The sequence below is a fragment of the Rhodobacter sp. 24-YEA-8 genome (assembly GCF_900105075.1).
Lineage (GTDB): Bacteria > Pseudomonadota > Alphaproteobacteria > Rhodobacterales > Rhodobacteraceae > Pseudogemmobacter.
Map to the genome: position 1 here is coordinate 462,672 of NZ_FNSK01000002.1, position 57,671 is coordinate 520,342.

The following is a 57,671-nucleotide window of genomic DNA, read 5'->3' on the forward strand; positions in this document are numbered from 1 at the left end:
GCGCCATCAGGAATGTCACCAGCCCGCGCGCCCGCAGATCGCTGCGCGTCACCAGCCAGGCCATGGGCGCCGCGATCAGCGTGCCGATCCCCAGGACCAGCGCCACCAGCGCAAGCGTATTCCCCAGAAGCATCAGATTGCGCGACCGGAAGACGATCTCCGCCAGTTGTGCCGGCTCGGCCCCGAAGGCGCGTATCACCAGATAGGCCGCCGGCAGACAGGTGCCGACGCCCACAAGCCCCGCCGCAAGCAGCAAGACAAGCGGCGGGCGGGGCCTGCGCCCCGCCCGCCCTGATGATGTCACGATGCCCGACAAGCTCAGAGCAGCCCGACCTCACGCAGCAGCGCAAGCGTGCCTTCCAGATCGCCGATCTGGTTCACATCGACCTTCGGGCTGATCGCCTGGACCGCCTCAAGGCTTTCCAGCGTCGCATGCGGGATCACGCCCGTGACAACCGGATATTCATAGCCCTGCAGCGTGATGAACTGCTGCGCAGCAGGCGAGAGCAGATAGTCGATGAATTTCTGCGCATTCTCTTTATTGGCCGAGGCCTCGACAATGCCTGCGCCCGCAACCAGCACCAGGTTGCCGATGTCACCGGCTTCGAAATGCGCCTGATCGACCGGGAAAGCGTCATCCCTGGCGGTATAGCGGCCAAGATAGTAGTTGTTCACCAGGCCATAATCGACTTCGCCGGCGGCAATGGCTTCGATCTGGGTGCCGTTGTTTTTGTAAACTTTGGCGTCATTGGCGATCATGCCTTCCAGCCAGGCCCGGGTCGCCTCATCGCCATGGGTCAGGCGGAATGCCGTGACAAAGGCCTGGAAAGAACCATTGGTCGGCGCCCAGGCCACGCGGCCCTTGTATTTCTCATCGGTCAGATCGGTGATCTTTGCCGGAAGCGCGCCCGGCTCGACCCGCTCGGTCGAATAAACCAGCACCCGGGTCCGGCCCGAAGTCGCCACCCATTTGTTCGACGGATCGCGGAAGACCTCGAGCACTTTTTCATTCTCGGCCGGCGCCAGCTCTGCGAAAACCGGAGCCAGAGCGCCAAGCGCGCCGGCATCCTGGGCCCAGAACAGATCGGCCGGGCTGTTGGCGCCCTCTTCCTGCAGCAATGCCGCCATTTCCGAGGTCGAGCCATAGCGGACATCGGTCCTGATGCCGGTCTCGGCCTCGAACTGCGCGATCAGCGGCGCAACCAGCGCCTCGCCGCGGCCGGAATAGATGGTCAGCGTATCCGCCGCGGCCATCGAGCCGATCCCGAGCGAAAGCGCAATGCCAGCCACAAATTTTCCGGGTGCGAATGTCATCAGAAGGACTCCTCCATTATGCCCCGCCGCCCGCGCGTTCTGCGCCTGCGGATAGGCCGGATCGTGAATCTGTCGCAAATTGTCGTAATAGCTATCCTGACAATTATCATCGGTAATCACGGATGAAAACCGCAATTCTGACCAAAATGCTATTCGCGGTCCCGGAAGGCTGTTTCTGATGAAAAAATCGAGGCCTCAGCCGGCGCAGGCAAAGACGGCAAGCGTCGCCGTCTCGGCGATCACCAGGGGTCCCCGCGGCGGCTGAAAGGCGCTGTGGCGATGGGTGTTTTCTGGCAGGATGACCAGCGCTGCAAAGCCATCCGGCACCACCACAGTCTCCACCGGCGCGCCATCGACGGTCAGGCGCAGCCGGGGCGCGTCGGTGTCGATGCGGATCTCCAGCCGCGTCTCTCCCGCCCCGCTGGCGCTGGCCGCAACGCTCAGCTTCAGCCGCTGCGCGGGGCCCGGCGCGGGCAGCGGCGGCAATTCCGGTATACGGGGCGCGAGGCCGGTCGGCGGCAAGAGCGGTTCCATCGCGCGCGCAAGCGCCAGCAGCGTGCTGTCCTCCCAGGCCCGCCCGGCAAGCGTCAGCCCGGCCGGCATCCCGGTATCCGCCATCACCCCCATCGAAAGCGTCACTGTAGGCACGCCCAGATGCCGGATCGCGAGATTGCCATTCGCGACCCAGGTTCCGTTGCGCCAGGCCAGATCCGCCGAGGCCGGGGTCACATCGGCATCCGCCGGCCCCACATCCGCCACCGCCGGAAAGATCACCGCATCATAGCCATGCCTGTCCATCCAGTCTTCCAGATCGCGCTTTCGGGTTTCCTCAAGCCCCCGAAACCCGTCTTCCAGATGCGGGATCCTGCGGAAATCCGCGACCGGATGCGCGCGCGCATGGGCAGGGTAATCGGCAATATCATCGCCAAAGCCGGTATAGCGGTCGGGCAGCGCGCCGTCGGGCTGCGGGAAAATCGCCGTGCCATCGACCTCCGCCAGCCGGCTGAGGCCCGGATCGCCATTGGCGGCCAGAAAATCATCCCAGGCCCAGACCGAGAGATCGACAATCTCGCGCCGCAGATATTCCGGCGACACCAGCCCCCGCGTCCCGATCTTCGGCGCGCCGGCCCGGTCGCCTTCATAATTCGAAACCAGCGGAAAATCCGAGATCTCCACCTCTGCCCCCGCCGCGCGCAGCGCTGCGACCACCCTGTCCATCAGCGCAATGACCGATGCGCGGGTCTCGACCCGCTGCCCGGTCGGCCCGCCGATCCCCGGGCTTTCCCCCGTCCCGGCCTCTGCGTCCAGGTTCACATACATCGCCGGCAGCGCAAAGCGCCTGCCCGTCAGCGCGGCGGTCAGCGCCGGATAGGAGTGCGGGCGGATCGCGGACGGGCGCGGCAGCGCAACCCAATCCTGCGACCGCCACAGATCGCCGCGCGTCTCGGGATCATCGGCCACGATCACGTCGAGCACTTCCAGCAGATCGGCCATGCTGCGGGTATGTGGCACCACTACATCCATGGTCGGCACCAGCGGCCAGTTGCCCCGGACCGAAATCAGCCCGCGCGATGGTGTCAGCGCGCAAAGCCCGTTATTCGCCGCCGGCGCGCGGCCCGAAGACCAGGTCTCCTCGCCCAGCCCGAAGGCCGCGAAAGAGGCCGCCGTCGCGCTGCCTGATCCATTTGACGAGCCGGAAGCGAAAGCCGCTGTCAGGTAAGCGGCATTCCAGGGCGATTCCGCCCGCCCGTAAACGCCGCGCTGCATGCCACCATTGGCCATTGGCGGCATATTGGTCAGCCCGATCAGCACCGCCCCCGCCGCTCTCAGCCGCCCGATCGCAAAAGCGTCGTCGCCCGCGACCAGATCCTGAAAGGCAGGCGAGCCTGCGGCAACCGTCAGGCCTTTGACCTTGTAACTGTCCTTGGCGGTATAGGGGATGCCATCGAGTGGCCCGAGCGCCGCGCCAGACGCGCGGCGCAGATCCGAGGCCCGGGCTTCCTCGAACATCGCCGGGTTCAGCACCGGCACGGCATTGAGCCTGATCCCCTGGTGGTCATAGGCGGCGATGCGGCGCAGATACCCTGCGACAAGTGCGACCGAGGTGGTTTCTCCCGCCTCCAGCGCCTGGCGGAGGTCTGCGATACTGGCGCCGTGGAGGTTCATGCCCGGGCCGTGGCCTGAAGCGGGGCGGGCTGATGCTGAGTGATGCAATGCACCCCGCCGCCGCGCGCAAAGATCTCGCGGGCATCGACGGTGACGACACGGCGCCCGGGATAGGCGGCGGCAAGGATCTCAGCCGCCTGCGCATCGGCGCGCGGCTCGCCAAAGCCACAGGCAATGACGGCCCCATTCAGCACCAGATGGTTGATATAGGACCAGTCGTTAAAGCCATGTGCATCCGTAATGGTCTCGGGCGCGGGCACATCAATGATTTCGAACCGGCGCCCCTTTGCGTCCGTCGCGCCCTCAAGGATCGCGCGGATATTGGCCATTACCTTGTGATCCGGGTGGCCCGGATTGCGCTGATCATGCAGCAGCACCTTGCCGGGGCCGGGGAAGGTCGCGACAATATCGACATGGCCATTGGTGCCAAATTCCCAGTAATCGCCCGTAAGGCCCTGTGGCAGCCAGATCACCTTTTCCGCGCCCAGCGTGCGCGCGAATTCCGCCTCGACCCGCGCGCGGTCGGCCAGAGGATTGCGGCGCGGGTCAAGCTGTACCGTCTCGGTCGCGAACATGGTGCCCTCGCCGTCGACATGGATGCCGCCGCCCTCATTGACCAGCAAGGAAGACACCACCGGCACCCCGGCCAGCCCGGCGATAAAGCGCGCGAGGCCCCGGTCATTCTCCCATTCCGCCGGGTCATCAGAGCCCCAAGCGTTATAGATCCAATCGACCGCCGCAATCGACCCGTCTGCCGATTGCACGAAAGTCGGGCCGGAATCGCGGGTCCAGAAATGCTCGATCGGGCGCTCGACCAGTTCAACGGCAGAGCCGAGCATCGCCTTCGCCCGTGTCATCTCGGTCGGGTCGACGATCATCGTCACCGGCTGAAACGGCGCAATCGCAAGTGCGACATCGGCCCAGGCCCGGTAGCCTGCCTCGCGCGCGACCATGCCCTCGCCCAGCGTCGCACTCTCACGCGGGAAGGCCATCCAGATCCGGTCCTGGGGGGCGGTCTCGGCGGGCATGAACCAGTTCTTCGGCACCACGGGCATCGGCAACTCCTGTCAGACTGTTGCCCGATCAGATGCCAGAAAGCGCCGCTGGCGCAAGAGGGCGCAAAGAAGGATCAGCCCCCCGGCACAGCGCGCCGGCTCCCGGGCGGTGATATGGCAGCGCCTGGCAAGCAGCGAAGGCGCGGTGAGGGTCCATCGCAACAAGGCTTAACCCAGGCGCGGGATTTCCAGCCAGGCCGGACTGTTCTTACAATTCAGGGCCACCCTCTGATCCTGCCTCGACCGGCGCCGCTCCGGAATCCAGCAGGCTCCGGATCAGTTCGAAACTGTTTCTGACTCTGAGCTTGCGGATCATCGAGGCCCGGTGCACCTCGACCGTGCGGGGCGAGCAGTCCAGCACCCGCGCGATTTCCTTCGAGGTCATGCCGCCGACCATATGCCGCGCCACCCGCATCTCGGCGGGCGTCAGAAGTCCCGGCGCCGCCCCCGTCTCGATCACGCGATAGGTCCAGATCGCCAGGCGATGCGGTGCTTTCGGGGTCAGCGTCACCCCCCTGCCCTCCATCCAGACCAGCTGGCCATCGTGGCGGCGCATGAAACGTTCATCGCGGATCATCGGTCGCAGCCGCAGCGCCTCTTCCGCGCGTTGGCCCAGCCGCTCGAAATCGGTCTCGCCAGGGTAAAGCACCCGCATCGAACAGCCCTCAAGCGCGCCCGGGTCCCAGCCGAACACCCGGCCCGCCGCAAGATTGGCACGGCAGATCACCCGGTCCTTCAGCACCAGCGTGGCTTCCGGCGCATGCAGAAAGGCCAGCGCGGCAAGGTCATCGGGGGCAGAAGACGGCATCGGTGTCTCTTTATACCTGGGCACCTACGTATTTCTACGGATTCCGGCCCGGCCTGCAATCCATCAGCATCACCGGGGATCGGACCAGAGTCCGGAGAGGGATCATGGGAAACAAGATATACAATACCGCCGCCGAAGCGCTGGACGGCCATCTGAAAGACGGGATGCTGATCGCCGCCGGCGGCTTTGGCCTTTGCGGCATTCCGGAACTGCTGATCGCCGCAATCCGCGATGCGGGCACCAGAGAGCTGACCGTCGCCTCGAACAATGCGGGCGTTGACGGATTTGGCCTCGGGCAATTGCTGGAAACCCGCCAGGTGAAGAAGATGATCTCGTCCTATGTGGGCGAGAATGCCGAATTCATGCGCCAGTATCTCTCGGGCGAGCTGGAGCTGGAATTCAACCCGCAAGGGACGCTGGCCGAGCGGATGCGCGCGGGCGGTGCCGGGATCCCCGGCTTCTACACCAAAACCGGCGTCGGCACCGTGATCGCCGAGGGCAAAGAGCACCACGATTTCGACGGCCAGACCTATATCCTGGAACGCGGCCTCGTCGCCGATCTGGCGATTGTGAAAGCCTGGAAGGCCGACCCTTCGGGCAATCTCGTCTTCCGCAAGACCGCACGGAATTTCAACGTCCCCGCCGCCACCTGCGGCCGCGTCTGCATCGCCGAGGTCGAGGAAATCGTGCCGCTTGGCGCCCTGGACCCCGACAGCGTCCACCTCCCCGGCATCTATGTGACAAAGATCGTGCAGGGCGCCCATGAAAAGCGGATCGAACAACGCACTGTGCGCCAGAAGGAGCAGGCATAATGGCTGGCTGGGATCGTAACCAAATGGCCGCCCGTGCGGCGCAGGAACTCCAGGACGGCTGGTATGTGAATCTCGGCATCGGCATTCCGACGCTGGTCGCGAATTATATTCCCGAGGGCATCGAGGTCACGCTGCAATCGGAAAATGGCATGCTTGGCATGGGCCCCTTCCCGTTCGAGGGCGAGGAAGACGCCGATCTGATCAATGCCGGCAAGCAGACCATCACCGAGCTGCCGCAAACCGCGTTTTTCGACAGCGCCACCAGCTTCGCGATGATCCGTGGCGGCAAGATCGCCATGGCGATCCTCGGCGCGATGGAAGTCGCGGAAAACGGCGATCTCGCCAATTGGATGATCCCCGGCAAGCTTGTGAAGGGCATGGGCGGCGCGATGGACCTTGTCGCGGGCGTCGGCCGGGTGGTCGTGGTGATGGATCACACCAACAAAGCGGGCGAGTCGAAAGTGCTGAAAGCCTGCACCCTGCCTCTGACCGGCAAATCGGTGGTCGACCGCATCATCTCGAACCTCGGGGTGCTGGATGTGGTGCCGGGCGGGCTGAAAATCGTCGAATGCGCCCCGGGCATCAGCGAGGCCGAACTGCGCGCCGCGACCGAGGCGACCATCGTCGGCTGATCCCACCACTGCAAGACTGACATAAGGGGGCCGCCAGGCCCCCTTTTCTGTGGCCTCCGTCTCAATATGAACCCGCCCCCTTCGCCGGCACAAAGCTGCCTGGACCCCGAAACCGCACTGCTGCCGCAGCAAAATCCCACTGGCCCGGCCATAGCCGCCGCGTTAACAGACATGTGAGATTTTCGCAGGAGCGACTCCGATGGCGGCCCCAGGCATTTCAGAACGCACAACCCTGTCCTATTTCACCGCAGCTTTCGTGGTCACGGCAATCGGGCTCGGGCTGGGGCTCTGGCTGGGCTTTTCCTCCGAACATACCACGCTCGGCGCGCTGAAGATCTTCTTCATCGTCTCGGTGCTGGCGGTGCTGGAAATCTCGCTTTCCTTCGACAATGCCATCGTGAACGCCAATAAGCTCAAGGATATGACGCCGCTCTGGCAGCGCCGCTTTCTGACATGGGGCATCATCATCGCCGTTTTCGGCATGCGGATCGTCTTCCCGCTGCTGATCGTGGTCATCGCCGCCAATGTCGGCCCCTGGACCGCGCTTGTGATGGCCGCAAGCCAGCCCGAACGCTATGCCGAGATCATGCATGAGGCCCATCTGCCCATCGCGGCCTTTGGCGGCACCTTCCTGATGATGGTCGGCCTGTCTTTCTTTTTCGACAATGAAAAAGACGTGCATTGGGTGCGCTGGATCGAACAGAAAGCGGCGAATTTCTCGTCGGTCAAGGGGATCGAAATCGCCTTCGTGCTGGTGGTCATGATGATTTTCTCGAAGATCATCGGGAACGATCCGGCGCTCGGGCCTGCGGCCTCGAATACCTTCTTCCATGCCGCGATCTGGGGTCTTCTGACCTTTCTGATGGTCGAGGTTCTGGGGGGCATTCTCGACCGCAGCCAGGAGATGCTGGAAGGCGCGGCCAGGGGCGGCGTCGGCGCGTTTCTTTACCTTGAAGTGCTGGATGCGAGCTTTTCCTTCGACGGGGTGATCGGGGCTTTCGCCCTGTCGCAAAACCTCTTTGTCATCGCCATCGGTCTTGGGATCGGCGCGATGTATGTGCGCTCGATGACCATCATGCTGGTCGAAAAAGGCACGCTGGCGGAATATCGCTATCTCGAGCACGGCGCCTTCTGGGCGATCCTGATCCTCTCGGTCATCATGTATCTCCAGGCCATCATACATATTCCCGAGGTGATCACCGGGCTTGGCGGTGCGGTGCTGATCGGGATCTCGCTCTGGTCGTCGATCCGCTGGAACCGCGCCAATCCCGGGGCAGAGTAAGGTCCGGCTCTCCGGACTTTCCGCGATGTGCGGTTCGGATCAGGTTTCGCCTGGTATCAGGAGCCAGGCAGGGGAAAGGATGGTCCTATGGTGACTTTGCGCAATCTTCTGGTTCTGGCCCTGCTGGCAGCCGGACCGGCCGGGGCCTGTGAGGTCAGGGATTTCCTGACCACCGAATTGCCTGCGAAAGCCGATCTGCCCTGGATTGACGCGCTGGAACTGGCCTATCCGGGCACAGAGGTCAGCGCGAACCGTCAGACCCTGATCCTCGCAGACGGGCGCAAGCTGCCGACCGGCTTCGGTGACGTGCCGCTGTCGCCGCAGGAACGGCTGGAAGATGCCAGCATCACCGAACAGTTCCTGCAGACCTATCCGCTGGCCTTTGATCTGACCCTGCGCGAGACACCCTGGTTCGACCCGGGTCGCGCACGGAACGAACCCTTCTTCCGCGCGCTTTACGGCAACAGCAAAGCCGAGGCTGCGGCGGGGCTTGAAGAGGTGCGCTGGCCCGGGGATGCGAAAGCCATCTTCATGATGTCGGAAAAGACCTGCGCCGCCACGCAGCTGCGCGCGGCCCTGGCCGCGATCCACGCCATCGGGCCGGAAATGAATGTCTATTTCCAGACCATCGGCGGCAGTTTCAACTGGCGCGTGATCGCAGGCACCACGCGGCTCTCGGGGCATAGTTTCGGCATTGCGGTCGATTTCAACACCGAACTTGGCGGCTATTGGCGCTGGTCCGGCGCGCGCGAGGGCAAGGTCGGGGCCTATGACAACCGCTATCCCGAAGCGCTGGTGCGCGAGATGGAGCGCTATGGCTTTATCTGGGGCGGCAAATGGCACCATTTCGATGGTATGCATTTCGAATACCGGCCCGAACTCATCCTTTACGCCCGCCTGACCGGCGCGCAATCCGACTGACATCCCAGACAGGAGACCCACATGCGTCTGTCGCTTCTTGCTGCCGCCACGGCCATCGGCCTTGGCTTCGTCGCGCCCGCCTCGGCGCAGGAACTTCTGGAAGAATACACCGCCTTTATCGGCCCGGCCGATCTGGTGAATTCGAAAGGCAAACGGCTCACGCAGCCCTGGCAGATCCTGCGCCAGGACCGCGCGAATTTCCACAAATTCGGCAAGGGCGATCCCGGTGATGAATGGGACAGCTTTTTCGGCGATGTGAAGAACCGCGATGCGATGGAGAAGATGCTGATGGGCGGCACCATGACCAAAAGCGCGCGCGCTGCCATCGTCAATGGCGGCGCGGTGGTCCAGGTGCAGATCTGGGGCCAGGGCGGTGTCGGGAATTACATCTCGGTGGATGTCTTCCGCTGAGCCTGGCGGGTCTGGAAACCGGGTTCGGGGGCTCTGCCCCCAGGGGGCCTTCCGGCCCCCTCCCCCGGGATATTTAAGGACAGATGAAAAAGCTCAGGCGGCGGCCCGGGTCGGGAACATGCCGCGGGTGATCGCTGCCATATCGACAGTGCCGAGGGGGCGACCTGACGGGTCGGTGACCGCGAGGCGGGCGGCATTGCCGGCGATCAGCTGCTTTGCCGCATCTTCGAGGAGCGCGGTGGCCGGGATGGTCGCGAGGCCCCCGGTTTCCGCGCCCTTCTGCATCACGGTTTCGACCCGGATCACCTTGCCGCGATTGACGTGTTCGACGAAGCTTTCGATATAGTCATCGGCGGGGGTCATCACGATCTCCTGGCCTGTGCCCTGCTGCACCATATTGCCGTCGCGCAGGATCGCAATGCGGTCGCCCAGCCGCAGCGCCTCGTCAAGATCATGGGTGATGAAGACGATGGTCTTGCGGATATCCTTTTGCAGATCCAGCAGGATCGTCTGCATATCCACCCGGATCAGCGGATCGAGAGCGGAAAATGCCTCGTCCATCAGAAGGATCGGCGCGTCATTTGCCAGCGCGCGGGCAAGGCCCACCCGTTGCTGCATGCCGCCCGAAAGCTGGTTCGGGTATTTCTTTTCGAACCCTTTCAGCCCGACGCGTTCCAGCCACATCGTCGCGGATTTCACCTGATCCGCACGGTCCACCCCCTGAACCTCGAGCCCGTAAACCGTGTTTTCCAGTACGTTCCGATGCGGCAGCAGCGCGAATTTCTGAAACACCATCGCCGTCTGATGCCGGCGGAACCGGCGCAACTGATCCGGGTTCATTCTGACGACATCATCGCCCCCGACCACCACCTCGCCCGAAGTCGGGTCGATCAGCCGGTTGATATGGCGGATGAGGGTCGATTTGCCCGATCCGGAAAGCCCCATGATCACCTGGATGCCACCGGCGGGCATCGAGATATTGATATCCCTCAGCCCCAGAACATGGCCATGTTTCTCATTCAGCTCGGTCTTGGTCATGCCCGCCTCGACCCGGGCGACCATATCAGCCGCATGCGGGCCGAAGATCTTGTAAAGCTTGCGGATCTCGATGCCGATTGCAGAAGTATCACCCATGAACGATCTCCAGATGCTTTTGCAGACGGCGCCCGTAAGCCTGGCTCACGCGGTCGAAGATGATGGCGATGCAGACAATGGCGAAGCCGTTGAACATGCCGATCGAGAAATACTGGTTGTTGATCGCCTGCAGCACCGGCTGCCCCAGCCCCTGCACCCCGATCATCGCCGCGATCACCACCATGGCCAGCGCCATCATGATCGTCTGGTTGATCCCGGCCATGATCGTCGGCAGAGCAAGCGGCATCTGCACATTTTTCAGCTTTTGCCAGGAGGACGATCCAAAGGCATCCGCCGCCTCGAGCACATCCTTGTCGACCATGCGGATGCCAAGGTTTGTCAGACGGATGATCGGCGGGATGGCATAGATCACCACCGCAATCACGCCCGGCACGCGCCCGATCCCCAAAAGCATGACGACCGGGATCAGATAGACGAAACTCGGCATGGTCTGCATCACATCAAGCACCGGGTTGACCACCGCCTGTATCCGGTTTGACCGCGCCATCAGGATGCCGACCGGGATCCCGACCGCAATCGCCACCACCGTACAGACGAAGATCATCGAAATGGTCCGCATCGTGTCATCCCACATGCCGAACCAGCCGATGGCCAGCAGCGAGACCACCGCAAAGGCCGTGATCTTCCAGTTGCGGCTGGCAAACCAGGCGATCAGCGCGATCACCAGCAGTACAATCGGCCAGGGTGTCTTCAGCATCAGGTTTTCAGACCAGATCAGGAACAGCCGCAGCGGCTCGAAAAGCCATTCGAATGTATCGCCCCAGGCGCGGGTAAAGGCCCGGAAATTCTCGTCTATCCCCTTGCGCAAATCGCGCAGCGCACTTGTTTCCATGGTGGGGAATTTGGTCAGCCAATCCATGCTGGTGTCCCTGTCAGATGCCGTGATTAACGGGTGGCCGGTCCTTAGCGGACCTGTTGATCTTAAAAGATACGAATGCGCGCGCGCCGGTGTTAACCGGCGCGGGCAGGATCCGGCGGCATCACGGCCGCCGGTCAAAGGCTCAGAGCGCGGCCTTGATTTTTTCGGCAGCCTCGGGGCTCACCCATTTCGTCCAGATCTCCTCATTCTCTTTGAGGAAATGACGCGCGCCATCATCGCCGGTCGCCTGATTGTCGGTCATCCAGGCCATCAGCCCGTTGACGGTGGCATTCGACCAGGAACGGGTGTCGAGATAGGCCTTCACCTCGGCCGGAGCGCTTTCGGCGAATTTCGAGGTCATGATGGTCTGGACGGTGTCACCCGGCCAGTCATTCTTTTGCGGATAGGCGCAATCGGCATTCGCGTTGCACGCCGTCCAGGCTTCGGCGTCATAGGGCACGCCATGATCGAGCTTGACCATCTCGTATTTGCCAAGAAGCGCGGTCGGGGCCCAGTAATAGCCGACCCAGCCCTGCTTGTTTTCGTAAGCGCGCGCGATGGAACCGTCGAGGCCTGCCGCCGAACCGGTATCGATCAGCTTGAAGCCCTTTTCTTCGCCACCATAAGCCTTGAAGAGCTGCGTGGTCACAACCGTACCGCCCCAGCCCTGCGGGCCGTTGAAGACCGCGCCCTTGGACGGGTCTTCGGAATCGGGGAACAGTTCCGGATGCGCCAGCGCATCATCGATGGTTTTGATGTCCGGGTTCGCATCCGCGAGATATTTCGGGATCCACCAGCCCTGAACCGCGCCATCCGACAGCGCCAGCGCGCCTTTCACCAGACGGCCCTCTTCGGTGCCGCGCGCGATCACTTCCGGGACAAGATCAATCCAGCCTTCGGGCGCGACATCGGGCTGGCCGCGTTCCACCATCGAGGTGATGGTCGGCACCGTGTCGCCCGTGATCACGGTCGCGTTGCAGCCATAGCCCTCGGACAGGATGATCGCATCAAGTGCTGCCAGCACTTCGGCGCTCTGCCAGTTCATGCTTGCGATGGTCACATCACCGCAATCGGCGAAAGCCGCTGTGGCGCCAAGGCCAAGCCCCAGCGACAGCGCGACAGTTGCGACGGATTTTTTCATGGTCATCTCCCGGTTGCGGTTTGTTTGAAGGATCTCCAGACGGTACCGCTCATGTCTGCAGATTGGATGATGCCGTCCGACATGGTCGGGATAGGGGCGGTTTCCCGCCCTGCCCTTCTGCCGGCCGGTGAGTCCTTTTTTCCTGAGGTCAGCGCATATTCTGCCAGGTCACAGCGCAATTTACGACACCAGTGGCAGAATTGCGACCCCTGTCCGGTAATCACCGGATTTAGCAGATTTTTCCCTTCGCCCTGCACCGCCTGTGGCAGGCGCGGCCCCGGCCTATACCGGCAGTTCGCTGCGGGCGCCGCCGGGGAAATGTGAATACTTGTTCGGCGAAACCCCATATTTCTGCCGGAAGCTGCGCGCGAAATGCGACGAGGAAACATAGCCGCAGGCCACGGCCACTTCCATCACCGTCATATTGGTTTCTGACAGCAAAAGCCTGCCATGCGACAGCCGCAGCCCGTTCAGATACTGCACCGGCGTCACGCCAAGATAGCGCCGGAACAGCCGCTGGATCTGGCGCGGCGTGACCCCGACATGATCGGCGCATTCCTCCAGCAGGAAATCCTCAGACAGACGCCCTTCCAGCCAGGCCACCGCCTTGACGACATGTTCGTTCCTCGTGCCCAGCCGCGAGGCGAGCGAGGTCATCTGATCATCGCTTTCGCGCCGCATATGGGTCAGCAGGCACATATCCATCACCGCCTGCGCCAAAGCCGGCCCGTAATGTTCCGAGATCAGCTTGACCACCAGTTCAGCCGAGGCGATGCCGCCGGCACAGGTGATCACCCGGTTGTCGATGCAAAACACCCGGCGCAGCGGCTCCAGCTCCGGATAGGTCTCGATAAACCCGGGAATGTTTTCCCAATGCAGCGTGAATTGCCTGTCCTTTAGGATCCCCGCTTTCGCCAGCGTATAGGCCCCGGTGCACAGGCTCCCCACCGTGCGGCCGCGTCGCCACTGCACCCGGATCCAGTCCGACATCCGCCGCGTCGTCGTCATCTCCGGCTCGGTCCCGGAGCAGATCAGCACATAGCCCGAGGGCGCCTCGGGCGGCAGCCCGCCATCGACCCCGACCCTCATCCCGTTCGAGGCCGTGACCTGCTCGCCTTCAGACGACCAGACCGCCCATTCGAACAGCGTCTTCCCCGCCAGCTGGTTCGCCACCCGCAGGGGCTCCACCGCCGAGGTGAAAGCCAGCATGGTGAATTGCGGCAGAAGAACAAACCCGACCGAGACCGGCGCCCCCTGATGCGGCACGTCGATATGGGCCACGCCGCGCGAGACGAAAGACCGTGCGCTCACTCCGCCCCTCCTGCGATACCGTCAAAGGCCCCGGGCGAGACCTCCTCCCAAAACACAAGAATCGCAGCAGCGTTCAGCGCCGACATCCAGCCATGGCGTTCAAAATCATCACGGGCCGCACCGTCAAGCCGTGCCTGAAACAGCCGCCGGTCTGCATCACGCTGCGTTGGGGTCCGCGCCTGGGCGAGCGCCTGGATCCTCGCGAGCCGTTGCGCCCTCGGCGAAAGCGCGCCCGCTGCGGTAAGGTTTCGCGGCGAAACCTCCGCCGCATCTTTCGCGGCGCCTTCCTTCAGCACTTTCGACAAATAGCCGACCGCATTTCTTACGCCGCCCTGCCCCGCCACATAGTCAAGCTTCTGACGCAGATGATCCTCGCCATGTTCCTGGATCCATTGACGCGCCAGCCGGTCCGAGACCCCAAGCGCCCTGAGCCGCGCATAGGCATCTGAATTGCGATGCCCCTCGCCATCATCCATATCAAGGATCGCAAGCTGCGGGTTTTCGGCGATCAGAAACCGGATCTCTGTCACCTGGCGGCCCATTTTGCGAAAATCCGGTGTCACCACGATATTCGACGTCTTGTTCACCTCGGTCACGGCAGGCTTGATGATCTTGGCGTTCAGATGCTTGAACTCATCATAATAGGGGCTGTCCGCCACCCCCATCAGCCGGCGGAAAATATCCAGCGACCACCACCCGGTCGAACCGGTGCGGATAAAGCGGTAGCAATTCTCATAAAGCGCCAGTGCATGGCCCGAGGTGAACCGCCGCTGGATGTTGAGATTGATCAGCGCGAATACCTTGGGGTCATGCAGCTTTTCCGCCAGCGCCGGCGAATAGGCATATTCGCAAACCCCGCCTTTGAGCTTGGCATAGGCCAGCAGCGCCGAGACCCCCCATTCCTGCTGACCATCGGCGTCAAGCATGTCCCATTCCGCCACCGTCTCTGCCAGCCCGCGCAGAGACGCTTTCAGCGTCTCCATATCATTCGAATTATAGCCGATCATCAGGCAAAGCGTGCGCGCATCGATCTGATGGCGCGGCTGCGAGGTCAGCGTGTCATAGGCATTAAGAAGAAGCACATTCGACAGCTTGCGCTGAAGAAGGCTGAGCTTTCCCGACACATGGATCGCTGCCACGTGCTTCTTAACTGCGCCACGCCTGAGCGGCCCGCTCAGCCGGTCGCGCGGAATGTCCTCTGTTCCAGTCCTGTCTGAAACCCTGTCTTCTGTGACCCGTTCCGGGATCTGCATCGGCCTGCCCTCGCTCAGCGCCGGATCTGTAATCCGGTCATTGCGCAGACGCCCGGCCCATCGCCGAATCCCGTCTGTCGCTATTGTTATGGCGGGATCATCCGGCAAAAGGTATCCAAATGCAAGAACCGGACGGGAACCCTCAGCCGCAGTCAGAAGGCCGCACCGTAAACGGGAACCTGAGCCGTCCCGCAGCTTTCGGAAAGGTATCCGTTTGCAGGAAGCATCCCTGCCCAACCGGGTCCGGCCTGTGGATGATTCGGAGAAACAGGCTCTGTGCCTGCCATTTCTGGGTCACTTATCCACAAAACTCCGCCCTCGCCCGGGAATCGGCACCTCTCTTCCTGCAAACGGATACCTTATGTCCTGAAACCGGATACCCATTGCCCCGTATCGGGGCACCTATCCTGCCGGAAGACACTGTTTTTGCAGGATTAGTGACCTGGTAAAGACTCTAAAGCGAAAAAAGAATATGAAACAGGGACCGCTTTGTTCTCTCTTTTCGATAAAATCCAGAAAGATCAGCGATCAGATGGCCAGGAATGATTCCCTTCTGGCCTATGATGTGCCATAGTTCGGGCAATATCAGCATAAACTGCGAACATACAGGCAAAGAATGGCACAGAAACCAGTGCTTCCGGGCAAGACTGATCTCCCCCCCTATTTCAACATCGACCCGGCCCAGGCCGCGGCAAGGCTGGCCGATCCCATCGATACCGCGCGCTTTGCCAAGGCTGCGGCTTTCGCCAGCCGGGGCCGCGATGATCTGGCGAAACGGGGTTATGCGCCGGATGGCAAAAAGCGGCTGCGCCGGTTTTCGACCTGGGAAGTCTGCCGCTATCTGATCCCGGTCAATTCCGCCCATCTGCGGCGCGTCCTGCGGCTGAACCCGGAATTGCCACAGGGCGAAGGGGAGGGCGGTTCCAAATGGTTCACGCTCGAAGAGGTGCTGGCGCTGCGCGACCATTTCGCAGCTGAGGGCGCGCGGGGTCGTGAATACCGCGCCTGGCGCCCGGAGGGCCTGCCCGCCAAAGTCGTCGCCATTGCGAATTTCAAGGGCGGCGTCGGCAAGACCTCCACCGCCGCGCATCTGGCCATGTCTGCCGCGCTCGACGGCTATAAGGTTCTGGTGATCGATCTCGACAGCCAGGGCTCGATGACCTCGATCATGGGCGGCAAGGTCGAGGATGAATGGAAAACGGTCTTCCCTCTGCTTGCCCGTGACTATGCGCTGCGGCTGAAGGAGGAAAACGAGGTGCGTGTTGCCAATGGGGACGCGCCGTTTACCTTTGATGAAACCCTGACCGAGGCACTGAAGGTTTCGCCGCGAAACCTTGTGCAAAAGACCCATTGGCCGAATATCGATCTGATTGGCGCGCAGCTGAACCTGTACTGGGCCGAATTCCAGGTGCCGGTCTGGCGGATGCAGCTCAGGTCCTGGCAACTTTGGGACGCGCTGTCGAACGCGCTCACGGAAGGCGGGTTGCTGGATGAGTATGATCTCGTGCTGCTCGATACCCCGCCGGCGCTTGGCTATCTGACGATCAACGCGCTGGCGGCGGCGGATATTCTCCTGGTGCCACTTGGGGCGTCCTTCCTCGAATTCGATTCGACGGGGCGGTTCTTTGACATGATCTACTCCACCTTTGCCTCGATCGAAGAAGGTGAGAACCGGGCGCGACGTGGCTCTGGCCTGCCCGAGATGCGGTTCGAATGGGATGCCGTCCGGGCGCTGATCACTCGGTTCGATGCGGCGCAACAGACCGATCTGGCCAATGTCGTTCAGGCCTGGTTTGGTGATTTCATGACCACCTACCGGCAGGAGGTGACGGCGATGGTCGGCCAGGCAGGCGAGCAGGTTTCGGGCATCTATGAAACCGATTACCGCGATTATAACCGCGACACCTGGGTGCGCGGGCGTGAGACGTTCGATCGTACCTGGGCCGAGGTGAAAGAGCTGATCCTCGGCACCTGGTGGCGCGATCAGCAGCTGGCCAAAGCGGCAGAGGAGGGCTGAGACAATGGCAAAACGCAGAACGCTGGTGCCGCCATCGGCCGAAGACATCAATCGAGTCGAGGAAGAGTTTCGCCGCGAAACCTCGCTGCCGCGCCCGAGTGCCGCCCCGATTGCGACGGTTGCGGCCGAGGCGGCCGCGGCGCTCGATCCGCGACCAGCGGTCGAGCGGATCGAGGTCGCGCGTGATCGTCAGGACGCCAGCGCCTGGCGCGAGGCGCAGGGACAGGGGCTGGTAATGCTCGACCTTGCGACCGACGGGATCGAGGCCGATGCCCTGGTGCGCGACCGCAGTTCGATCGGGGCGGAGGAGATGGAGGAGCTGAAGCTTTCCATCGCGAAGAACGGGCTGCGCCTGCCGGTCGAGGTTTTCGCACTGCCTTCAGGGGGCTATGGGCTCTTGTCCGGCTATCGGCGGCTGATGGCGGTCCGGGCGCTCCGGGCGCTGAGCGGCGATGCCCGTTACGACCGCATCCGCGCGGTGCTGCGCGACCCCGAGACCCTGGGCGGCCCTATTGCCGCCATGGTTGAGGAGAATGAGGTCCGCGCCGGTCTCAGCCAGTTCGAGCGTGGTCGCATCGCGGTGCTCGCCGCGCAGCAGGGCGCTTTCCCCAATGTCGAGGCGGCGGTTGAGGCGCTGTTTCCTGTGGCGTCAAAGGGGAAACGGTCAAAGATCCGTTCCTTCGCGCTGATCTTCGAAGAGCTTGGCGACATGCTTTCCTTCCCCGAACAGTTGCGTGAGAAAGACGGGCTGCGGCTGGCAACTGCGCTGCGCGAGGGCGCGGAGGGTACCTTGCGCGAGGCACTTGCGCAGGGCACGCCGGCCAATGCCGAGGAAGAGGCGACGTTGCTGGATCTGGCTCTGGCCGGTCTTGCGCCCAAGGCTGCAGATCCGAAACGCGGCGGACGGCCAAAGCGGGATGTGCTGGCGCCGGTGCTGTCGCCATCTGGCTTCCGGCTTGAGGCCCAGGAAGATGCAAAAGGCTGGTCAATCCGGCTTGGAGGCCGCGCGGCCACGCGTGAGATTGTCGAACGGGTGATGCGTGAGATGGCGCGGGCGCTTGGGTGATAATTAACATATTGATAATAAATGGAATCATCTGGAAGGGCAGGGGCCTGACCAGGTGATTCCATGCTGCCGCATCGCTTAGCGACCGAACTGGTGCGGGGCATATGGCCAGTGTCGCGCAATGACAGAGACTATCCGGCTCAGGCTGCGGCTGACTTACAAGGGGACCGATCCCTCTGCGCCAAATGCCATATCACCTTTGACCTCATACGGGCATACAGACAGAGGGCAACAGTGATCAGTCTCTGGAACTTCCGGCGTGGTTCATGGCCGCAACGTGTCAAAGTCATATTGACCGGTCTCCTGCGCTCCCCTACACTCATAATCAACCGGCCAGCATTGCCCGGTACTGCGGGCTTGTGATCGCATTTGATCGCCCGTCATTTCCCCCCGGAAAGGTTTGCTCCGAATGACAAGCGACCAGCCGATTCATATAGGCGTTCTCTTTTCCGAAACAGGACGCACCTCGGTAACCGAGCGCAGCATGCTTGCGGCGACGGAATTTGCCATAGAAGAAATAAATGCCAGCGGCGGTATTAATGGCCGCGAGCTGTGCCCCGTAATTCGCGACCCAATGGGAGATCCATCGGCCTATCAGCAGCTGGCTGCCGGACTTGTGTCAGAAGATAAGGTTCGGGTCATTCTGGGCTGCTACACATCAAGCCAGCGCAAAGCGGTTCTGAGCGTGGTGGACAGGGAATCGGCTCTTCTATGCTATGCTGCGCAATATGAGGGTTTTGAGTATTCTGAGAACATCGTGTATTTCGGGGCCGTGCCAAACCAGAACAGCGTTTTTCTGGCCGAGTATCTGCTGAAAGATCCGGCGCCCCGGCTTTACATCGTTGGTTCTGATTACGTATGGCCGCGTGAATCCGGGCGGATCATGGGAGATCTGATCCGATCCGGAGGCGGCGAGATCGTCGGTGAAACCTATCTTGGCGACATGGCCACACCCATTCACTATGACGCGCTTGTCAGAAAGATCAGGAAAGCCAGTCCTGATATAATCTTCAATAACTTTGTTGGTGAGGCAAACCGCAACTTCTATGAGGCCTATATCGGAAATGGCCTTGATGCCAGGCGGATGATGGTGGCCAGCCTGACAACGAGTGAGGCAGATATCCGGGATATCGGAGCATCGGCAGTGGCGGGCCATATCACCGCCGCAAGCTATTTCGCGTCACAGTCAAATCTCACCAATCAATCCTGCCTTGCGCGTTTCAGGGCGCGGCATCAGGAGGAACCCTATGCCAATATGTGCTGGGACGCGGCCTATACCCAGGCGCATGTGGTGGCGCAGGCCATGCGGGGCGGCGATCCGGACAGTCTCAGTTCGATCCGGTCAGGGATCCTTGGCGCCTCGTTTGACGCGCCGCAGGGGCTGGTCAGCATCGATGCCCTGAACGCGCATTGCTATGTCTGGCCCAAGGTCGGGGTGGCACGCGATGATGGCCAGTTCGATATCGTTGCCGAGACAGACTGTGCCGTCCGCCCGGACCCCTATCGCACGACCTATGAATTTGCCGATGACGCGGGTGTTCCCTCCGATGCGGCGCCGCCCTCAACACCTTTGCCCCGGATCTCCGGCCTGAGGCAATGAACCGGCCTGCCCTTGGGTGACAAGTGATCTTGTACGATCGTATTCAGTGAACGTTCTTCGGGGAAGAGGATCTGAAATGCGGCCTGGACGAAGCGAGCCTTTTGCCAGCGAAAAAGAGCAGCCCTTTCTGATCAGGGATCTCAGATCCCTGAGCTTCCTGCTTGTTCAGCCTCAGGACAGTGATGGCCTCGCGCTGAAATCGCATCTGGAGAGAATAGGCTGTCAGGTCCAGGAGATATGGCCGCCGCCGCAGAACTATCCGACTGATATTGATATCATTTTCGTGATGGTCGACCGTGTCACCGAGAGTGGTCAGACCTTTCACTGGCAGGCCGACACCCCCTCTGCCGTTCTCATCGCCGTCATTGACTACGAGAACCCGCTTTCCATTGACCGGCTGCTGCATATGCGCGTCAACGCCGTGATTGGGTTGCCGATACGGCCCTTTGGAATTCTCACAAACCTGCTGGCTGCGGTGAACAATCACCGGCGGGAACAGCGCATCCGTCTAAACCTTGAACGGTTGCAGGCAAAGCTGGAATCCTGCCGGGTGGTCGAGCGCGCGAAACTGGCGGTCATGCTGGCCGAAGGTTACCCGGAAAAGGTGGCTTACGCGGTGTTGCGGGAACTTGCGATGAAGCGGCGGACCACCGTCGAAGCCATTTCCAGCGAGGTTCTCATCCGCCTCGGCTGGAGCGACAGCGGCGCCGCAACGAGGCTCTCTGACAAGCCGGACTGGCAGGCGCTTTGCCTGGCCGGTGAGGCTGCGCGTGATGCAGGTCTCAGCGACAAATCTGCCTGATTCGTTTTTTCCCCGTGAGCTGCCGGCGCGCGATGCGGCGGCTGACCCATGCCGGAAATACGCACCCGTATAATTCGGGAATCCGGGTTGGTTTTTGCAGTGCAGCAAGATTTGGCAGAAATCACCTCTTTGTTTTTCCTGTATTTATCATAATTAATTCTGCCACTGCATCCTGATGAAAAATCACTTGGAGATACATATATTCATCGCGTAGTGTTGTGAAACGCATTCAACAAAGAATGCCAGATCACCAGATGCCGGATGCGGCGGGTGACAAACTTCCTCTCAGAATAAAACCCAGATGCAGCCATTCGCATTGCGATTCCGCATATCGCGGACCGTATTGCGGGGCTCAAATCAAAGGAATTGCATGATGAGCATGGACGGAGCGGGCCCGGGCCCGGCACCGCAACGGGCGCGCACGCGCCTTGCAATCGATGTTGGCGGAACATTTACGGATGTATTTGTTCTGGATGAGAATGGCAATCAGACGGTTGCGAAGGTTCCCAGTACAAAGAACCCGATTGACGCAATTATGAATGGTGCCGAGGCTGCCAATATCGACTGGGCGGATGTCGAGCTTTTCACCCATGGCACCACGGTGGCCACCAACGCGCTGATCACCCGCAATTTCAAGCCGGTGGCCATGGTCACGACCGAAGGTTTCCGGGATGTGCTGGAAATCGGGCGTGGCACGCGGGAAGACCCCTGGGATGCGTATAAAGAGGGGACCCCGCCTTATGTGCGCCGCCGTGACCGGTTTGCGGTGAAAGAGCGGATCAATTTCCGCGGTGAGGTTCTGGAGCCTCTGGATGAGGATCGCGCCCGCGAAATTGCGCGGATCCTGAAAAAGCGCGAGGTTCATGCGGTCGCAGTCTGTTTCATCAATGCCTATGTGAATGGCGCGCATGAATTGCGCATGGCGGAGATCCTTGCCGAAGTTCTGGGGCCGGATATTGCGATTTCGACCTCGCATGAAACCCATCCCGAGATCTTTGAGGATGACCGGTTCTCGACCACGGTCGCCAATACCATTCTCGCCCCGATCATCCGCCCCTATGCCCGCGACATTGATCGCCGCACCACCGAAGCTGGCTATGAGGCCGATGTGCTGCTGCTGCATTCCGGTGGTGGTGTGATGACGCCGGCCACGGCCGAGAAATATGCCGCGCGGCTTGCGGCCTCGGGCATTGCCGCCGGCGCCATCGCCAGCAAATATTTCGCCGAGCTTTGCGGCTATCAGAACTCCATCGGGCTCGATATGGGCGGCACCTCGGCGGATATCTCGCTGGCCGAGGCCGGCAATATCCGTATGACCGACAAATGGGAGGTCGACTGGGGCCATCCGATCTGCTTCCCCTCGATCGAAGTTCTGACCATCGGCGCGGGCGGCGGTTCGATCTCCTGGCTCGACAAGGCGGGGTCTTTGCGCAACGGGCCGCAATCGGCGGGATCGGTGCCGGGGCCTGCCTGCTATGCGGCGGGCGGCACCGAGCCGACCAATACGGATGCCAATATCATCCTTGGCCGGGTCGGGACCACGCTGGCGGGGGGCAAGAAATCCCTCAACCGTGATGCGGCGCTGACGGCGATGCACAAGATCGCCGATCCGCTGAAGCTGGATCTGGTCGAGGCCTCGCTTGCCACTTTGCGCGTCGCCAATGCCAATATGGCCGATGCGGTGCGGCTGATCTCGATTGCCCGGGGCCATGACCCGCGCGATTTTGCGCTGGTGGCTTTCGGCGGCGCAGGCCCGTTGCATGGTGTTGATATCGCACGTGAACTCAACATCCCTGTGGTCATCGTGCCGCCCAATCCCGGCGTGACTTCGGCGGTGGGCTGTATGCTGGTCGATGTGCAGCATGACGTCACCCAGATGTATTTCGAGGATGCCGCCAGCGCGAAGCCCGCAGATGTCGAGGCCGGCTTCCGCAAGCTGGAGCTGGAAGGCCGTGACCGTCTGGAACGGGATGGCGTGAAGGCGGGCGATATGACCTTCCAGCGCTTTATCGATATGCGTTACCGGGGGCAGTGGCGTTCGCTTGCGGTGCCGGTGCCGGGGGAAATCACCTCGGTTGAGGAGCCGCTGGCGATCTTCCACAGCGAATATGAAAAGGCGCATAACTTCCGCCGTGAGGATTTCCCGGTCGAGATCTACCGCCTGACGGTGCGCGCCATCGGCGTCACGCCGAAGCCGTCTTTCCCGAAGATCACCATCGATCCCAATGCGAAAGCGGTTCCCAAAGGCACCCGCGAGGCCTGGTTCCACGATCATCCGACCGCGCTGACCACCGCGCTTTACGACCGCGAAACCCTGCCGGCCGGCGTCACCATCAAAGGCCCCGCCGTCATCGACCAGCTCGATTCGACCACCGTCATCCCGCCCGGTGACGAGGCCTATATCGACGAATGGCTCAACATCCAGATCCGGCTCGGCGCAGCATAAGCGCGCCCCCCAACATCAGGAGGATCCCGGCATGACCGGCAAAAAACAATCTCTCAGCCTTTCCGACAAGGGCATCCAGTTCCCGCCGCCCCCCGAACAGCGGATGACCGAGTTCAAGTCGCAGCTTGATCCGATCACCTTCGAGGTGCTGCGCAACGCCTTCGTCAATATCGTTGACCAGATGGCCGAGCAGCTTTTGCGCACCTGCTATTCCTTCGTGATCTATTGCCGCGATTTCTCATCCGGCCTCAGCGATCCCGAGGGCAATCTGGTGATGCAGGGCACCGGCGATATCGCCGCCCATGTCGGCACGCTGCATTACACCTGTAAGGCGGTGATCGAGGATTTCGAGGGAGATATCCATCCCGGCGACGTCTTCATCATCAATGATCCGTTCCGCGGCGGCAGCCATTTCAACGATACCCGCATCCTGCGCCCGATGTTTTATGAGGGCGAACTGATCGGCTGGTCCCAGGCCAATGGTCACTGGGCCGATATGGGGGGCGCGACGCCGGGATCGTTCAACATCACCGCGCTTGACCATATGGGCGAGGGGCTGCGCATCACGCCGACCCGCGTCTGGAGCAAAGGTGTCTGGCTGGAAGACGTGGCGAAGATGATCGCCAACAACACCCGCAACCCGGGCGATGTGATCGGCGATATGCAGGCCCAGGCCGAGGCGACCGCCGTGGCCGAACGCGAAATCCTGCGGCTTTGCGGCAAATATGGCGTCGAAACCATCAAGATCGCCTTCCGCGAAGTGCAGGACTGGGTCGAGGTGCTGATGCGCCAGCGCCTGGCCGAACTGCCCGACGGCACCTGGTATGCCGAGGATTATATCGATCAGGATCCCAAGCTCGAAGAAGGGCTGATCCCGATCAAGATCAAGTTCACCATCGAAGGCAATCACGCGCATTACGACCTTTCCGGTTCGCATCCGCAGATCTCGACCTTCCTCAACGCGGCTTATGGCGGGTCTTTCGCGGGGATCGTCGCGGGCACGAAATACCAGTTCCCGGATCTGCCGCTGAATTCGGGCCTCTACCGCGCGGTCACCGTCAATGTGGGCGAGCCGGGCACGGTGGTGAATGCCAACTGGCCCAGCCCCTGCGCCGGATTCTGTTCCGGCCCGTTCGAGAAACTGATGAATTCGGTCTTCGGGCTCTGGGCCGATATCATGCCCGAACGCACCATGGGCTGCGCCTTTAACCTGGAATATCTGCTGGTCGGCGGGCGTGACACCAGGATCGAGGGCAAGCCCTATTTCATGTGGTATGACTGGATGGCTGGTGGCTGGGGCGGCCGGAACGGGCGCGATGGCTTTAACGCCACCGCACCTGTCTTTGGCGCGCAATATGGTATCCAGCCGCTTGAGGGCCAGGAGCGGCTCGCGCCCGTTCTGACCAAATGCCATGATTTCGTGCAGGATTCCGCCGGACCCGGCGAATCCCGCGGCGGGCTTGGCGCCGAAAAAGGTGGCTCGGTCTTTGAGGGCGAACGCATCGTCGTCTCCTATTGCTGCGACCGCGAACGCTCGGTCACCTGGGGGATGTGGGGTGGCCTGCCCTCGATCCCGCATGGCGTCTGGCTGAACAAGGGGACAGAGCGCGAGCGCTATCTCGGCTCGATCTTCTCGAACCTGCCGATCGAGCTTGATGACGTCTTCACCCGCCCTTCGGCCGGGGGAGGCGGGGTGGGTGACCCCCTGCTGCGCGATCCGGCTCTGGTCTGCGAAGATGTGGCTGACGAATATGTCAGTGTGCGGCGGGCACAGATCGACTATGGCGTGGTCATCCGCGTCGTCGATGCCGATCTCGCGCAATATGAGGTCGACGAGGCTGCAACAATGGCCGAACGCGCCCGGATCGCCGCCGAACGCCCCGGCTGGCTCGACACGGATCCCGCCGAAGTCGCGGCGCGCTACCGCGCGGGCGAGTTCAACGAGATGGATTGCGTCCGGCAATATGGCGTCATCCTTGACTGGGGCAATGGCGAGCTTCTCGCCAATACAACCACCCAGTTCCGCGAAATGATGAAGCGCCGCGTCCTGCCCTATTGGGGCAAAACGCTCGCGGTGCTGAGCGAGGAGGCCGGCGAACGCCTGAAAGCAGCCGCCTGAAAAGCATCACTGTCCAGGGCGGCGGGATCATCCGCCGCCCTGTTTCTGAACTGATCTGCCAGACAAGACCAAATTCAGACGGATACCGGTTTTCCACTGCGGCCTCAGGGGATTTCGCCAGCCTGCCCGTCCTGAGTGACCAGGGGCGAAACCTGGTCAGGGCAGCCCGCGAATGACTTGTGGCACATGGCCTGACGATCCGCCAGGCGACGCCTCTTCTCTGCTTACAGCCGGTTTTCCGATTTCAGAGAAACCCCATGAGGAGCTGGAATTCATGAGCACTGCCAGAACATATCCTGCCCCCGACATCATTTACCATGACGAGCCCGAGGTGCTGCGCGAGGCCGCAGCGGAAGATTTCTCGCTGCATATCGTGCCGCCCAGCTGGCGAAGTTCACGCTTTTCGCTCTCGATGGCCTGGTTCGGGCTGATGAGCGCGATGTTCTGGGTGGTTGTCGGCAGTATGGTCGCCCTGACGGTCGGCACCATCAACACCCTGATCGGGATCGCACTTTCGACCATCGTCTACGGCATCCTTTGCGGCATTGCCGCGCGCTTCGCCGCCCGCAGCGGCACCAGCGTCGCGCTGTTTTCCCGCGCGGTGTTCGGCCAGGTCGGCGCCACCTTCGCCGCGCTGCTCTTTGGGGTCACGATCACCTATTATGCCATCGCCGAAGGCTCGATCGTCGCCATCGCGCTGCAGGATTACTTTGGCGGCCCGATCAGCCTCTGGTATTTCATCGTCTGCCTTTACAGCGCGCCCCTTGTAATGCGCGGTGTCAGGACCTGGCTTGACCGGATCAATGGCATTCTGCTGCCGCTTTATGTGTTCGGGTTGGTCGCCTGTGTGATCTGGGCGACCGCGAAACATGGATATTCCGGGGCCTGGCTGACCCAGATGCCTGTTGGCGGTGTCGATGCCGGCGTCCCTGGCTGGTGGTTCGCCTTCACGGTCTATATGGGCGTCTGGGTCGTGGTGATGATGACCTGGGATGTCGCCCGCTTTGGCCGCAAGGAAGACGCGCCTTTCAACGGACGCATCACCTTTGGCATTCCCTTCTATGTGGTCACGCTGCTGATCAATGGGGCGGTCGGCATGTTCATCACCTTCACCATTCCGATTGAAGGCGCGCTGAGCGAGACCTCGGCGATCATCGGCATTGTCGCGCTGATGGGGCCTTTCGGAGTGCTGCTGGTCTGGGCCAGTCAGACCCGGATCAACACCATCAATTTCTACCTGTCGTCGACCAATATGCAGAACTTCTTCGCAAGGGCCTTCAAGATATCCTGGCCGCGGACGGTCTGGGTCGGGATCATGACGGTGGTTATCTTTCTTGTGATGCTGACCGATGTCTTTGGCTATCTGCTGCTGACGCTGCAATTCCAGGGCGTGATCATCGTGGCCTGGGTGGGCGTCGCCATGACGCATATCGCCTGGTGCGGTCTGCGCGGCATCAGGGCGGATCAGCTGGAGTTCCGGCCGGGCAGGGTGCCTCTGGTCAATCCGGGCGGTCTAGGGGCCTGGGTCATTGCCTCGGCCACCGGCTGCCTGATGATGGTCTTTGGCGGCAGTTTTGGCGGGGTCTGGGCGCCTCCGGTCACACTGGGCATCGCGGTGGTGATCTATGCGGCCTCGCTGATGGTGGCGCAACGCAACTGGTTTGTCGAGGAACGGCCCGGTGATCCCCGCAAGGAGGTCGATGATCCCTGGCAGGCGCGCATCCGCTGCCACCATTGCCATCAGGCCTATATCGCGCATGAGATGGACCGCGACCCTTCCGCCGGCCATGAGCCGATCTGCCTGGCCTGTGCCTCGGATCGCAGCGAATTTCTGGTTGCGGCCCGTGCCGAGGCGCGCACCAGCAGCGGAAATCTGAGCATGGAGGAACTGGTCAGACAGTAAACAAGGCGCATCCCGAGACCTGGGCCGCATCTGATGCGGCCCTTTTTTGTGACGCCTGGCCATCCCCATATGCGGGAGCGCGCTGTGACGGGCGTCGCGGTTCTGCCGGTTGGCTCTGGAAAGGCGTCACTGCGGAATTTCCGGGGGGCTGGTGTCCGGTACGGGCAGAGCCCGTACGGGGGAGACCCGGGAAAACACAAGCGGCCCGAAAGCCTTAAGCTTCGGGCCGCGTCACTCATACAGAACTGAACTCCTGCACTGGTTACTTACATCCCGGGCAGGATGGCGATGTCACGGACATTCGCGCCATCGATGCGGCCTGCCTCAGTGGTGGCGCCGGTTTCCAGGTTGACCGAATGGAAGCCCCCCTCGACGACCAGCCAGGCCGCATTGCCACCCTTGCCATCCGAGGCGATGTCGAACCCTGCCTCGGCCGGCTTCACGCCGATCTCGCCCACCGGGTTCAGTGTGCCGTCATTTGGCGGATCCTGAAGCACCAGCCAGCCGGCAGCCCCGTCGATATTGAAGAGCTGGGTTTTCTCGGCGCCCTTGTAGGAATTGGTATAGGCCCCGGCGATGATGTTCGGTGCGGTGCCATCGGCGTAAGCGTGGCTGCCATCGGTCACCACTTCGCCGGTCTCGACCGTCACGCGCAGGCTGGTGCCATCGCTGCCCATCACCCGCAATTTATCGGCAACCGGGTTGAAATCGACGGTGGCCGCGACGCCATCTGCCAGCCTGGTGGCCAGCGTGCTGACCTTTGTCGCCACGCCGGTTTTAGGGTCAATGGTGGCGAGGGTGCCATCGGCAAAGACCCCGTACAGCATGCCATCCGCCGGGCGTATATCGATGCCGAGCAGGCGTCCCTCGACGCCGGTCACAGTTACGCCGCCGGTGCGGGTCCAGCTTTCGGTGTCGAGCCAGTGCAACTCGTTTTCACCCGAAAGGCCGACAACTGAGGCAGCCATGGCCGGCGCGGCGAGGGCAGAGAGCAAGAGGCCCGCAGTGACCGATTTGATCGCATTCATCGGAAAGTTCCTTCTTTGGTTGGGGTTTGCCGGTCATCCCGGCGATAACGGGCCATGTCCGTGCGGGAGGGAGAGACCGCGCGAAACATGGCCCGGTCTGTGCCGGAGGGATCAGCCCTTCGGCAGCAGAACCTTGTCGATGACGTGGATCACGCCATTGGACTGGATCACGTCGGCGATGGTGACATTGGCTACGCCGCCGGTTTCATCGGTCAGGGTAACCATGCCATCTTTGGCTTCGGCGGTGATTTTGCACCCTCCGAGCGTCTCGATCACATGCTTGCCGCCATCATCGGCCACCATCTTCTGCACATCGGCTGCCAGTGCCTTGGCACCGACGACATGGCAGGTCAGCACCTTGACCAGCATCTCTTTGTTCTCGGGTTTCAGCAGGGTCTCGACGGTTCCCGCTGGCAGTGCCTCGAAAGCGGCATTGGTGGGGGCGAAGACGGTGAAGGGCCCTTTGCCCTGCAGCGTCTCGCCAAGGCCGGCTGCCGTCACAGCGGCGACCAGCGTGGTGTGATCCGCCGAGTTCATGGCGTTCTCGACGATGTTTTTATCGGCGAACATCGCAGCGCCGCCGACTTTCGGATTGTCCTGGGCCAGTGCCGCCCCGGCTGTTGCCAGTGCGAAGCATCCGGCGATGACTGCTTTGGTAAGGGTCTTCATCTGACTTCCTCCCGGAAATGTCGATCCCGTTGATCGGGGGACACAGGAAGTCACGGATGCGGGTTGCAGAAAGTTTCAGACCGGTGCGATTTTTTTATAAAGCCTTAGAGCCGCGCCGAAATCTGTCACGCTCAGACCACCGGTATCAGATGTCGAGAAGGTCGCCCACAGCGAGAACAGGCCCTGTCGGCTGCCCGGTGGGAGAGCCGCCGGGCGGCTCCAGGCTGATTGCCATATGCGCGGCCGTGGTCATCAATGCGCGGATCTGGTCGGTGGTCCCGACCCGTGTCGACACACCCGCCGGGATCACGCCAAGCGAGACGGGCGCTTCGGCGCCGCGCGCAATCCAGAGCTGGAAATCGCGCCCTTCGACCGGGTCGCCGGTCATATGGGCCAGGCTGACACTGCCCGTGGCCGCATCATAAAGCACCAGATAGGTCACGCTGCTGCCCTCGGCGGTCAGAGACGCGGCAAGCCGGTCGGTTGCCGCCGGGGGGGACAGGGCCGGCAGGGTCACCGCGGCAAGAAAAGCCACGGTCGCCGCCCCCGCGAGCCCGCGCCAGAGCGCAAGACTTGACCAGATCCCGCGCCGGGCCGGCACGTTTCCGAAAAGCCGCAGATCCAGGGCGCGTTTCACGGCTGGCGGCAGGTCGGCCGGGACGAACCCTTCGGCCATCGGAGACAGTCGCTCCTCCCATTCGGCGACAAGCCGGGCAAACCCCGTATCGGTTTCGACCCGGCGGGCAAGCTCTGCCTGCAGCGCAACGGGCAGGCCGCCCAGCACGAATTCGGCGGCCAGAAGCTCGTCGCCGCCTTCGGTGAAATCCTTGTCCATATCGGTGTCGCTCATCTCTGCAGACACTCCTTCAGCCGCATAAGGCTGCGTCTCAGCCAGGTTCGCATCGTGTTCAGCGGCACATCATGGCGGGCGGCCAGATCGGCATAGCTGTCGCCCTCCAGATAGGCCGACCGCACGGCATCGGCCCGCCCGGCCTCCAGCTCATCCAGACAGTCGTCAAGCTGCCGCCGCGCTCCTGCTGCAACGGCGCGGGCCTCAGGCCCCGGTGCCGGATCACGGATCTCCAGGGCCACATCATCGATCGCAGAGGCCGCTTCCCGCCTTGCGCGCAGCCGGTCGATGGCCTGATGCCGGGCAACCGCAATCAGCCAGGACATCGGGCTTTGCCCGGTCACCGCAAACCTGTCCGCTCTGAGCCAGATCTTGATGAACACGTCCTGCACCGCCTCCTCGGCCTCTGCCCTGTCTTTCAAGACACGAAGGCAGGTGCCAAAAAGTTTCGCGGAGGTTGAGCTGTAGAGCATATTGAACGCAACCCGGTCCCGAAGGGCCACCCTGAGGATCAGAGCAGAGATGTGGTCACGGGTAGGGTCAGATGTCATCTTGCCTCCGGCCGGTTCGCCCGATCATGCGCCGGGGCGGGCCCCCGTACAAGGGACCAGGAGGCTGACAGAGACGCAAATGGCTTTTTGCCGCCGTTCGGGAGTGCACCGGGGCAGGGGGGTGATGGCACGGCTCCGGCGGCAGGGCCGGTATCATGCCATGGAGTCGCCTGGTGCCGACATCTCCTAAAGGACTATATTGCAATCAATATTGACCATAAAGAACTATAGATATATCATATAGTATGTAATCAGAGAGGTGCTGCATAGTGAAGTATAAACTTGCCATAATCGGGTGCATGTTTGTTTCCGGATGCGTATCCAGTATGCCTGCTGAAAAGGACGCTGACCTGATCAGGATCTCTGTTGAAGCGCCTGCCAGGACTTCGTTCGAGCGTCTCGTGACTGCGGCCCAGCCGCTTGCAACGCAGGCTTGTGCGAAAGAGCAGAAGCAAGCTCAATGGGTTGTGGCGAAGGAAGTCTCGCCGACCAGAACCTCGCTCGCCTTTGCCTGCTGGTAAGCAAGAGATTATCCGGCAGATGTGGCGGCTGTGACAACAGTCTGAGACCCCGCCTGACTGTCGCGGCTAAGGAAACCGAAAGCCCTGCCGACATCTGTGCGGCAGGGCTTTTTTTGGTGAGCTTTTCCCGGTGCCGCCTCCGACACGCCCTATGGAAGGGGGAGCGCCTGGCGCAGGGCGTTCAGCGGGATCTCTGGTAATAGTCGTTGTTCTGATACGCCGCCTGTACACCCAGCGTCAGGGCCGTATGCAGCAGCGGGGGTTTCAGCGTTACATCGCAGGCCATCATCCGCTCGCAGGTGAAGTCATGGGACCGGATTTCGCTTGAGACCAGCACCAGAGGCAGCCTGGGTGTCGCCCGGCGTACCTGCATACAGAAATCAATCGTGCTCTCGGTGTCGCCAAGGTAATCGGAATCGACCAGCAGAAAATCAAGCTTCGGCGCATATTCCCGCAGCCAGTCGAGTGTCATGCCGTTCTCGGAAACCACCATGACCACCGCCCGCATCCGGTCCGACCAGTCGCTGAGATCGCGTGAGAGGGCGCCCATCTGCCCGCACATCAGGATCAGACCCTTGGGGCAGAGCGGTGCGTCGATCAGCGATGAGGTTTTCAGACTGTAAGCCACATTTGTTTCGGTCTCCGCAGCCGGAGGAACGCGCATAATCATCGCGCTCTCTGCGGGGCGAATGCTTGCCTGATGGCTTTTGGTCAGTCTCAGCACGGGTCTCTCCTTATGGACATAATCCGGCTCTTTTGAGTCTTTTGTGTCGAAAGTATGTATCCTTTGGCCATCTGTCTTTTTTGTGGCGGGTTCTTTTCGGATTGCGTCAAGAATGTGGCGTCGTGGCGTGCAGCCAAAACGGCGGGCCGCCTGCGAGGGCTGCGCAGGCAGTCAAACGGATCGTTCTGGCTGGACGGCTCCAGGCGTTACCGGGCGAGAGCTGCGCCACAGGAATAGCTGTCGAGAATGAGATCCGCCTGCGCGACCCCTATTCCCAGCAGATCAAGCAGGCTCTGCAGGAATTCGTCGATGCCGAGCAATGCGAGAAACTCTCCAAGGCTGTTCACAAGAGCGCCGAGAATACCGAGCAGCAGAGAAAGAGTAAGGTTGACCAGCCCGAGCAGAGGACACAACAGGAAGCCAAGCGGCCCGCCGCACTTGTTCACCTGGTCCTGCAGATCCTTTCTGACGCTCTCAAGGAAGCTGGCAGTATCCCTGAGCAGGCCGGAAAGCGTCAGCGGATTTCTGACGGGAACCGGTTTGCCAAGCTCGCTCAGCCGGATTGCCACCTGCTGCGTTCCGCCGCCGAGGCTGACCCTCTCCATATCCTTCGGGTCTACGCCAGCCCGGCTGTCCAGGAGGCCCACACGCAGGGCCAGTTCCGCAGGCGCAGTCTGGACCGAGAACACTGCCAGCTGGTCCGACGGCGCCTGAGCGCTGCAATTCAGACTGACCGGCACTGCCGTTGCCGTGGCAGCCGCAACATTCAGCGAGACCGTCAGGAGACCGGTTCCGCCGAAATCGAGCACATTTGCCAGGACCCGCGCGTCCACCTGCGCCACCGAAGCCTTTGGCGGCGGTGTGTCACCGACATAGCCAACGGCGATCACCGGCGGGCGGATCAGGCCAAGCGAGACCGAGATATTGACCAGTTTCCCAAGATTGACCGGCAGCTCGACACTCAGCCGCTGTTTCGGGTCTGCGGCCAGCCCGGCCATTGCCATCACAAGGTCAAAGACATTCAGTTTGATATCAGGAAGGATGTCACCAGCGTTCAGGCCCAGCAGGCCCGGAGACGCCCCTACGATCTGCCCGAGGGTCAAAGGCCCGGTCCCGACCTGGGTTGGATTAATGTCGATCTTCGCAAGCCCGCCGAGCGTCACCAGATGGTTCAGCAGGGCCAGGCGCCCGACCTGGAGATTGAGAACATCGTTGAAGCTGAACACATCAAGCCCGACCTCGGTTCCGGCAATCAGGCCGAGCAGGTTGTTCAGGCTGACTTTTGTGGTGGCGAGGCCCATATAGCCAAGCACTTCGGTATTCAGCCCGAGGCCCAATGGCCCCAGCACCCGCCCGAGGATTGCACGGTCCGTGTGCAAAGACAGGAGCCGGTTGCGCAATGTGAAAGCGACGACCCCGCGCTGCACCCCGATCGCCGCGCGTCTGATGACGATATTCTCGTCGCTTAAGATCGGTGACAACAGAAACGGGCGAAACCGTGAGGGCACAACAACCTGAACCGCGCTGGCAAATTCCGGCCGCGCCTGATTTGGCGCCCGCGTAAAGACGCCGCTGACCGGATCATAGCGTCCGATCCGGATATCGGCATCGGCAAGGGTGATCTGCCCGAATTTGTCATTGCGCAAAACAACCTCCCGCGCGGCCTGGCGGGTTGCCACCGGATCCGGGAGATAGCGCGACGCACTGAGTGCGGCGAGGTCAGCCTGAGACTGGGTAAACCTTTTCTGCGCGTTCAGAAGCGAAACATCGGTCGCAGCCCCACCGATGAGCATCAGGAGAGGCATCAGAAGGACAAAAAGAATCGAAATTGCGCCGGAGGCGTCTTTGAGAAACCGTTTCAGCGTAGTCATCGCGTAAACCAAGAAATCTACGCCCCCGAATGAGTACTAGTCTTAAGGTTGCAGAATGCAACCTTAAGTTTGCATGTTCCTGGAAAAAGCTGCGTTTGCGGCTTTGCAATCGGCTGACCAGCCTGGGGTCAGGTCATATCCCCGCCCTGGCCACATCTCCGAAAAACTCATCGGCGAGGCTTTTGAGCTGGCCGAAGCTGAGAGGCTTCTCAAGCGCATAATTGGCGCCTGCCTCTTCCAGATCGCGGCATTCCGACCCAAGCGTCGAGGCGGTGATGCCAATGATCGGCATGGTCTTTTCGGTCTGCCGTATTTCGCGCACCAGCTCGCTTCCGATCAGGCCGGGCAGCAACTGGTCGACGACCACCATGTCGTATTTGTTTTCGCGGAACAGCTTCAGCCCGGCATCACCGCTTTCCGCCCAGTCAACCTGCCTGAACAGCTTGCGCAATCTGGTTACGGTGATTTCGCCGACCAGCTTGTTGTCCTCGACCAGAAGGACGCTGCGATCCTCGTAGAGCGGAGTGATGTCGTTCATCGATATTACCTTTTGCTCCGGCTGTACCAGTTGGCGCGCTATCCGGGCCGGATGTGTCAGAACAAACCGGCTGCCATTGCCGTCATCGTTAAGGGTCAGATCTCCGCCCATCAGGCGGATCGCTTTACGGGCGGTATAAAGCCCGAGACCGGGCCGTTCGTCAGGATTGTCCGCACTGGATTCAAAGGGCTCGAAAATCGTCTCACGCCGGTCGGGTTCAACCCCGATACCGTCATCCGCAACCTGCCAGGTGACGATACGCTCGTCTTCGGTCCCCCTGGTCACGAAGGCGTCGATCATTACTTCCCGGCCGCGGGAGTGGATGATCGCATTATGGGCCAGTTTTGACAATGCGATGAAGACCCGGTTGTGATCGCTTTGCAAAAGGGTGTCGCTGTCCTTCCCGGCGGTGAAGGTCAGATTGATCCCATTGCTGACCGCAACCGTTGAGAAGATGTCGAGAACCTGCTGCGCCATCTCACGTATGGTAAAGCCGGTATTGGCGATATGGCCGGCGCCGGTACCACTGCCCGCCCGAAGATCATCAAGAATTGCGATGATCCGGTCCAGGGTTCTTTCGTAACCCGCCCCGATATCCTCCCAGTCGGTGCCGGATTTGAGCTCTTCGCCCAGCATGGAGAGGATGGCGATCGGGGTGCGCAATTCATGCGAGGCGATGGAGAGCAGGCGCTCTTCGCGCAGGATCGCCTCCCCGAGCAGCTGTTCGTAACGGGCAAGCCGGTCGGAGAGATCTTTCTCGCGCTCCTGGCTGACCAGTGCAAGCCAGGCTTCGGGGGGAGATTTGCTCAGCACATGTGCTTCGAATGTCATGAGCCGGGGCGAGGTGTTCTTCTCGGGGTCTTTGCCGCCACGGGTCAGCTGGATCCTGACGGGTGGGGCCGGTCGCTTGCTGTCGCTGCGCAGCAACTGGACCAGGTCGATCAGGCCCGAGAAATCCGAACCCGAAAAGGCCTCGTCGAACCGCACCAGTTCCCCATAGCCAAGGCTTTCGCCGCTGCCCCCTGCAAAGCGCAGCGTGCGGTCGTCAAGATTGACGCGGACGATCCAGGACTGGGCCGCCTTGTGGAACTGCCGGGTGACAGCCACCGGAGGCAGGCCTGCATTGCCCACGGGATCATTGCCCCCGGCTGTTGGCTGGCCGATGCTGAAAAGGACCGCGATCAGCAGGACGAGAAACACGGATTGCAGAACCGGGCCTCCAACCGTTTGCGAGGCGTTGAAAGCCAGGGTTGCCGCCGTCAGAAGGATGCCGGCCCAGAGCAAGAGGGCAGGGCGGCGGAACAGGACCACACTTGCCAGCGTTGCGGTGAGAAGCACCGTCCCGACCCCTCCGACCTGACCGTAAGGTGCGAGTTCGGGCAGCGCCATGACAAAGGCAAGCGCGGCAAGGGCGCTCAGAAAAGCCAGCACCACCATGAGTGGCGCCGGGCGGGTGTCGGAATCGGTTTCGCGCAGAACCTCCATCCCCTGCAGGGCCAGCGCCGCAGCGGTCAGCGCGTAAAGCGCGTCAACAAAGGCCCCCGACACCGAGGCGAGCCGTGGAAGTTCGCCGGCGATGAGCGGGCGCAAGGATGTGGCCAGCAGGAAGCAGCAGGCCAGAACCAGCGCTGTCGCTGTCAGATGCACCGGGTTGCGAAGCGCAAGGCTGAAACTGCTGAGGCGGCTTGGTATCAGCGGCCAGGCCGATCGGCTGATCAGAACTGCCCCGATGCCGGAAACCCAGAAGAATATGGCAGTGAGGGTATCGGCGGTGGAATAGGCCGATGCATTGGCGAAACCGAGCCATGGCACAAGCGGCATTCCCGGCAAAAGGATCAGGCCGATAAAGGATGCAAGGATCGTCGGGACCCCGATCACCCGACCATGTCCCGCGAAAAGCCCGGCCAGAACAAAATGCACGATGGTTGACCAGACCATGACGCTGGTCAGCAACAGATCCGGGACCGCAAGCATGGGGCGCCCGCCCAATACAAGCTGGGCCCCAAGACATGGCGTCAGGACCAGGCAGAGTGCGGAGACCCAGCGGAATTTGTGGCGGCTGATTTGCGATGTCGAAATTGGCATTTATGTCAGGGTCCGCAGTCCATGTCAGAATGAAGAGACGATCCGGTATATGGCCGGGGCAAGCAGCAGGATCAAAAGGGGTGGTACGGTAAACATCATCGTTCCGAGCGTCATCTTGGTCGGCAGCACATTGGCACGTTCTTCAATTTTTCGGACGCGCTGGTCGCGGAGATCTGCGCTGAACACGCGCAGGGTCTGGGCGACCGGCGTGCCCATGTTCGAGGATTGCAGAATGATATTGGCGAGCTGTCGCAGATCCTGATTGCCGGTCTCATAGACCAGTTTCATCCAGGCTTCATGGCGGTCCGCCCCTGCGGCCAGTGCTTCGGTCAGGTTGACAAGCCCGGCGGACAGGTCCGGATGGACAGGGGCGAGTTCCTCTGCGACGCGCATAACCGCGACATCGGTGGATTGCCCTGCCTCGACACAGATAAGCATGAAATCCAGGGCATCCGGCAGCGCGATTTCGATCCGTTTCAGCCAGGCGTTTCGTCGTCTGTCAACGATCATTACGGGAATGAAATAGCCCAGCACCGCCATAATCAGCTGAAAGCCCAGTTGTGGCAGCGGATCCAGATCCTGCAACTGCGGCAGCACACGCAGCAGGATCACCGAAAGGATCAGGGCGACAATCGCGAAACCGACCTTGGCGTAAAGAAACCAGCGCATGGCTTTCGGATGACGAAAGCCTGCCTGGAACAACTGTCTGCGCAGTTCGGAATTGTCGGATTCCGCCTCGGACATGACAAGGGGCATATCCGGAACAGACTTCGCCGGTGCCGCAGGAGGGGTCGCGGGGGCACGCTGCAGCATCAGCAGGGCCATTGCGAACATCAGGGCGCAGCCGATGAAGCATCCCAACAGGATCCAGGAGCTGATAGCGATCATTCGATGCCCTCTGTCATATCAGTCCCCCGCCTTATTCGATTTTCACGAGCCAGCGCATGAACATCATGTTCATGAACAACAGGCCGGCGACGACGCAGAGCATCGGAATGAAGAAGGGCTTGTCAGAGATCTCGGCGAAATAGTCAGGGTTGATCGCCAGCAGCATCACCGTGGCGCCGATCGGGAAGAAAGACAGAAAGCGCCCCGACCATTTTGCTTCGGCGGTAATCGAGCGTACCTTGCGCTGCAACTGTTGCCGGCCCCGCGCGATGGCGCAAAGACGTTCAAGCACTTCGGCCAGATTGCCACCTGTCGAGGATTGCAGGGCCACCGCGGCGGCCAGAAACCGCAGGCTCTGGTTTCTGCAGCGATCTGCCATTTCACGCAAAGCGCTCACCGGTTCCTGGCCATAACTGATCCGGCGCGAGGTCTCGCCAAATTCCTCGGCCAGCGGGCCGATCAGCTCCTGCCCGACGGCATGGAGCGCCGAGCTGACCGGCAGACCGACCCGGAGCGAGCGCACGATCATATCGAGTGCCTCGGGCACACCTTCCTCAATGCGGAGCAATCGCCTGGTGCTGCGCATCTTCATCCAGAAATACCATATGATCGCTGACAGCAGCAGCCCGGTCACCGCGCCGATCAGGATATTAATATCCAGAAGCGCATTGAACAAAATCATGACCAGTGTCGTTATGGTCAGCGTCAGCACCAGAGCAATACGCCGCATTTCGGCGGTGAAGGCCGCCATATTGAGGTCGTCCCATTTTCCGGGCAGCAGATGACGCCACCAGGATGGCGGCCCGTCGCGGCGCAGCGTCACCTGATCCGGGGAGGGCGCATCCCCGTCGGTCGCTGGCCGGCCTGAAAAGCGCGCGATGACGGCTTGCAGAAAGGCGCGGCGGTGCAGCACGCGGCTATAGCAAATTGCAACGACAATCAGGCCCAGCCCTGCTCCGACCAAAAGCGAAAAAATGAGAGCAAGGCTCATGGTCACGCCCCGTAAAGGTCGGGAGGCAGGGTGATCCCCCAGCGGCGGAAGCGGTCGGACGAATCCGAGCGTACCCCGGTTGCGGCGAAATGCCCTTCGACACGGCCATCGGGGGTCACGCCGCTATGTTCGAAATAGAACAGTTCCTGCATGGTGAGGACATCACCTTCGCAGCCCGTCACTTCGGTGATCGAGGTCACTTTGCGGCTGCCATCCTGCAGACGGTTGACCTGCACGATCAGGTTGACCGCGCTGGCGACCTGGCGGCGCAAAGCCGCCAGCGGGATCTCGATCCCGGCCATGGCAACCATGTTTTCCAGCCGGCTGGTGGCGTCGCGCGCCGAATTGGCATGGATTGTCGTCATCGAACCGTCATGCCCGGTATTCATGGCCTGCAGCATATCGATCACCTCGTCGCCGCGGGTCTCGCCGACGATAATCCGGTCGGGGCGCATCCTGAGGGCGTTGCGCAGACAGTCCCGCTGGGTGACGGCGCCTTTGCCTTCGATATTGGGCGGGCGGCTTTCCATCCGGCCGACATGTTTTTGCTGAAGCTGCAATTCGGCGGTATCTTCGACCGTGATGATGCGCTCGCGCTTGCCGATATAGGCAGAAAGCGCATTCATCAGCGTCGTCTTGCCTGAGCCGGTCCCGCCCGAGATCACGATATTCAGCCGGCAGGCAACAGCGGCGCGCAGATAGATCGCCATCTTCTCGCTCATCGCGCCCAGAAAGGTCAGCTGTTCGAGGCTGAGCTTGTCTTTGCGGAATTTCCGGATGGAAACCAGCGTGCCATCAAGCGCGATAGGGTAAATCACGGCATTGAGACGTGAGCCATCCTGAAGCCGGGCATCGACATAAGGGGTCGATTCGTCCAGCCGGCGCCCGACCATGCCGACGATCTTTTGCAGGATGCGGCGCAGATGGGCCTCGTCCTGGAATTGCACATCGGTCAGTTCAAGAAGCCCGCCCTGTTCGATGAAAACCTGCTCGGGTCCATTGATGAGAATATCAGAAACGGATTCTTCATTGAGCAGGATTTCCAGCGGCCCCAGCCCCATGACTTCATAATAAAGGTCATTGACCAGGCTGTCGCGGTCGGACCGGCTCACCGCAACACTTTGCGACGGGATGACCGCTTTCAGAACCGCGGCAATCTCGGCTTTGATATCGGCCTCCGAGGCCTGCACCAAAGCGGAAAGGTTAAGAACCTCCAGCAATTGCTGATGGGCCTGCTGCCGGATCTCGGTCAGCTTGCGCCGGCGCTGGCGTGCGGCCTGGTTCTCTGCCGAGGGGACTTCTGCCGGCAGCGCGGCTTCTGGCTGAAAATGGCTGAGCGGGTTTTCCTGGGGAACCTCGTTTTGCTCTGCAAGTCTGCTGTCGCGAAATTTACGAAACATCAGCCAGCCTCCGTCGTGGACAGCTCTCGTGGCCCTGCCTTGGCAAGGATATCTGCGGCCAGGTCGCGGATCGCCAGTCTGAAGACATTCGCTGGCGCATGTGTGGCCAGAGGAATTCCGGCATTGCAGGCCATGGAAACCGGATCCCCTCCGTCGGGCAAGGTTTTGAACACGCCGAACTCATTGTCCTTTTCAAAACGGGCGAGAGAGTCTTCCCACAGCTGGGACCGCCGCAGCGGCGCGCGGTTGAGCAGGCAGCGGAATTTGCCTCCGGGCAGCCCCTCGGAGCGGATAAGATCCTGCAGCTTCGCCAGGTTCTGCGCGGAACGGACATCGAGCAGGGCAGGGGCCAGGACGACCGAGGCCTGATCGAAGGCGGCGCCGCTCCAGTCCGGAAGCTGATGCGGCAGATCGACAATCACCAGATCCGCCTTATTGCGGGCGAGCCCGACAAGACGGCGCAAATGCGCGGCATTGATCCCGTCGACCGGCAGGATCTCTCCAGGGTCCGAGAAAATGTGCAGGTTTGGGGCGGTGCTGCGCAGACACATGTCGAAAGCATCAGAGTCGAGCGCCTCGATGCCGCGATAGGCGTCAAGAATGCGCGTATTCGCCGTAAGGCCCGCATAGGTTGCGACATTGCCATATTGCAGATGCAGATCAATCAGGCAGACAGTGCGGTCTTGCTGCGCCTGCGCCAGTTCAGTGGCAAGATTGACGGCGATTGTCGTTGCGCCCGCGCCGCCGCAGACGGGGAGCACCATGATTGTCTTCAGCGCGTCAGGCAGATCGCGTCCGGGTGGCGGCACTATTATATCGGTCGGCGCGGGATCAGAAATCCTGGTCTTCCCCTTGCGCGAAAAGACCCTTCCCCAGAATCCTGAAGCCGGCGCAGGACCGGCTGCGCTGTCTGGTCCGGGACCGGCTGTCCCGTCAGCGGGGGCGTCTTCTCCGTCAGCTGGGGCAGCGTCGGTGAAGGGGGGGCCGTAAAGGACTTTCACCCCTTTGCGCGCGGCATCCGGGATCTGCAATCGCGACTTCAGCGGCAGCAGGACCATTACTTCGCCCGTGTGCCGGCCTGCCTCTTCCACAAGTGCCTGCAAGAGCCGCGGCAGCGCCGTCTTACTGGCATTCGGGACCAGAACAACGGCGTCGAAGCGGTCTTCCCGATGAAGCTGCAGGTGGTCGAGTGCCTCGGACATGGACAGATCCGTGCGAACCGCACCGGGGGGAATGCGCGAAAACCAGGCTGCAAAAAGCATCACGGCGTCGACGCCATCGCAGATTGAGCAAAGGCGCGTTTCTTGTGTGGCCCGAAGTTTGCTCAGCATGGGACTTCTGCAATCGATCTGGAACCGCCTCTGATAACCGCGGTCGGACAGCGCTCCCGGGAAGAGTTCCCGCCGGTGATCTTGCCGAGTATGGATGAATCGCCTGTGTCCTGGTTGCCGGATGCGCGCACCGCCAGTGGCAGTTTCTCAAGGTCGGTCGGGCCAAACACCACGAAATCACCGTCAAGGCTGCGGCTGCCATCAGACAGGATGATGCTCATAAAGCCGCTCTGATGATTGGCCACGACACCGCGAATGGCGTCCGTGAATTCTCCTTCCAGCAACAGCTTGTCAGCAAGCGCTGACACGGCCCCGGCAGGCTGCCCGTTTGCGGGCGGTGTTCTGACGCGCAAACCGGTCGCGATCAGTCTGGTCTCGGATTTTCCGGCACCGATATCCTGGGTCCAGACAATGTCGACACGGGTGCCGTTTGCAAGCTTGCCGCTGAAATCGGCCAGATTGCGCGGCGTAATGGCAAAAATCCTGCCGTTTCCAACCGGCAGCAGCACCCCTGCCGGCGTTGTGCCCGTTTTCGCAATGTCAGTATCGAATATCGCGTTCCCAGCTTTCAGCGCGCTCAGCGCCACAAAGCTTTCGCCCTCTGCGACCGCGGGCAGACCTTGCAGGATGTTGCCCGGCAGATAGCTGACCGGAATTTTTGCTGTAACAAGGCTTTCCGCAGTCAGCACGGTGCCAGGCGCGATGTCGCGCGCCGCCAAGGGTATCTCAACAGTATCACCGAAGGCGCGCAAGCTGCTGCGTGCCGAGGCGAGCTCGAGTTCCAGGGCCCTTGTATAATGAAAGGTGCCGAATGCCCCGCCGAGCGCCAGGACGATCCCGGAAGCGATCAGTGCGATTATTTTGACGTGCATTGCTTCGTGCAACCCTGGGTATAGTTAACGTTTATATCTGTGATGTCATTTCCGACTTCGTCAACTGCGTCATCTACGATCTGAGCGAGCTTTTCCGATGCCAGATCCAGAACGCCGCTGTTCACGAGCACCACCGCAACGGCGGCCAGCGCGAATGCTGCGGCGCTCAGCACCAGCCAGTCGACAGAGATCGCACCGCTCTGGCCGGTCGCAAATCTTACTGATCTTGTCACCTGGCCCTCCTCACGTTTCCGGAAGACGCAAACATCACTTCGCGCGGTATTCCGATCAGTCGTCTGTACGGTACATACTAAGTAAGGTCACGCAACTCTTGTTTCACTGAAAGATCATGTATCCGATCGGCTTACCGGCAAGGTAGTCCTGCCGCGCCGCCGCGTAATGGCGCAGGCTCTTCTCGATATCGGCGTCCGACATAAGGCCCGACAACATCGCTTTCGCATCGCGACTGCGCCCGTCCAGCGCATAGGCGATGGCCAGATTGGCGCGCACGGTGTCGCCATTTGCAGGATCGCGCAGCAGTTCTTCCATCAGCTTCATCCCGGCGCCGATATTGCCGCCCAGCACCTGGGAAAGGGCGTAGTTGCTCAGCAAGGGGAAGTTGGTCGGCCAGGTTTGCAGCGCGCGCGTGTAGACCTCCTGCGCTTCTGCATGGCGGGACAGGTAGTCAAGGGAGACAGCTTTCCCGGTGAGAGCCGCGAGATTGGTCCGGTCGAGCCGCAGAGCTGTATCGAAATGCTCGATGGCGGTCTTGGGATGCATCTCCTGGAGCGCGAGATTGCCAAGCTGGTTGTGAACCTCGGGAGCGCGCCGGTTCAGATCGCGTGCCCTGAACAGCGCATTCTGCGCCCGGTTGTACTGGGCCAGCGCAGTATAAGACTTTCCAAGCCCGACCAGGGCGGTCACCGATTTCGGATTTCTGGCAGAGGCGAGCTCGAACAGGCGGGCGGCTTCCTCATAGTCCCCGATGGACCAGGCCGCCTCGGCAACCTGTTCGGTTTCGCCTTCCGGTTGTTTTTCCATGGCTGCGGGCAGGCTGCAGCCGGAAAGCACAAGCAATGCACACAGGATGACCGGAAGCGCAGCCAAGCGTGAAAACATGTCCGCCCTCATAAGTTGTATTCCACTATAGGTTTAGTCGCCGGATTTCAGAACGTCCATCACCTCGAGTCTATGGATATTGCAAAGTCCGACCGAGTGACATATACGAAAGTTACTTTATCAGTTCTTAGGTTTGTATCATGCAGGTAAAAGCTAAGCGAGATCTGGCAGAATCAACTGCCGGTAGCAGTGTTGGAGCCTGAAGTGGGTCGGATGTACATGACCGGGCCATAGGTGTTGGTAAGCAGTGAATCTACCGGAAGCGGAACCGCCTTACTGTTTCCGTCTCTTGGCTGCCGCTTCTTGCGGCAGCCTTTTTATCAGGCGAACCGGGGTAAGAGGCGTGTCGGGTTTGCGTTCTATATGGCATTGCGGGAATCGACCGACTGACCTATGCCAGTGACAAAATCCCCGGAGGGCCATACCCATGGTTGAGATATTTACGGCGGCAAGCGGCCAGTCCGGTGCTGCGACCCGCAGCGTTTCGAATGATGTCCGGCTCTCGGTTCCGTCCGAAGTTTACTTCGGAAGCGGTGTTGCGGGAGTCGCCTTCTACGAGAAATCCGGGGCGGATCTGAAAGTGACACTCCTGGACGGGCAGGAGGTCATGGTCAGGGATTTCTTCGTCATTGGTCCTGCCGGAGAATACAGCCGGCTGCGCGATGGCGGATCGGCAGGCGCGGTCGAAGTGACCGGGCTGATTGCGCCGGAACCCTTTGTTCCGGCAGATCCTTCTGCGCAGACCGCTGTCGCGGAAGTTGAAGAGAAAGCCCAGACAGCGCAACCTTCGGAGGCACTTCGGGACGGTGAGACCGTGGTCGAGGTTAATGTCGGGGGCGGTGAACCGGCGGGCGCGGATGCCGGATCCTCGTCGGGCGGAGACGCCGGCGGCGGCGGTACGTTCTTTGCGGGAATGCCGCTGGACGGTGCAATTTTCGGAGCATCTATGTTCCCGGCAGTCGGCATTATGCTGCGCGGCGGCAATGATGATGATGTCGCACCTGCACATGCGCCTGTGGCAGCTGCTGCGCCGGTGACCGCACCGGAAGAAACCGTTGCAGAAGAACCTGTTGCAGAAGATGCCCCCGCTACGGTCGGCACTGATGCACCGGCAGATCCCTATGTTGCGGATCTTCTTGCGGCGATTCTTGATCCGGACCACGCTGAGACCGATCTGTTTGCCGGCGATACATCTCCCGCGCCGGTCTCTCTGCTGGCCGACGCGGCAGATGGCAGCGCCTCGCATGATACAGGCTCAGATCTTCTTTCGGCATTGTTGGGTGATCTGATCTACACCCCGCCGGAAGGCTGATCGGCGCATCTGTATATGGTCCTTGCTCCATCCCTGTTTAGGCATGCCCGTTCCGGTGCTCTCGCGCTTTGTCTTGGTGCATTTTCAGTGTCACCGGTGCTGGCGCAGTCTCTGAAAGAGGCGGTCAGAATCGGGACGGAGCGCGACCCGACGGTCGAGGCGCTGCAACACGCTGTTGCGCGCGAGACGACCAATATCGAGATCGCGAAAGACGGCAAGCGGCCCCGGCTCAGTGTTTCGGGGGCCACCAGCACAACCGATGATGATCCGGCTCTGACAGTGACTGTCTCGCAGGTTCTGATCGACTGGGGTCTGGTCAAAAGCAGGATTGCGGCCGCCTCGCTGGGCCGGATCAAGGTCGTGGCACAGCTGAAAATGGCGGTTGAGGATCTCAGCCTCGAGATCTCTGAACTCTATCTGGAAATTGAGACGCTTGATCTCAAGATCGCGAAAACGCAGGTCTATATCGATTTCGCGAACCGGATTGAAGGTTTCTCGCGCAGCCGTGTCTCGGCGGGTCTTTCGGACAGTTCCGAAATCGCGCGCGCGCTGCTGGAAATCGCCCGTGCGGAAGAGCGGATGACGCAGCTGCAGGCGGATCGCACGATCACATCTTCGCAGCTGGAATTCCTGCTGGGTAAGCCGGTGGTCAATCCGGGCATCCCGCCGAATCTGGCCTTTACCGACCAGTTTGCATCCAGCGCCAATATCATTGCAGCAGTCGTGATCGCCCCGGCCTATGTTGAGGCGAAGGCCGATCTCGATATAGCTCTGCAGGGGATCAAGGCCGCCAAGGCATCCAACAAGCCGAAGATCACCCTGCAGGCTCAGGGCCGCCAGGACCTGACCGGTGGGCGCGGTCGCAGTGGCGCCGTGGGAATCACCGCGGGCGTCGATCTGAATTCCAGCAGTTTCAGCGGACGTGCGGTGGTCGCGGCTGAACAGGACAAGGCCGCGGCCGAAGCCCGGCTGAAAGCGGCAGAGCGCGATCTTCAGAACACGGTTCGGGTTTATGTCGAACAGATTCGTGTTTTGCAGGGCAATGAGGCCTCGCAGCAGCGCCAGCTTGACCGCGCAGCAGAGGTTCTGGCTGCCTATGAGCAGCAGTTCATCGGCGGTAAAAGAGAGCTGATCGACCTTCTGACCACGGGGCGCGATCACTACGAAGCCGAAATGGACAAAATTGAGACATACAAAGAACGCAAACATACGGAATATGCTGCCGCACACTCCGTTGGTATGTTAGGCTCTCTTTTGTTTGGTACCCGTTGATCCAACGTTAAAGACCTCCAGCACTCAGGCGGGACATTATGGCTGCCAGCGACAACAGGGACGCGCTCGTTCTCGGCCTGATAGAGCTTTGTCGGGCACATGGTATTGCGGCCTCGGTCGAGCGACTGAGCGATGGCCTGCCGCGGGAGGCGCATGGCGGCCTCAGCATCACCGCAAGTGCGCGGGCGCTGCGCCGCGTAAACCTGAGCTGCCGGATTGCCGCCGGCCCGCTTTCCTCGATCCCGCCCGAAGCGCTGCCGGTTCTTGTCTTTGGCAAGGATGATGAAGTCGCCCTGCTTGAACAGCTGGATGAGACCAGCGCTGTTCTTGTGCTGCCGGAGACGGGTGGCGGGCGCGTGCATAAAAGCCGGGCAGAGCTGGAAGAGGCCTATGGTGGCCGATTCCTTGCCTCTAAACCGGTCGATGTTGTGTCGCAGCGGCTTGGCGAGACCGATCCGGACAGGCGGCACTGGATCATCGGTGCGGTGCTTGGAAACATGTCCATCTATCGGGATGTTTTCCTTGCGAGCTTTGTGGCCTCGCTGCTGGCGGTCTCGACCGCGATGTTCTCGATGCAGGTCTATGACCGTGTTGTGCCGAATCAGGTGTTCGATACGCTGTGGATCCTGGCCAGCGGCGTCGGTCTTGCCATTCTGCTGGAATTTGTCCTGCGGATGATGCGCTCGCGGCTGATTGACCTGTCGGGGCGTGATCTTGATCTGACGCTCTCGGCACGGCTGTTTGAACAGGTCGCAAATCTTCGCCTGTCGCATCAGCCGCGTTCGACCGGGGTTTTTGCCAACCAGGTGCGGGATTTCTCGACCGTCCGCGAGTTTTTCACCTCAGGTACGGCGTCGGCGATCTGTGACATTCCTTTCGTGCTGATCTTTATCGGCATCATCGCCTATATCGGTGGCCCGGTTGCCTTTGTCGTATTGTTCGGCGGCGTGCTGATGGTAGGGCCGGGGCTGCTGATGCAGCGCAAGCTGGCAACGCTCTCCCGCCAGAATACCCGGGAAAGCGCTGCCCTGAACGGCCTTCTGTTGGAAGCGGTTTCCAATCTGGAAACGGTGAAGGCGGCGCGGGCCGAGGGGCGGCTTCACCGGGCCTATGTGCAGCTGACAGCGACCATGGCCGAAACCGGCGTGAAAGCCCGCGAGCAGACCACATTCCTGATGCAGATTGCCTCTTCCACGCAGCAGCTCTGCTACGGGCTGGTCGTGGTGGTCGGGGTCTATCAGATCTCTGCCGGTAATATGACCACCGGCAGTCTGATCGCCTGTACGCTTCTGACCAGCCGGACGCTGGCGCCGCTTGGCCAGGTTGCCGGGCTTCTGACCCGCTGGCAGCAGGTTCGCGCCGCAATGGACAACCTGGACAAGATTATGGAAATGCCGGTCGAACGCCCGGCGGACCGCCATTATCTGCGCGCCCAGCAGATTGGCGGCAGCTATCAGGTTACGGATGCCACCTATGCCCATGACAAGGAAAGCGGCGAGGTTCTGAACATCAAAAGCCTCACCATCAGGGGCGGCGAACATATTGCGCTTCTGGGAGGCAACGGGGCAGGCAAATCGACCCTCCTGCGGCTGATCGCCGGTCTGACAGATCCTGCATCGGGCTCGGTGCTGCTTGATAACCTGTCACTGGCGCAGATCGATCCGATCGACCGCCGTCGCCAGATCGGCTATCTGCCGCAAAGCGCGGCGCTCTTTCAGGGCACGCTGCGCGAGAACCTGCAGCTTGATCACGGGCTCCACAGTGACGAAGAGCTGTTCGAGGCGCTGGATGCTGTCGGGCTGGGACGCCATGTCCGCCGTCATGTCCGCGGTCTTGATATGGCGCTTTACAGCAATGCCAATGTCTCGGGCGGGCAGCGCCAGGCCATCGGCCTTGCCAGGATCATTTTGCAGGATCCGAGGGTGGTGATCCTGGACGAACCAACGGCGGCATTCGATCACATGACCGAACAGCATGTCGTGCAATTCCTGAAAACCTGGCTGGCAGGCCGCACCGCGATCATCGCAACGCATAAGCGCGAACTCTTGGCTCTGACAGAGCGCGCGGTTGTTCTGAAAGACGGCGCAATCGCGCATGATGACGCGCTTGGCAAGATCATGGATCTTGCGCGCGCCTCTTCGACCCAGCAGGTGAAGGCTGTCAAATGACACAGACAGATTTACAGCCGGATTATCTCGACGGAAGTTTCCGTCGTAAATCCATGGTCACGGCCCGCCATACGGTCTGGATTGTTTCGGCATCGCTGCTGATCGCGGTGATCTGGTCTGCTTTTGCGCAGATCAATGAAATCACCCGTGGCGACGGAACCGTGGTTCCTCTGCGCCGGATGCAGACGATCCAGAGCCTTGAAGGCGGCATTCTGTCGGAATTGCTGGTGCATGAAGGTGACATCGTCCGGGAAGGGCAGGCCATCGCAAAGATCGACGCGACGCGCTTTCGCTCGGCCTTTCTGGAAACAACTGCCGAGATCGATACGCTGCGCGCCGAAATCGCCCGTCTCGAAGCCGAGGTGATGGAAAGCGACAAGATCGAATTCAGCGGTGATGCGGATGGCGAGGCCCGGGCCAATGAGCTGCGGCTGTTTCAGGCCCGCCGCACCAAGCTGAATGAATCTATCGGCGCGGCCGAAGCGGAACGCGCCGCGATCATCGGTCAGATCGACATCACCGAGCCGCTGGCGAAACAGGGATCTGTGAGCAAGGTCGATCTGTTGCGGCTTCAGCAGCAGGAAGCCGAGCTGCAGGGGCGGATCAGCGAGTTGCGCAATAACTATGTGCAGGAAGCCTATCGCGATCTGGTTGCGAAAAAGGGGCGGCTTGTGGTGCTGGAACAGCAGATGATCCAGAAACAGGACCAGCTTGACCGGACCGAGATCAGATCGCCGGTTTCGGGGCGCGTCAATAACGTCAATATCACCACGCTGGGCGGTGTCGTGCAGCCCGGGGAATCCATCATGGAAGTGACCCCCATCGACGATCAGCTGATGATCGAGACAAAGGTTTCTCCGCGGGACGTGGCTTTTATCGCGCCCGGAATGCCTGCCAGCGTCAAGATCACTGCCTATGATTTCTCGACCTATGGGGATCTCAGGGGAACGGTCTCGCAGATCAGTGGTGATACGGTCGATGAACAAACGGCAAATGGTGTTCAGGCCTATTACCGGGTGATGGTCACCACCGAGAAAAGCTATCTTGAACGAAATGGTGAGGAATTGCCGATCCGCCCCGGCATGGTGGCGCAGGTCGACATTGAATCCGGTCGGCGTTCGGTGCTGAGCTATCTGACGCGGCCGATTTTGCGCGCTCAGCTGCGTTGATTAAATTGTAGGTAATACAACCAGTGGTATTTGTAATCCCGCTGGATATCGCGTTATGGTATTCGCGTATCGCGCTGTAGCCGATACGATGTGACAGACAACGGCGTAATAACGCGACTGCGGGGGAGAAAGATTAATGGCAGGCATGGGGCTATCGGCCGTGATGTCGTTTTTTCTGACCGTTGCCGCAGTGGCGCCGAGCTTTGCCCAGGAAGTCTGGAGCGCCGGGCGAGGGGGGCTTTCCCTGAACGTGTCCGAGGCGAAATTCATCAAGCTTGAAGAGCCTGCGACCGCAGTTTTCCTTTCCAACCCGAACGTTGCCGAGATCGATCTGCAATCCGCCCGCTATCTCTACATTGTCGGCCGGAATATTGGTGAGTCCAACCTTTTCGTTCTGGGCGAGAATGACGAGCAGATTCTCAGCACCACCATTTCCGTCGGGATCGATGCCGCCCGGCTCGCCTCGGCCGCGCAAAGCTCGATCAGCGGTGGCTCGGTCTCGGTGAAAACCGTCGAGGGCGCGGTCTTTCTCAGCGGCCGCGTGCGCAGCATCGATGATGCCGAAACCGCCGCCGATGTTGTGGCGGCATTGCTTGGCGATGGTGCAATCATCGTCAACCGGCTCGAAGTTGAAGCGGCGTCGCAGGTCAATCTCCAGGTCCGGATCGCCGAAGTCTCCCGTACCATCAGCGAGGATCTCGGCCTCAGCCTGACCGCGCGGGACGCGGGGGGGCCGCGCGTTTCTACACGTTCCGGCGGGGTGGATCTGAGCGTCGGTGCGGGCAGCCGCAATATCAACCTCGTGCTGGACGCACTGGCGCGCAACGGGCTGGTCACCATCCTCTCCGAACCCAATCTGACGGCCCGCTCCGGTGAGGCGGCGACCTTTCTGGCTGGGGGACGGATCCCCTACAGGAATACCGATGGGGACGGAAAGATCTCGACCACCTTTGAATCCATCGGTGTAGAGCTGGAATTCACCCCGACCGTATTTGATCAGAACCAGATCCAGCTGCAGATCAACACCAGGGTGCGCGCAGTTGATGAGGCCAACTCCTCTGAAGACGGGCGCGCTCTGTCCGAGCGCAGCGCGACAACCACGGTGGAACTCGGCAGCGGTCAGAGCTTTGCCATTGCCGGCATGTTCCAGGCGGATACCGCACAATCGCTGAGCGGTATTCCCGGTCTCGTCAATCTTCCGATCCTCGGGGCGCTCTTCAGGTCTTCGAGCTTTAAGAAGGGCGAAACCGAACTGGTCATCATTGTGACCCCCTATCTGGTGAAGCCGACCAGCCCGAACAACCTGCGCACTCCGGTCGATGAGGTGAAGCCCGCAAGTGGCGCCATTGAGCAGCTTGTGACCGGACAAATGAGCAAAACGATCCGTCCCGGTGAAAAGGGCCAGTCAAAGGTCCGCCGGGGTGGGTTCATGCTGCAATAGGAACGGACAGTGCAGATCAGATTCACCCGCATTTTCGTGCCCTTGCTGACAGCAGGGTTTTTGGCAGCCTGTGGCGCCGCATTGCCGCAAGGCCCGACCGAGCGTCTTTCTGCGCAAACGCATGAGGCAGTTCTGCCCTATTCCTTCCTGTCCTGCTCGACCGATATCGGTGCGGCCGAGCAGAAGCGGATCCGTACCTTTCTGGATAAACTGGGCCTGACCAGCCAGGATACTCTGGTGGTCTCTGTGCCGAAAAACCGCCTGCCCGAACGCGATGCAGGCCGGCGCAAGACGCTCAGCCAGATTTTTGCCGCTTATCCTGCGCGGGTCCGCTTTATCCAGGACGATGATCTGCGCGAATTGCCGCAATCAGAGCCGCAGGGGATCATCCGGGTGGTTCGGGTAACCGGGGTGAATGTGACGTGTAAAGGCGGCACGGGCGAGGCGGGATGCGCCTCGGCCAGAAATCTTGCGGCCATGATTGCGCATCCGGCGGATGCTTTCATGCCGGATAAGGGGGCAAGATATTTGCCTCCGGCAAAAACACAACAGGCAGGGTTTGCACCGTGAAACTGGATCTGTTCAGAGCCGCCAGATCCTGGGCGAGGCGCGAAGATGGTGCGATCACCATCGAATTCGTGATTATTTTCCCGCTGTTTCTCGCCTTTCTGTTCCTTATTGTATTCGTGAGTTTTCTGATTGCGACCGCAAGCGATGTGCAGCAGCTGGCGCATGAACTTGCGCGACAATCCATTGGCCGTCTGAGTCGCGCAACGCCGCCTGCAGATGTTTGCAAGGCCCTGGCCGATGACGAGATCCTGATGGGTGTGCTGGTCCGGCAATCGGTGCTGCTCGACCCGGCGGATCTGACGGTTCTGCCCTGCCCTGGTGCACCTGATGCGAACGGCTTTGTCACCGTGAAGGTGACGTATAATTTCGCGGGCAGCTTTGTGCAGTCGCTGGGGCAGACCTTTGGCGTTGATCTGGGCATCATCACCCGTATTTCTGCCATCAAACTCTGACGATCTGACAATTTGCACCTGATGCGCGGCAGGAATCGGGTGCATGCAACGTATGATTGATTTATCAGACATCGGATTGCGGGAATCCCCTCTGCCGATTCCCCACCTCATCTTCAGCTGCCACTGAGGGGAATATCTGATGGCTGTCTTCCTGAACCTGCAACGTGCAGCGCCTGCTGTTCTGATCGCGGCTGCTGCGGGATCCGTTTTTGTCGGCAGCCTTCAGGCACGGCCCTATACGGCGGTTGAGGTTCGGGGTGCCGAATTCATTGCAGCCGATGACATTGCGGCTGCCTGTGAGGTCGTAGCGGGGGAATATGATTCCTCCGATATGAGCGCGGTCCAGGAATGCCTGATGAGCAGCGGTCAGTTTCGCAGTGTAGAGGTGCGGGGCGAGGGCGCGACCCTTGTGGTCGAGGTCAGCGAGCTGAATGACCGCCCCGGTCGGGTTGAGGTCGGTCTGGCTTATGACAGCCGCGATGGCGCGACGCTCAACCTTTACTTCGAGCGCTACAATCTGTTCCCGGGCACCTTTGGCTCGATTGATCTGCGGTTCGCCGAAGAGGTGCAGTCTTTCCGCACTTCGCTTTATCGCGCGGATGCCTTTGGCGATCTGGATTTCGGCATTGATACCGAAATGCGCAAGACCAGCTACAGTGATCAGGGGTTTGTTGCAAAGCGGGTGCTGATCGAGCCATATCTGGCTCTTCCCTTTGCAGAGGGCGGCCGGGCCGAACTGGGGATCGGCTATCGCCGCGACGATATGACGGATGTGGCCGCGGGCTCCAGCGTGCTTTTTGGCCGTGAGATGGGGGTCATTGACGCACCCTATGTCCGTCTTGGCGTCAGCTATTCGTCCAACCCCTCGAAGAATGGCGGGGCTGGTTTCGTGACCGGGCTTTCGCTGTCACTGGACCAGTATTTCTGGGGGCTTGGCACCGATCAGAAGACATATGAGACCCGGATCGAGGCGGATGCGCGCTTTGCGCTGGCAGAGAAAACATCGCTGCTGGTCGGGCTGCGCGGCGGTATTGTGTCCGGCCAGAATGGTCATAATACACGCGCGGTTGACCGCTTCTTCGTCGGCGGGGCCGATTTCAGGGGCTTCGCGCCGCGCGGCATTGGCCCGAAAGACGGCGACTGGTTCCTCGGCGCCAATAATTACTATGTGACCAGTGTCGAGCTGCAGCGCGAGATCGATCAGCTGCTCGGCACCACCGGGCGCGTTGGTGTCTTTGCGGATATCGGGTCGGCCTGGGGGCTGGATGATACGCTGGGCGGCACTGTCGATGACGGGAAATATATCCGCAGTTCGGTCGGCGTTTCGCTGACACTCGATCTGGGCAATATACCGGTGTCGCTCTTTGTGGCCAAACCGGTCGATTACCTGGATGGCGATGACAGACAGAGCTTCGGTATCAGTTTCAGCACATCATTCTGAGAAATCCGGCTGCGGCAGTAGATCTGCCGCAGCCGGACAGAATGCGTTCAGGCCAGCTTCAGATTGCGCGCCTGGATAACCGCTTGGGTCCGGTTTGTGACCCCCAGCTTGCGGCAGATCGATTTCACATGCATTTTGACGGTGGCTTCGGCCAGCCCCAGATTTTCGCCGATTTCCCGATTGGGCATGCCATCGGCCAGGAGATTAAGCACCGAGACCTCGCGGTCTGAAAGAGGCGAGACGAAAGCCTTCTGTGTGGCTTTATTCTCCTGGATCAGCTCAAGCGGGAAATAGCGCTCTCCTGCCGCCATGAAGCGAATGGCATTTGTGAGGCTTTTCATCGAAGTGGTCTTCGGAACCAGGCCGGCCGCGCCATTCCGGGTCATCTCATCGACAACACGCGGGGTAGGGCCCCCGGTGATGATGCCGACCGGCTTCCCCGCATTCAATGCGGTGATCTGCTTCAGTGTTTCGACCCCATGCATCCCGGGCATGTCGAGATCCAGCAGGATGAGGTCGAATTCGCCGTTTTTCTTCAGCTGTTCGATTGCACCATCGATCGAGACCGCGGTGCTGAGCTTGATATCCGGGCTGTTCTCCAGCACCAGGCCGATGATTTCGAGGATCAGGGTATGGTCATCGGCGATGAGCACGCTGAGCGGCGCAGGTGCCGGATTGTTTTCACTCATCATGTCTCTCTCATTGCCCTGTCAGAATTGCCCTGCCAGGTGAATACCGCCGACTGCGACGATTGGATAAACGTCTGTAAAAATCACATGCTCAGAAGAGAGAATTGTCAAGACTTTAAGCGGGGATCCGGCCCAGCGGTTCGACAGCTTCTCTTTTTGGGCAGTGACCTCGCCGGTCGAACAAAACTTAAGACTTATGATCGGGATTACCGTCAGCTTTCGGCTGCATACTGCTGCAGCCGAACTTCCGTACTATGTGCCATCTCTTCCGCAAGATCCAGCGTCGCGGCATCGCATAGCCCCACGCGGGCGTCGATCTGCAAGCGCCGAAGTGCGTATTCGACCCCTGCCAACCCGGTAAGACCGGCAGACCCGATCGCTGAATGGATCCGTGCCCGCAGATTTTCGGGGATTTCCGGGCTGCGGGCGAGGTCAAAGACCTCGCGCGCCTCTTCAAGCGCGCGCTGCATGAAGACAAGCGTTGCAGGGCGTCCCATTTCTGCGGTCAGTTCAAGGACAAGTGCATTGTTCAGCATGGTCTCGGGCGTCTGCATTCTGTTGATGGCCTGTTGGCGGGGCCGTGTCCCTTCTTTCGCATCCCTGAGAGCGAGGCGTAATTCAGACGGGCGCACGGGTTTGATAAGAATATGATCCATCCCCGCAGCGAGGCCGGATCCGTGGATCACCGAGCCGACATGTGCCGTAAGCCCGACGATAAGAAGATGTTCTCCGGCGCTTTCCTCGCTGCGGATCTGGCGCGCCACTTCGATCCCGTCGATATCGGGCAAAGTGACGTCCAGCAGAACAACATCGATCTGATCTTTCTTTGATCTGACCCGCAGAAGCGCATCCATACCGTTGACGACGCCTTCAACTTCCGCGCCGGCATCGGTCAATGTCCGCAACAGGATTGCGAGATTTACGGGATTGTCCTCGACGACAAGGATCCTGAGACCGGCAAGACTGATGAATTCCGGACGGTCCGGGTTCTGATCCCCGCGCTGATCGTCCCGTGCCCTGGCGCCGGTGAGCGGAAAGGTGATGCGGAAAAGTGCGCCGCGTTCTTTGCCCTGTCCCAGTTCGATCCGGCCGCGCAGGCGGCTGACCGCCCGGGACACAATGCCAAGCCCGAGCCCGTACCCGTCTTTGCTGCCCGGTTGGAGGGGCCGTCCAGCGGTGCCGGGGCTGAGCACCAGCTTGCGCTCGGCCTCAGTGAAGCCCGGCCCGACATCTTCGACTTCCAGCGTCACAAGACTTTCAAAGCTGCCTTCGGTGGCCGCGATTTTCAGCCTTACGGTAATGGGGCCGTTCATATTGAAACGGTTCGCGTTTGTGATCAGGTTTTGCAACACCGCGCGCAACAGATGCGGTCCGCCGCTATGCCAGGCCTCACCTTCGGGCAGCTCGGCCAGGATAAAGTTATTGCTGCGCCGGCAGATCGGGTCAAGCAGGCGGACCGTTTCGCGCACGACGGCGATCAGATCGAAATCGACCCGCGGTTCCGTATCTGCCGATACCCCGTCCATCCGCACCGTTTCCAGCAGATTGGCGACCTGATCAATGGCAAGCTGTGCGAGGGCGCCCAGCTCGGCCTCTCGCCCATCCTGCGTTCTGGCGTCTTTAAGACCATCCGCCGCAATGATCAGCGATTGCAGCGGCGCGCGCAGATCATGGGCCATATCTGTGATGCGCTCTGAAAGCGAGCGGTCCTCGGCAGACAGGGTGCCACTGGTGACGCGCATCAGATAATAGCGGGCGAGCCCGGTTTCCGCCGGAATGACGTGCAGATCCGCAGTCTCTTCATCGGAGGGGCTGACGCTGCAGCTTCCGCGTGCCTGCGCTTCATCGCGTGCACCGGCCCAGTCCGCCGATCTGCCAAACCTGTGCCATTGCGCGACTTTCGCGGCTCCCGCCACAGCATTTGCAAGCAGGAGGTCTCCGCTATCCGCAAATATTGCCGTGGCGCGGCTGTCGGTCGCGATAACCGCAGCAAGCAGATCCAGGATGTTGACGGTGGAATCCGCTTTGGTCTGTGCCGGCTGGTGCGCCACCTGGGGAGGAATCACGTCATACTCCTTAAGATCTGCCGAATGTGTTTCTTCGTGGTTCAGTCTTCAACGCTCAGGCCCTTGCAGGCGGCTTGTGTCAGCAAAATACCGAATGACAAGGGGTAAATTGTTTCCTTTTTCGGGAAGCACTGTTCTTCCTGAGGTTGTTTTATCAGGCAAATCACAACCAGGAACCCCTGGATACGGGCGATTTTCAAGAGATGTCCACCAGAGCAGGGAAATCGGGGCCATTCCGATGGCACCAGGTGCTGCCCGGCCAGGGCCTTTGCCCTCATCCTGATTGACATACCTACCCAATATCAATCATACATACTTTCGTAGTGTCATACTAACCCCTACGATGCCACGATCAACCAAGGGTGTGATGAGATGATAATTTTTATACTCGCTCTCGCAGTGCTTACGGAAATTCTTGTGGCAGGGGTTGTTTTTGCTTTGGGCGGGGGCTGGTTGCCCGCCCTCTTCATCGCCCAGGGGGCGGGATGTGCTGCGGTTCTGGGGGCCGCTCTAGTCGGAATTGGGCTGCAGCACATCCATGAGACAGCGGGCGCAGCAAGCGCCGCCTGATCCAACAAACGTAACAAACCAATCTAGGACGAAGAACGATGGGACCCATTCGCATCAACGCTGACAAGCCCACTGACTTCCGGGTCACAGCCCGGCAGGACCAGGTACAGAAATTCGTCCGGGAGGGCGACAATCTGGTTGTCCGGCTGGTCGACGGCAAAAGCATCATTATCACCGACTTCTTCGTCAAAGGACCGAATGGCGAAGTAAGCCGTCTTCTCTATGAAGATGGCACGTTCAGCGGTGTTGATGGCAATTCGCAGACCGTCGAAGAAGCCGTCGATGGCATCGGCTCGGCCATGACCAATGAGGAAATGATCGCTCTTGGTGCTGCCGGCCTGGCTGGCATCGGGATCCTCGCCTCATCCGGCAGCAGCGATGCCGCGCCCGGCGACGGCGATGGCGACGGCGACGGCGATGGCGATGGCGACGGCGACGGCGATGGCGACGGCGATGGCGACGGCGACGGCGACGGCGATGGCGACGGCGATGGCGACGGCGATGGCGACGGCGATGGCGATGGCGATGGCGACGGCGACGGCGACGGCGATGGCGACGGCGATGGCGACGGCGATGGCGACGGCGATGGCGACGGCGATGGCGACGGCGATGGCGACGGCGATGGCGACGGCGATGGCGATGGCGACGGCGATGGCGACGGCGATGGCGATGGCGACGGCGACGGCGATGGCGATGGCGACGGCGATGGCGATGGCGACGGCGATGGCGACGGCGATGGCGACGGCGATGGCGATGGCGACGGCGATGGCGACGGCGATGGCGACGGCGATGGCGACGGCGATGGCGACGGCGATGGCGACGGCGATGGCGACGGCGACGGCGATGGCGACGGCGACGGCGATGGCGATGGCGACGGCGACGGCGATGGCGACGGCGATGGCGACGGCGATGGCGACGGCGACGGCGATGGCGATGGCGACGGCGACGGCGACGGCGATGGCGACGGCGATGGCGACGGCGATGGCGACGGCGACGGCGATGGCGATGGCGACGGCGACGGCGATGGCGATGGCGACGGCGATGGCGATGGCGACGGCGATGGCGACGGGAACTCGGTTCTTGGCGAAGTTCTCGAAGGCGTCAGCACAATCGCTCCAGCCCTGCTGAACGGCATCAGCGACGCTCTGACCAATCTCGGAAATGCTGATGTCAGCGCGACGGTGAATGGTCTGCTTGACACTGTGGCAACCGTTCTGGGTGGTGAGAATGGCCTGCTCGACACTGCCGGAGACGCGGTCGGTGAGCTGGTCTCCAGCGTTGAAGCCGGGCTGGCGGCTCTGCTCGAGGGGCTTGAAAACGGCACGCCTCTGGCCGGTGCAGGCAACCTTCTGGCCGCATTGGTCGAAGGTATCCTGGGCGGTGATCCGGCAAGCGGCGAAGCCGGCGGCCTGATCCCGCATCTGGAAGGCGGCACTGCGGTGGCAGCTGCGGCTCTGGCAGCTGGTCTTGCCGAAGCCCTCGGCGCTTTGGACAGCCTGGATGTTGCCGGAGCGCTCGGCGCGGTCCTCACCGCGGTTGATGCGGCCCTGTTGCAGGAAGGCGCCCTGGTTGGCGAGGCCCTGGAAGGGGTGCACGATCTGCTTGAAAACCTGCTCGGCGGCCTTGACGGCGCAGTCACGGATCTGACCAGCGGCGATGTGCTTGGCGCGGTCTCGACCCTGGTCGACGGTCTGCTCGCAGGTGTCTTTGGTGGCGGTGAAGGCGGCGGCGGCGGTTTGCTGACCGGCTTGCTCGACGGCCTCCTCGGCGATCTGTTGGGGGATGACGGTCTGCTGGGTGGCCTGCTCGGCGGTATCGTCGGCGGCAATGGTGGCCTGCTTGGCGGCCTCATTGGCGAGAACGGCCTGCTTGGTGGCCTCCTGGGCGGTGAAGGCGGTCTGTTGGGCGGTCTGCTCGGCGGCGACGGCGGTCTGCTGGGTGGTCTCCTTGGCGGAGAAGGTGGCGGTCTCCTTGACGCAGTGCTCGGCGATGACGGTCTTCTCGGTGGTC

At 61.1% G+C, this 57,671-nt stretch carries 47 protein-coding genes and 1 pseudogene (2 of these 48 cut by a window edge); 21 read left to right on the top strand and 27 right to left on the bottom strand.

Going from position 1 to position 57,671, the window contains the following annotated elements; genetic code table 11:
- The 5 genes from BLW25_RS18685 to BLW25_RS18705 form a co-directional block, all read right to left on the bottom strand.
- Nucleotides 1-235 carry the 5' portion of an ABC transporter permease gene (locus tag BLW25_RS18685; RefSeq protein WP_253188587.1) on the bottom strand. The gene continues 1,295 nt to the left of window position 1, outside the view, so 235 of the gene's 1,530 nt are visible here — the first part of the coding sequence; it begins with the start codon at nt 233-235; its stop codon lies beyond the left edge, outside the window.
- Nucleotides 236-318: 83 nt separating this feature from the next.
- Nucleotides 319-1,314, bottom strand: coding sequence for an iron ABC transporter substrate-binding protein (locus tag BLW25_RS18690; RefSeq protein ID WP_092902931.1), 996 nt, complete (start codon nt 1,312-1,314; stop codon nt 319-321).
- Nucleotides 1,315-1,509: 195 nt separating this feature from the next.
- Entirely contained in the window at nt 1,510-3,480 is a 1,971-nt protein-coding gene (locus BLW25_RS18695) for an amidase (protein WP_092902933.1), read from the bottom strand.
- Nucleotides 3,477-4,535: an agmatine deiminase family protein gene (locus BLW25_RS18700; protein ID WP_216279420.1), complete on the bottom strand. Its 1,059-nt coding sequence runs from the start codon at nt 4,533-4,535 to the stop codon at nt 3,477-3,479. Before BLW25_RS18700 ends, BLW25_RS18695 begins: the two co-directional genes overlap by 4 nt.
- A gap of 208 nt (nt 4,536-4,743) precedes the next feature.
- The gene (locus BLW25_RS18705) at nt 4,744-5,343 is read right to left on the bottom strand and encodes a LuxR C-terminal-related transcriptional regulator (protein WP_092902935.1); all 600 of its coding nucleotides are present in this window, start codon (nt 5,341-5,343) and stop codon (nt 4,744-4,746) included.
- A 104-nt stretch (nt 5,344-5,447) separates the two neighbouring features.
- Here BLW25_RS18705 and BLW25_RS18710 point away from each other — a divergent pair, with 104 nt between their 5' ends.
- The 5 genes from BLW25_RS18710 to BLW25_RS18730 all read left to right on the top strand — a co-directional run bounded on the left by BLW25_RS18710 (nt 5,448) and on the right by BLW25_RS18730 (nt 9,401).
- A complete protein-coding gene (locus tag BLW25_RS18710; RefSeq protein WP_092902937.1) occupies nt 5,448-6,155 on the top strand; it encodes a CoA transferase subunit A in 708 nt (235 codons plus the stop codon).
- A complete protein-coding gene (locus BLW25_RS18715; RefSeq protein ID WP_092902939.1) occupies nt 6,155-6,787 on the top strand; it encodes a 3-oxoacid CoA-transferase subunit B in 633 nt (210 codons plus the stop codon). Before BLW25_RS18710 ends, BLW25_RS18715 begins: the two co-directional genes overlap by 1 nt.
- A 199-nt stretch (nt 6,788-6,986) precedes the next feature.
- Nucleotides 6,987-8,069 (top strand): DUF475 domain-containing protein, encoded by a 1,083-nt coding sequence (locus BLW25_RS18720; protein ID WP_092902941.1) that lies wholly within the window; start codon nt 6,987-6,989, stop codon nt 8,067-8,069.
- Nucleotides 8,070-8,156: 87 nt separating this feature from the next.
- Complete coding sequence (locus BLW25_RS18725; RefSeq protein ID WP_092902943.1) at nt 8,157-8,990, top strand: M15 family metallopeptidase; 834 nt, start codon at nt 8,157-8,159, stop codon at nt 8,988-8,990.
- A 21-nt stretch (nt 8,991-9,011) separates the two neighbouring features.
- The gene (locus BLW25_RS18730) at nt 9,012-9,401 is read left to right on the top strand and encodes a hypothetical protein (protein WP_092902945.1); all 390 of its coding nucleotides are present in this window, start codon (nt 9,012-9,014) and stop codon (nt 9,399-9,401) included.
- A gap of 93 nt (nt 9,402-9,494) precedes the next feature.
- Here the strand turns inward: BLW25_RS18730 and BLW25_RS18735 are convergent, their stop codons facing one another.
- The 5 genes from BLW25_RS18735 to BLW25_RS18755 form a co-directional block, all read right to left on the bottom strand.
- Complete coding sequence (locus tag BLW25_RS18735) at nt 9,495-10,535, bottom strand: quaternary amine ABC transporter ATP-binding protein (protein ID WP_092902947.1); 1,041 nt, start codon at nt 10,533-10,535, stop codon at nt 9,495-9,497.
- Nucleotides 10,528-11,415, bottom strand: a complete 888-nt coding sequence (locus tag BLW25_RS18740) for an ABC transporter permease (RefSeq protein WP_092902949.1) — start codon at nt 11,413-11,415, stop codon at nt 10,528-10,530. Before BLW25_RS18740 ends, BLW25_RS18735 begins: the two co-directional genes overlap by 8 nt.
- A gap of 142 nt (nt 11,416-11,557) precedes the next feature.
- On the bottom strand, nt 11,558-12,556 hold the full coding sequence (locus tag BLW25_RS18745; RefSeq protein ID WP_092903130.1) for an ABC transporter substrate-binding protein: 999 nt from the start codon (nt 12,554-12,556) through the stop codon (nt 11,558-11,560).
- Nucleotides 12,557-12,838: 282 nt separating this feature from the next.
- Entirely contained in the window at nt 12,839-13,867 is a 1,029-nt protein-coding gene (locus BLW25_RS18750; RefSeq protein WP_249496943.1) for a GlxA family transcriptional regulator, read from the bottom strand.
- A complete protein-coding gene (locus BLW25_RS18755) occupies nt 13,864-15,120 on the bottom strand; it encodes a replication initiation protein (protein ID WP_092902951.1) in 1,257 nt (418 codons plus the stop codon). Before BLW25_RS18755 ends, BLW25_RS18750 begins: the two co-directional genes overlap by 4 nt.
- 616 nt (nt 15,121-15,736) lie before the next feature.
- Between BLW25_RS18755 and BLW25_RS18760 the strand changes: the two genes are divergently transcribed.
- The 7 genes from BLW25_RS18760 (at nt 15,737) to BLW25_RS18790 (ending at nt 27,073) form a co-directional block, all read left to right on the top strand.
- Entirely contained in the window at nt 15,737-17,137 is a 1,401-nt protein-coding gene (locus tag BLW25_RS18760; protein WP_092902953.1) for an AAA family ATPase, read from the top strand.
- A gap of 4 nt (nt 17,138-17,141) precedes the next feature.
- The gene (locus tag BLW25_RS18765; RefSeq protein ID WP_092902955.1) at nt 17,142-18,203 is read left to right on the top strand and encodes a ParB N-terminal domain-containing protein; all 1,062 of its coding nucleotides are present in this window, start codon (nt 17,142-17,144) and stop codon (nt 18,201-18,203) included.
- Nucleotides 18,204-18,612: 409 nt separating this feature from the next.
- On the top strand, nt 18,613-19,803 hold the full coding sequence (locus BLW25_RS18770; RefSeq protein ID WP_092902957.1) for a transporter substrate-binding domain-containing protein: 1,191 nt from the start codon (nt 18,613-18,615) through the stop codon (nt 19,801-19,803).
- Nucleotides 19,804-19,879: 76 nt separating this feature from the next.
- Nucleotides 19,880-20,605, top strand: coding sequence for an ANTAR domain-containing response regulator (locus tag BLW25_RS18775; protein WP_092902959.1), 726 nt, complete (start codon nt 19,880-19,882; stop codon nt 20,603-20,605).
- A gap of 373 nt (nt 20,606-20,978) precedes the next feature.
- Complete coding sequence (locus tag BLW25_RS18780) at nt 20,979-23,051, top strand: hydantoinase/oxoprolinase family protein (RefSeq protein ID WP_249496937.1); 2,073 nt, start codon at nt 20,979-20,981, stop codon at nt 23,049-23,051.
- Nucleotides 23,052-23,082: 31 nt separating this feature from the next.
- The gene (locus tag BLW25_RS18785) at nt 23,083-25,170 is read left to right on the top strand and encodes a hydantoinase B/oxoprolinase family protein (protein ID WP_253188589.1); all 2,088 of its coding nucleotides are present in this window, start codon (nt 23,083-23,085) and stop codon (nt 25,168-25,170) included.
- 274 nt (nt 25,171-25,444) lie between these two features.
- Nucleotides 25,445-27,073: a purine-cytosine permease family protein gene (locus BLW25_RS18790; RefSeq protein WP_092902961.1), complete on the top strand. Its 1,629-nt coding sequence runs from the start codon at nt 25,445-25,447 to the stop codon at nt 27,071-27,073.
- Nucleotides 27,074-27,339: 266 nt separating this feature from the next.
- Here the strand turns inward: BLW25_RS18790 and BLW25_RS18795 are convergent, their stop codons facing one another.
- The 14 genes from BLW25_RS18795 to BLW25_RS18865 form a co-directional block, all read right to left on the bottom strand.
- Nucleotides 27,340-28,101 carry a DUF4394 domain-containing protein gene (locus BLW25_RS18795; protein WP_092902963.1) on the bottom strand — a complete coding sequence of 254 codons (762 nt, stop codon included), beginning with the start codon at nt 28,099-28,101 and terminating at the stop codon, nt 27,340-27,342.
- A 111-nt stretch (nt 28,102-28,212) separates the two neighbouring features.
- Complete coding sequence (locus BLW25_RS18800) at nt 28,213-28,770, bottom strand: fasciclin domain-containing protein (RefSeq protein ID WP_092902964.1); 558 nt, start codon at nt 28,768-28,770, stop codon at nt 28,213-28,215.
- A 145-nt stretch (nt 28,771-28,915) separates the two neighbouring features.
- Nucleotides 28,916-29,620 carry an anti-sigma factor gene (locus BLW25_RS18805; protein WP_171909642.1) on the bottom strand — a complete coding sequence of 235 codons (705 nt, stop codon included), beginning with the start codon at nt 29,618-29,620 and terminating at the stop codon, nt 28,916-28,918.
- Entirely contained in the window at nt 29,617-30,171 is a 555-nt protein-coding gene (locus BLW25_RS18810) for a sigma-70 family RNA polymerase sigma factor (RefSeq protein WP_092902968.1), read from the bottom strand. Before BLW25_RS18810 ends, BLW25_RS18805 begins: the two co-directional genes overlap by 4 nt.
- A 702-nt stretch (nt 30,172-30,873) precedes the next feature.
- On the bottom strand, nt 30,874-31,416 hold the full coding sequence (locus BLW25_RS18820; RefSeq protein ID WP_092902972.1) for a hypothetical protein: 543 nt from the start codon (nt 31,414-31,416) through the stop codon (nt 30,874-30,876).
- 206 nt (nt 31,417-31,622) lie between these two features.
- Nucleotides 31,623-33,287, bottom strand: coding sequence for a pilus assembly protein TadG-related protein (locus tag BLW25_RS18825; protein ID WP_092902974.1), 1,665 nt, complete (start codon nt 33,285-33,287; stop codon nt 31,623-31,625).
- 133 nt (nt 33,288-33,420) lie between these two features.
- Nucleotides 33,421-35,799, bottom strand: coding sequence for a response regulator (locus tag BLW25_RS18830; protein ID WP_171909643.1), 2,379 nt, complete (start codon nt 35,797-35,799; stop codon nt 33,421-33,423).
- 135 nt (nt 35,800-35,934) lie between these two features.
- A complete protein-coding gene (locus tag BLW25_RS18835; protein WP_092902978.1) occupies nt 35,935-36,798 on the bottom strand; it encodes a type II secretion system F family protein in 864 nt (287 codons plus the stop codon).
- Between the two features lie 31 nt (nt 36,799-36,829).
- Nucleotides 36,830-37,789, bottom strand: coding sequence for a type II secretion system F family protein (locus BLW25_RS18840; RefSeq protein ID WP_092902980.1), 960 nt, complete (start codon nt 37,787-37,789; stop codon nt 36,830-36,832).
- A gap of 2 nt (nt 37,790-37,791) precedes the next feature.
- The gene (locus BLW25_RS18845; protein ID WP_092902982.1) at nt 37,792-39,189 is read right to left on the bottom strand and encodes a TadA family conjugal transfer-associated ATPase; all 1,398 of its coding nucleotides are present in this window, start codon (nt 39,187-39,189) and stop codon (nt 37,792-37,794) included.
- On the bottom strand, nt 39,189-40,391 hold the full coding sequence (locus BLW25_RS18850; protein WP_171909644.1) for a CpaE/TadZ family protein: 1,203 nt from the start codon (nt 40,389-40,391) through the stop codon (nt 39,189-39,191). The genes BLW25_RS18845 and BLW25_RS18850 overlap by 1 nt, the downstream gene beginning before the upstream one ends.
- Before the next feature lie 122 nt (nt 40,392-40,513).
- Nucleotides 40,514-41,404: an SAF domain-containing protein gene (locus tag BLW25_RS18855; RefSeq protein WP_216279421.1), complete on the bottom strand. Its 891-nt coding sequence runs from the start codon at nt 41,402-41,404 to the stop codon at nt 40,514-40,516.
- Nucleotides 41,377-41,625, bottom strand: a complete 249-nt coding sequence (locus tag BLW25_RS18860) for a hypothetical protein (protein WP_092902988.1) — start codon at nt 41,623-41,625, stop codon at nt 41,377-41,379. The genes BLW25_RS18855 and BLW25_RS18860 overlap by 28 nt, the downstream gene beginning before the upstream one ends.
- A gap of 103 nt (nt 41,626-41,728) precedes the next feature.
- A complete protein-coding gene (locus BLW25_RS18865) occupies nt 41,729-42,511 on the bottom strand; it encodes a tetratricopeptide repeat protein (RefSeq protein ID WP_171909645.1) in 783 nt (260 codons plus the stop codon).
- Between the two features lie 427 nt (nt 42,512-42,938).
- Between BLW25_RS18865 and BLW25_RS18870 the strand changes: the two genes are divergently transcribed.
- The 8 genes from BLW25_RS18870 (at nt 42,939) to BLW25_RS18905 (ending at nt 52,336) form a co-directional block, all read left to right on the top strand.
- Nucleotides 42,939-43,823: a hypothetical protein gene (locus BLW25_RS18870; protein ID WP_092902992.1), complete on the top strand. Its 885-nt coding sequence runs from the start codon at nt 42,939-42,941 to the stop codon at nt 43,821-43,823.
- 96 nt (nt 43,824-43,919) lie between these two features.
- Nucleotides 43,920-45,095, top strand: coding sequence for a TolC family protein (locus BLW25_RS18875; protein ID WP_171909646.1), 1,176 nt, complete (start codon nt 43,920-43,922; stop codon nt 45,093-45,095).
- Nucleotides 45,096-45,133: 38 nt separating this feature from the next.
- Nucleotides 45,134-47,263, top strand: a complete 2,130-nt coding sequence (locus BLW25_RS18880) for a type I secretion system permease/ATPase (RefSeq protein ID WP_092902996.1) — start codon at nt 45,134-45,136, stop codon at nt 47,261-47,263.
- Nucleotides 47,260-48,432, top strand: coding sequence for a beta-barrel domain-containing protein (locus BLW25_RS18885; RefSeq protein ID WP_092902998.1), 1,173 nt, complete (start codon nt 47,260-47,262; stop codon nt 48,430-48,432). Before BLW25_RS18880 ends, BLW25_RS18885 begins: the two co-directional genes overlap by 4 nt.
- Nucleotides 48,433-48,595: 163 nt before the next feature.
- The gene (locus tag BLW25_RS18890; RefSeq protein ID WP_171909647.1) at nt 48,596-49,873 is read left to right on the top strand and encodes a type II and III secretion system protein family protein; all 1,278 of its coding nucleotides are present in this window, start codon (nt 48,596-48,598) and stop codon (nt 49,871-49,873) included.
- 9 nt (nt 49,874-49,882) lie between these two features.
- Nucleotides 49,883-50,443 (top strand): hypothetical protein, encoded by a 561-nt coding sequence (locus tag BLW25_RS18895; protein WP_092903002.1) that lies wholly within the window; start codon nt 49,883-49,885, stop codon nt 50,441-50,443.
- Nucleotides 50,440-50,895 carry a TadE/TadG family type IV pilus assembly protein gene (locus tag BLW25_RS18900; protein WP_171909648.1) on the top strand — a complete coding sequence of 152 codons (456 nt, stop codon included), beginning with the start codon at nt 50,440-50,442 and terminating at the stop codon, nt 50,893-50,895. The genes BLW25_RS18895 and BLW25_RS18900 overlap by 4 nt, the downstream gene beginning before the upstream one ends.
- A 139-nt stretch (nt 50,896-51,034) precedes the next feature.
- Complete coding sequence (locus BLW25_RS18905; RefSeq protein ID WP_092903006.1) at nt 51,035-52,336, top strand: BamA/TamA family outer membrane protein; 1,302 nt, start codon at nt 51,035-51,037, stop codon at nt 52,334-52,336.
- A gap of 47 nt (nt 52,337-52,383) precedes the next feature.
- On the opposite strand, the gene BLW25_RS18910 is transcribed toward BLW25_RS18905, so the two are convergent.
- On the bottom strand, nt 52,384-53,028 hold the full coding sequence (locus BLW25_RS18910; RefSeq protein WP_249496920.1) for a response regulator transcription factor: 645 nt from the start codon (nt 53,026-53,028) through the stop codon (nt 52,384-52,386).
- 209 nt (nt 53,029-53,237) lie between these two features.
- Nucleotides 53,238-55,091 carry a hybrid sensor histidine kinase/response regulator gene (locus BLW25_RS18915; RefSeq protein WP_143040558.1) on the bottom strand — a complete coding sequence of 618 codons (1,854 nt, stop codon included), beginning with the start codon at nt 55,089-55,091 and terminating at the stop codon, nt 53,238-53,240.
- Between the two features lie 608 nt (nt 55,092-55,699).
- Here BLW25_RS18915 and BLW25_RS25380 point away from each other — a divergent pair.
- A pseudogene (locus BLW25_RS25380) lies at nt 55,700-55,885 on the top strand (BapA prefix-like domain-containing protein); the annotation flags it as partial.
- Between the two features lie 138 nt (nt 55,886-56,023).
- Here BLW25_RS25380 and BLW25_RS25050 read toward each other — a convergent pair.
- A protein-coding gene (locus tag BLW25_RS25050) for a hypothetical protein (protein ID WP_143040559.1) crosses the window boundary here: on the bottom strand, nt 56,024-57,671 show its 3' portion. 905 nt of this gene lie beyond the right edge of the window; the window shows 1,648 of its 2,553 coding nt (coding positions 906-2,553); the start codon falls outside the window, past its right edge; it ends in the stop codon at nt 56,024-56,026.

Bases quoted from the DNA above. Each gene is read 5' to 3' on its own strand.
- BLW25_RS18690 (WP_092902931.1), bottom strand. From the start codon at position 1,314: ATGACATTCGCACCCGGAAAATTTGTGGCTGGCATTGCGCTTTCGCTC.
- BLW25_RS18695 (WP_092902933.1), bottom strand. From the start codon at position 3,480: ATGAACCTCCACGGCGCCAGTATCGCAGACCTCCGCCAGGCGCTGGAG.
- BLW25_RS18700 (WP_216279420.1), bottom strand. From the start codon at position 4,535: ATGCCCGTGGTGCCGAAGAACTGGTTCATGCCCGCCGAGACCGCCCCC.
- BLW25_RS18705 (WP_092902935.1), bottom strand. From the start codon at position 5,343: ATGCCGTCTTCTGCCCCCGATGACCTTGCCGCGCTGGCCTTTCTGCAT.
- BLW25_RS18710 (WP_092902937.1), top strand. From the start codon at position 5,448: ATGGGAAACAAGATATACAATACCGCCGCCGAAGCGCTGGACGGCCAT.
- BLW25_RS18715 (WP_092902939.1), top strand. From the start codon at position 6,155: ATGGCTGGCTGGGATCGTAACCAAATGGCCGCCCGTGCGGCGCAGGAA.
- BLW25_RS18720 (WP_092902941.1), top strand. From the start codon at position 6,987: ATGGCGGCCCCAGGCATTTCAGAACGCACAACCCTGTCCTATTTCACC.
- BLW25_RS18725 (WP_092902943.1), top strand. From the start codon at position 8,157: ATGGTGACTTTGCGCAATCTTCTGGTTCTGGCCCTGCTGGCAGCCGGA.
- BLW25_RS18730 (WP_092902945.1), top strand. From the start codon at position 9,012: ATGCGTCTGTCGCTTCTTGCTGCCGCCACGGCCATCGGCCTTGGCTTC.
- BLW25_RS18735 (WP_092902947.1), bottom strand. From the start codon at position 10,535: ATGGGTGATACTTCTGCAATCGGCATCGAGATCCGCAAGCTTTACAAG.
- BLW25_RS18740 (WP_092902949.1), bottom strand. From the start codon at position 11,415: ATGGATTGGCTGACCAAATTCCCCACCATGGAAACAAGTGCGCTGCGC.
- BLW25_RS18745 (WP_092903130.1), bottom strand. From the start codon at position 12,556: ATGAAAAAATCCGTCGCAACTGTCGCGCTGTCGCTGGGGCTTGGCCTT.
- BLW25_RS18755 (WP_092902951.1), bottom strand. From the start codon at position 15,120: ATGCAGATCCCGGAACGGGTCACAGAAGACAGGGTTTCAGACAGGACT.
- BLW25_RS18760 (WP_092902953.1), top strand. From the start codon at position 15,737: ATGGCACAGAAACCAGTGCTTCCGGGCAAGACTGATCTCCCCCCCTAT.
- BLW25_RS18765 (WP_092902955.1), top strand. From the start codon at position 17,142: ATGGCAAAACGCAGAACGCTGGTGCCGCCATCGGCCGAAGACATCAAT.
- BLW25_RS18770 (WP_092902957.1), top strand. From the start codon at position 18,613: ATGACAAGCGACCAGCCGATTCATATAGGCGTTCTCTTTTCCGAAACA.
- BLW25_RS18775 (WP_092902959.1), top strand. From the start codon at position 19,880: ATGCGGCCTGGACGAAGCGAGCCTTTTGCCAGCGAAAAAGAGCAGCCC.
- BLW25_RS18780 (WP_249496937.1), top strand. From the start codon at position 20,979: ATGAGCATGGACGGAGCGGGCCCGGGCCCGGCACCGCAACGGGCGCGC.
- BLW25_RS18785 (WP_253188589.1), top strand. From the start codon at position 23,083: ATGACCGGCAAAAAACAATCTCTCAGCCTTTCCGACAAGGGCATCCAG.
- BLW25_RS18790 (WP_092902961.1), top strand. From the start codon at position 25,445: ATGAGCACTGCCAGAACATATCCTGCCCCCGACATCATTTACCATGAC.
- BLW25_RS18795 (WP_092902963.1), bottom strand. From the start codon at position 28,101: ATGAATGCGATCAAATCGGTCACTGCGGGCCTCTTGCTCTCTGCCCTC.
- BLW25_RS18800 (WP_092902964.1), bottom strand. From the start codon at position 28,770: ATGAAGACCCTTACCAAAGCAGTCATCGCCGGATGCTTCGCACTGGCA.
- BLW25_RS18805 (WP_171909642.1), bottom strand. From the start codon at position 29,620: ATGAGCGACACCGATATGGACAAGGATTTCACCGAAGGCGGCGACGAG.
- BLW25_RS18810 (WP_092902968.1), bottom strand. From the start codon at position 30,171: ATGACATCTGACCCTACCCGTGACCACATCTCTGCTCTGATCCTCAGG.
- BLW25_RS18825 (WP_092902974.1), bottom strand. From the start codon at position 33,287: ATGACTACGCTGAAACGGTTTCTCAAAGACGCCTCCGGCGCAATTTCG.
- BLW25_RS18830 (WP_171909643.1), bottom strand. From the start codon at position 35,799: ATGCTTGCGGTCCCGGATCTGTTGCTGACCAGCGTCATGGTCTGGTCA.
- BLW25_RS18835 (WP_092902978.1), bottom strand. From the start codon at position 36,798: ATGATCGCTATCAGCTCCTGGATCCTGTTGGGATGCTTCATCGGCTGC.
- BLW25_RS18840 (WP_092902980.1), bottom strand. From the start codon at position 37,789: ATGAGCCTTGCTCTCATTTTTTCGCTTTTGGTCGGAGCAGGGCTGGGC.
- BLW25_RS18845 (WP_092902982.1), bottom strand. From the start codon at position 39,189: ATGTTTCGTAAATTTCGCGACAGCAGACTTGCAGAGCAAAACGAGGTT.
- BLW25_RS18850 (WP_171909644.1), bottom strand. From the start codon at position 40,391: ATGTCCGAGGCACTCGACCACCTGCAGCTTCATCGGGAAGACCGCTTC.
- BLW25_RS18865 (WP_171909645.1), bottom strand. From the start codon at position 42,511: ATGTTTTCACGCTTGGCTGCGCTTCCGGTCATCCTGTGTGCATTGCTT.
- BLW25_RS18870 (WP_092902992.1), top strand. From the start codon at position 42,939: ATGGTTGAGATATTTACGGCGGCAAGCGGCCAGTCCGGTGCTGCGACC.
- BLW25_RS18880 (WP_092902996.1), top strand. From the start codon at position 45,134: ATGGCTGCCAGCGACAACAGGGACGCGCTCGTTCTCGGCCTGATAGAG.
- BLW25_RS18885 (WP_092902998.1), top strand. From the start codon at position 47,260: ATGACACAGACAGATTTACAGCCGGATTATCTCGACGGAAGTTTCCGT.
- BLW25_RS18890 (WP_171909647.1), top strand. From the start codon at position 48,596: ATGTCGTTTTTTCTGACCGTTGCCGCAGTGGCGCCGAGCTTTGCCCAG.
- BLW25_RS18905 (WP_092903006.1), top strand. From the start codon at position 51,035: ATGGCTGTCTTCCTGAACCTGCAACGTGCAGCGCCTGCTGTTCTGATC.
- BLW25_RS18910 (WP_249496920.1), bottom strand. From the start codon at position 53,028: ATGATGAGTGAAAACAATCCGGCACCTGCGCCGCTCAGCGTGCTCATC.